57 protein-coding genes and 1 pseudogene (2 of these 58 cut by a window edge) are annotated in these 57,671 nt (G+C 42.4%); 14 read left to right on the top strand and 44 right to left on the bottom strand.

Annotated features, from left to right (window positions below; genetic code table 11):
• A protein-coding gene (gene galT / locus F602_RS0104760) for a UDP-glucose--hexose-1-phosphate uridylyltransferase (protein ID WP_018166821.1) crosses the window boundary here: on the bottom strand, nt 1-644 show its 5' portion. It extends 826 nt beyond the left edge of the window; 644 of the gene's 1,470 nt are visible here — the first part of the coding sequence; the start codon lies at nt 642-644; its stop codon lies off the left edge, out of view.
• 16 nt (nt 645-660) lie between these two features.
• Entirely contained in the window at nt 661-1,833 is a 1,173-nt protein-coding gene (locus F602_RS0104755; RefSeq protein WP_018166820.1) for a galactokinase, read from the bottom strand.
• Nucleotides 1,834-1,969: 136 nt separating this feature from the next.
• Between F602_RS0104755 and F602_RS0104750 the strand changes: the two genes are divergently transcribed.
• On the top strand, nt 1,970-2,971 hold the full coding sequence (locus tag F602_RS0104750) for a LacI family DNA-binding transcriptional regulator (RefSeq protein ID WP_018166819.1): 1,002 nt from the start codon (nt 1,970-1,972) through the stop codon (nt 2,969-2,971).
• A 189-nt stretch (nt 2,972-3,160) separates the two neighbouring features.
• Here the strand turns inward: F602_RS0104750 and F602_RS0104745 are convergent, their stop codons facing one another.
• The 6 genes from F602_RS0104745 to gatC all read right to left on the bottom strand — a co-directional run bounded on the left by F602_RS0104745 (nt 3,161) and on the right by gatC (nt 7,838).
• The gene (locus F602_RS0104745) at nt 3,161-3,838 is read right to left on the bottom strand and encodes a phosphoribosylaminoimidazolesuccinocarboxamide synthase (protein WP_018166818.1); all 678 of its coding nucleotides are present in this window, start codon (nt 3,836-3,838) and stop codon (nt 3,161-3,163) included.
• Nucleotides 3,839-4,189: 351 nt separating this feature from the next.
• Nucleotides 4,190-4,375, bottom strand: coding sequence for a hypothetical protein (locus F602_RS11080; protein ID WP_018166817.1), 186 nt, complete (start codon nt 4,373-4,375; stop codon nt 4,190-4,192).
• The gene (locus F602_RS11075) at nt 4,356-4,517 is read right to left on the bottom strand and encodes an Hsp70 family protein (RefSeq protein WP_245537561.1); all 162 of its coding nucleotides are present in this window, start codon (nt 4,515-4,517) and stop codon (nt 4,356-4,358) included. The genes F602_RS11080 and F602_RS11075 overlap by 20 nt, the downstream gene beginning before the upstream one ends.
• A 113-nt stretch (nt 4,518-4,630) precedes the next feature.
• Nucleotides 4,631-6,070 (bottom strand): Asp-tRNA(Asn)/Glu-tRNA(Gln) amidotransferase subunit GatB, encoded by a 1,440-nt coding sequence (gene gatB / locus F602_RS0104735; protein WP_018166816.1) that lies wholly within the window; start codon nt 6,068-6,070, stop codon nt 4,631-4,633.
• On the bottom strand, nt 6,070-7,536 hold the full coding sequence (gene gatA, locus F602_RS0104730; protein WP_018166815.1) for an Asp-tRNA(Asn)/Glu-tRNA(Gln) amidotransferase subunit GatA: 1,467 nt from the start codon (nt 7,534-7,536) through the stop codon (nt 6,070-6,072). Before gatA ends, gatB begins: the two co-directional genes overlap by 1 nt.
• Complete coding sequence (gatC, locus tag F602_RS0104725) at nt 7,536-7,838, bottom strand: Asp-tRNA(Asn)/Glu-tRNA(Gln) amidotransferase subunit GatC (RefSeq protein WP_018166814.1); 303 nt, start codon at nt 7,836-7,838, stop codon at nt 7,536-7,538. Before gatC ends, gatA begins: the two co-directional genes overlap by 1 nt.
• A 130-nt stretch (nt 7,839-7,968) precedes the next feature.
• Here gatC and F602_RS0104720 point away from each other — a divergent pair, with 130 nt between their 5' ends.
• Nucleotides 7,969-8,745, top strand: a complete 777-nt coding sequence (locus F602_RS0104720) for a TraX family protein (RefSeq protein WP_018166813.1) — start codon at nt 7,969-7,971, stop codon at nt 8,743-8,745.
• Nucleotides 8,746-8,782: 37 nt separating this feature from the next.
• On the opposite strand, the gene F602_RS0104715 is transcribed toward F602_RS0104720, so the two are convergent.
• From F602_RS0104715 to F602_RS0104705, 3 genes are read right to left on the bottom strand one after another with little or no spacing between them, the layout of a single operon-like run.
• Nucleotides 8,783-9,082 carry a rhodanese-like domain-containing protein gene (locus tag F602_RS0104715; protein ID WP_018166812.1) on the bottom strand — a complete coding sequence of 100 codons (300 nt, stop codon included), beginning with the start codon at nt 9,080-9,082 and terminating at the stop codon, nt 8,783-8,785.
• Nucleotides 9,075-10,727: an FAD-dependent oxidoreductase gene (locus F602_RS0104710; RefSeq protein WP_018166811.1), complete on the bottom strand. Its 1,653-nt coding sequence runs from the start codon at nt 10,725-10,727 to the stop codon at nt 9,075-9,077. Before F602_RS0104710 ends, F602_RS0104715 begins: the two co-directional genes overlap by 8 nt.
• A gap of 1 nt (nt 10,728) precedes the next feature.
• The gene (locus F602_RS0104705; protein WP_018166810.1) at nt 10,729-11,061 is read right to left on the bottom strand and encodes a rhodanese-like domain-containing protein; all 333 of its coding nucleotides are present in this window, start codon (nt 11,059-11,061) and stop codon (nt 10,729-10,731) included.
• Nucleotides 11,062-11,219: 158 nt separating this feature from the next.
• On the opposite strand from F602_RS0104705, the gene F602_RS0104700 reads away from it, so the two are divergent.
• On the top strand, nt 11,220-11,480 hold the full coding sequence (locus F602_RS0104700; protein WP_018166809.1) for a metal-sensitive transcriptional regulator: 261 nt from the start codon (nt 11,220-11,222) through the stop codon (nt 11,478-11,480).
• A gap of 28 nt (nt 11,481-11,508) precedes the next feature.
• Here F602_RS0104700 and F602_RS0104695 read toward each other — a convergent pair whose 3' ends face one another.
• The 3 genes from F602_RS0104695 to F602_RS0104685 all read right to left on the bottom strand — a co-directional run bounded on the left by F602_RS0104695 (nt 11,509) and on the right by F602_RS0104685 (nt 14,219).
• Nucleotides 11,509-12,063, bottom strand: coding sequence for a cysteine hydrolase family protein (locus F602_RS0104695; RefSeq protein ID WP_026183306.1), 555 nt, complete (start codon nt 12,061-12,063; stop codon nt 11,509-11,511).
• Between the two features lies 1 nt (nt 12,064).
• Complete coding sequence (codY, locus tag F602_RS0104690) at nt 12,065-12,853, bottom strand: GTP-sensing pleiotropic transcriptional regulator CodY (protein WP_018166807.1); 789 nt, start codon at nt 12,851-12,853, stop codon at nt 12,065-12,067.
• Between the two features lie 151 nt (nt 12,854-13,004).
• The gene (locus tag F602_RS0104685) at nt 13,005-14,219 is read right to left on the bottom strand and encodes a pyridoxal phosphate-dependent aminotransferase (protein ID WP_018166806.1); all 1,215 of its coding nucleotides are present in this window, start codon (nt 14,217-14,219) and stop codon (nt 13,005-13,007) included.
• A gap of 189 nt (nt 14,220-14,408) precedes the next feature.
• Here F602_RS0104685 and F602_RS0104680 point away from each other — a divergent pair, with 189 nt between their 5' ends.
• Complete coding sequence (locus F602_RS0104680) at nt 14,409-14,861, top strand: universal stress protein (RefSeq protein WP_018166805.1); 453 nt, start codon at nt 14,409-14,411, stop codon at nt 14,859-14,861.
• A 31-nt stretch (nt 14,862-14,892) separates the two neighbouring features.
• Here F602_RS0104680 and F602_RS11070 read toward each other — a convergent pair.
• Nucleotides 14,893-16,261: pseudogene (locus F602_RS11070) on the bottom strand (HAD hydrolase family protein).
• A 69-nt stretch (nt 16,262-16,330) separates the two neighbouring features.
• On the opposite strand from F602_RS11070, the gene F602_RS0104665 reads away from it, so the two are divergent.
• Nucleotides 16,331-17,287, top strand: coding sequence for an asparaginase (locus F602_RS0104665; RefSeq protein ID WP_026183304.1), 957 nt, complete (start codon nt 16,331-16,333; stop codon nt 17,285-17,287).
• Between the two features lie 304 nt (nt 17,288-17,591).
• Here the strand turns inward: F602_RS0104665 and F602_RS0104660 are convergent, their stop codons facing one another.
• From F602_RS0104660 to F602_RS0104640, 5 genes are all read right to left on the bottom strand, one after another.
• Nucleotides 17,592-18,689, bottom strand: coding sequence for a nucleotidyltransferase (locus F602_RS0104660; protein WP_018166801.1), 1,098 nt, complete (start codon nt 18,687-18,689; stop codon nt 17,592-17,594).
• A 235-nt stretch (nt 18,690-18,924) separates the two neighbouring features.
• Nucleotides 18,925-20,049: a glycopolymer--peptidoglycan transferase LytR gene (lytR, locus tag F602_RS0104655; protein ID WP_018166800.1), complete on the bottom strand. Its 1,125-nt coding sequence runs from the start codon at nt 20,047-20,049 to the stop codon at nt 18,925-18,927.
• A 2-nt stretch (nt 20,050-20,051) separates the two neighbouring features.
• A complete protein-coding gene (locus tag F602_RS0104650; protein WP_018166799.1) occupies nt 20,052-20,573 on the bottom strand; it encodes a GNAT family N-acetyltransferase in 522 nt (173 codons plus the stop codon).
• A complete protein-coding gene (gene tsaE, locus F602_RS0104645) occupies nt 20,566-21,006 on the bottom strand; it encodes a tRNA (adenosine(37)-N6)-threonylcarbamoyltransferase complex ATPase subunit type 1 TsaE (RefSeq protein WP_018166798.1) in 441 nt (146 codons plus the stop codon). Before tsaE ends, F602_RS0104650 begins: the two co-directional genes overlap by 8 nt.
• Before the next feature lie 86 nt (nt 21,007-21,092).
• A complete protein-coding gene (locus F602_RS0104640; RefSeq protein ID WP_018166797.1) occupies nt 21,093-22,553 on the bottom strand; it encodes an NCS2 family permease in 1,461 nt (486 codons plus the stop codon).
• A 305-nt stretch (nt 22,554-22,858) separates the two neighbouring features.
• Between F602_RS0104640 and F602_RS0104635 the strand changes: the two genes are divergently transcribed.
• Nucleotides 22,859-23,671 carry a Cof-type HAD-IIB family hydrolase gene (locus F602_RS0104635; protein ID WP_018166796.1) on the top strand — a complete coding sequence of 271 codons (813 nt, stop codon included), beginning with the start codon at nt 22,859-22,861 and terminating at the stop codon, nt 23,669-23,671.
• A gap of 39 nt (nt 23,672-23,710) precedes the next feature.
• Here F602_RS0104635 and F602_RS0104630 read toward each other — a convergent pair whose 3' ends face one another.
• Nucleotides 23,711-24,835, bottom strand: coding sequence for a carbohydrate-binding domain-containing protein (locus F602_RS0104630; protein WP_156801863.1), 1,125 nt, complete (start codon nt 24,833-24,835; stop codon nt 23,711-23,713).
• Between the two features lie 387 nt (nt 24,836-25,222).
• On the opposite strand from F602_RS0104630, the gene F602_RS0104625 reads away from it, so the two are divergent.
• The 4 genes from F602_RS0104625 to F602_RS0104610 all read left to right on the top strand — a co-directional run bounded on the left by F602_RS0104625 (nt 25,223) and on the right by F602_RS0104610 (nt 28,425).
• The gene (locus F602_RS0104625; protein ID WP_018166794.1) at nt 25,223-26,215 is read left to right on the top strand and encodes a PTS sugar transporter subunit IIB; all 993 of its coding nucleotides are present in this window, start codon (nt 25,223-25,225) and stop codon (nt 26,213-26,215) included.
• A gap of 31 nt (nt 26,216-26,246) precedes the next feature.
• Nucleotides 26,247-27,059 carry a PTS mannose/fructose/sorbose transporter subunit IIC gene (locus tag F602_RS0104620; RefSeq protein ID WP_018166793.1) on the top strand — a complete coding sequence of 271 codons (813 nt, stop codon included), beginning with the start codon at nt 26,247-26,249 and terminating at the stop codon, nt 27,057-27,059.
• Nucleotides 27,060-27,073: 14 nt separating this feature from the next.
• The gene (locus F602_RS0104615; RefSeq protein ID WP_018166792.1) at nt 27,074-27,985 is read left to right on the top strand and encodes a PTS system mannose/fructose/sorbose family transporter subunit IID; all 912 of its coding nucleotides are present in this window, start codon (nt 27,074-27,076) and stop codon (nt 27,983-27,985) included.
• A 77-nt stretch (nt 27,986-28,062) separates the two neighbouring features.
• A complete protein-coding gene (locus F602_RS0104610; protein WP_018166791.1) occupies nt 28,063-28,425 on the top strand; it encodes a DUF956 family protein in 363 nt (120 codons plus the stop codon).
• 42 nt (nt 28,426-28,467) lie between these two features.
• Here F602_RS0104610 and F602_RS0104605 read toward each other — a convergent pair whose 3' ends face one another.
• Nucleotides 28,468-29,514: an acyltransferase gene (locus F602_RS0104605; RefSeq protein WP_083915241.1), complete on the bottom strand. Its 1,047-nt coding sequence runs from the start codon at nt 29,512-29,514 to the stop codon at nt 28,468-28,470.
• Nucleotides 29,515-29,806: 292 nt separating this feature from the next.
• On the opposite strand from F602_RS0104605, the gene serS reads away from it, so the two are divergent.
• Nucleotides 29,807-31,084: a serine--tRNA ligase gene (gene serS / locus F602_RS0104600; protein WP_018166789.1), complete on the top strand. Its 1,278-nt coding sequence runs from the start codon at nt 29,807-29,809 to the stop codon at nt 31,082-31,084.
• 299 nt (nt 31,085-31,383) lie between these two features.
• Here the strand turns inward: serS and ldcB are convergent, their stop codons facing one another.
• From ldcB to fabM, 14 genes are all read right to left on the bottom strand, one after another.
• On the bottom strand, nt 31,384-32,124 hold the full coding sequence (ldcB, locus tag F602_RS0104595) for an LD-carboxypeptidase LdcB/DacB (RefSeq protein ID WP_018166788.1): 741 nt from the start codon (nt 32,122-32,124) through the stop codon (nt 31,384-31,386).
• A 274-nt stretch (nt 32,125-32,398) separates the two neighbouring features.
• On the bottom strand, nt 32,399-33,169 hold the full coding sequence (locus F602_RS0104590) for an acetyl-CoA carboxylase carboxyl transferase subunit alpha (RefSeq protein ID WP_018166787.1): 771 nt from the start codon (nt 33,167-33,169) through the stop codon (nt 32,399-32,401).
• Nucleotides 33,166-34,032 carry an acetyl-CoA carboxylase, carboxyltransferase subunit beta gene (gene accD / locus F602_RS0104585; protein ID WP_018166786.1) on the bottom strand — a complete coding sequence of 289 codons (867 nt, stop codon included), beginning with the start codon at nt 34,030-34,032 and terminating at the stop codon, nt 33,166-33,168. The genes F602_RS0104590 and accD overlap by 4 nt, the downstream gene beginning before the upstream one ends.
• A gap of 11 nt (nt 34,033-34,043) precedes the next feature.
• Entirely contained in the window at nt 34,044-35,411 is a 1,368-nt protein-coding gene (locus F602_RS0104580) for an acetyl-CoA carboxylase biotin carboxylase subunit (protein WP_018166785.1), read from the bottom strand.
• 127 nt (nt 35,412-35,538) lie between these two features.
• Complete coding sequence (fabZ, locus tag F602_RS0104575) at nt 35,539-35,961, bottom strand: 3-hydroxyacyl-ACP dehydratase FabZ (protein ID WP_018166784.1); 423 nt, start codon at nt 35,959-35,961, stop codon at nt 35,539-35,541.
• Nucleotides 35,958-36,425 (bottom strand): acetyl-CoA carboxylase biotin carboxyl carrier protein, encoded by a 468-nt coding sequence (gene accB / locus F602_RS0104570; RefSeq protein WP_018166783.1) that lies wholly within the window; start codon nt 36,423-36,425, stop codon nt 35,958-35,960. Before accB ends, fabZ begins: the two co-directional genes overlap by 4 nt.
• Nucleotides 36,425-37,657 (bottom strand): beta-ketoacyl-ACP synthase II, encoded by a 1,233-nt coding sequence (fabF, locus tag F602_RS0104565; protein WP_018166782.1) that lies wholly within the window; start codon nt 37,655-37,657, stop codon nt 36,425-36,427. Before fabF ends, accB begins: the two co-directional genes overlap by 1 nt.
• 49 nt (nt 37,658-37,706) lie before the next feature.
• Nucleotides 37,707-38,441, bottom strand: a complete 735-nt coding sequence (gene fabG, locus F602_RS0104560; protein ID WP_018166781.1) for a 3-oxoacyl-[acyl-carrier-protein] reductase — start codon at nt 38,439-38,441, stop codon at nt 37,707-37,709.
• Nucleotides 38,442-38,474: 33 nt separating this feature from the next.
• Entirely contained in the window at nt 38,475-39,395 is a 921-nt protein-coding gene (fabD, locus tag F602_RS0104555; protein WP_018166780.1) for an ACP S-malonyltransferase, read from the bottom strand.
• A 32-nt stretch (nt 39,396-39,427) separates the two neighbouring features.
• Nucleotides 39,428-40,408 (bottom strand): enoyl-[acyl-carrier-protein] reductase FabK, encoded by a 981-nt coding sequence (fabK, locus tag F602_RS0104550; RefSeq protein ID WP_083915240.1) that lies wholly within the window; start codon nt 40,406-40,408, stop codon nt 39,428-39,430.
• A 178-nt stretch (nt 40,409-40,586) separates the two neighbouring features.
• A complete protein-coding gene (locus F602_RS0104545) occupies nt 40,587-40,811 on the bottom strand; it encodes an acyl carrier protein (RefSeq protein ID WP_018166778.1) in 225 nt (74 codons plus the stop codon).
• A gap of 62 nt (nt 40,812-40,873) precedes the next feature.
• The gene (locus F602_RS0104540; RefSeq protein WP_018166777.1) at nt 40,874-41,851 is read right to left on the bottom strand and encodes a beta-ketoacyl-ACP synthase III; all 978 of its coding nucleotides are present in this window, start codon (nt 41,849-41,851) and stop codon (nt 40,874-40,876) included.
• Entirely contained in the window at nt 41,848-42,282 is a 435-nt protein-coding gene (gene fabT / locus F602_RS0104535) for a fatty acid biosynthesis transcriptional regulator FabT (RefSeq protein WP_018166776.1), read from the bottom strand. Before fabT ends, F602_RS0104540 begins: the two co-directional genes overlap by 4 nt.
• An 80-nt stretch (nt 42,283-42,362) precedes the next feature.
• Nucleotides 42,363-43,154 (bottom strand): trans-2-decenoyl-ACP isomerase, encoded by a 792-nt coding sequence (fabM, locus tag F602_RS0104530; RefSeq protein WP_018166775.1) that lies wholly within the window; start codon nt 43,152-43,154, stop codon nt 42,363-42,365.
• A gap of 468 nt (nt 43,155-43,622) precedes the next feature.
• Between fabM and F602_RS0104525 the strand changes: the two genes are divergently transcribed.
• Nucleotides 43,623-44,984 carry an aspartate kinase gene (locus F602_RS0104525; RefSeq protein ID WP_018166774.1) on the top strand — a complete coding sequence of 454 codons (1,362 nt, stop codon included), beginning with the start codon at nt 43,623-43,625 and terminating at the stop codon, nt 44,982-44,984.
• An 87-nt stretch (nt 44,985-45,071) separates the two neighbouring features.
• On the opposite strand, the gene F602_RS0104520 is transcribed toward F602_RS0104525, so the two are convergent.
• From F602_RS0104520 to F602_RS0104485, 8 genes are all read right to left on the bottom strand, one after another.
• The gene (locus F602_RS0104520; protein ID WP_018166773.1) at nt 45,072-46,073 is read right to left on the bottom strand and encodes a tagatose 1,6-diphosphate aldolase; all 1,002 of its coding nucleotides are present in this window, start codon (nt 46,071-46,073) and stop codon (nt 45,072-45,074) included.
• Between the two features lie 21 nt (nt 46,074-46,094).
• A complete protein-coding gene (nagA, locus tag F602_RS0104515) occupies nt 46,095-47,240 on the bottom strand; it encodes an N-acetylglucosamine-6-phosphate deacetylase (protein WP_018166772.1) in 1,146 nt (381 codons plus the stop codon).
• Between the two features lie 145 nt (nt 47,241-47,385).
• On the bottom strand, nt 47,386-48,483 hold the full coding sequence (alr, locus tag F602_RS0104510) for an alanine racemase (RefSeq protein WP_018166771.1): 1,098 nt from the start codon (nt 48,481-48,483) through the stop codon (nt 47,386-47,388).
• Nucleotides 48,473-48,835 carry a holo-ACP synthase gene (gene acpS / locus F602_RS0104505; protein WP_018166770.1) on the bottom strand — a complete coding sequence of 121 codons (363 nt, stop codon included), beginning with the start codon at nt 48,833-48,835 and terminating at the stop codon, nt 48,473-48,475. Before acpS ends, alr begins: the two co-directional genes overlap by 11 nt.
• A 65-nt stretch (nt 48,836-48,900) precedes the next feature.
• The gene (gene secA / locus F602_RS0104500) at nt 48,901-51,414 is read right to left on the bottom strand and encodes a preprotein translocase subunit SecA (protein WP_018166769.1); all 2,514 of its coding nucleotides are present in this window, start codon (nt 51,412-51,414) and stop codon (nt 48,901-48,903) included.
• Nucleotides 51,415-51,584: 170 nt separating this feature from the next.
• Entirely contained in the window at nt 51,585-52,526 is a 942-nt protein-coding gene (gene manA, locus F602_RS0104495; RefSeq protein ID WP_018166768.1) for a mannose-6-phosphate isomerase, class I, read from the bottom strand.
• 101 nt (nt 52,527-52,627) lie between these two features.
• Complete coding sequence (scrK, locus tag F602_RS0104490; RefSeq protein ID WP_018166767.1) at nt 52,628-53,506, bottom strand: fructokinase ScrK; 879 nt, start codon at nt 53,504-53,506, stop codon at nt 52,628-52,630.
• A gap of 81 nt (nt 53,507-53,587) precedes the next feature.
• The gene (locus F602_RS0104485) at nt 53,588-55,483 is read right to left on the bottom strand and encodes a sucrose-specific PTS transporter subunit IIBC (protein WP_018166766.1); all 1,896 of its coding nucleotides are present in this window, start codon (nt 55,481-55,483) and stop codon (nt 53,588-53,590) included.
• 198 nt (nt 55,484-55,681) lie between these two features.
• On the opposite strand from F602_RS0104485, the gene F602_RS0104480 reads away from it, so the two are divergent.
• Together F602_RS0104480 and F602_RS0104475 are read left to right on the top strand one after the other, a co-directional pair.
• Nucleotides 55,682-57,139 carry a sucrose-6-phosphate hydrolase gene (locus F602_RS0104480; RefSeq protein ID WP_018166765.1) on the top strand — a complete coding sequence of 486 codons (1,458 nt, stop codon included), beginning with the start codon at nt 55,682-55,684 and terminating at the stop codon, nt 57,137-57,139.
• Nucleotides 57,120-57,671, top strand: partial view of a LacI family DNA-binding transcriptional regulator gene (locus tag F602_RS0104475; protein ID WP_018166764.1) — the 5' portion only. 414 nt of this gene lie beyond the right edge of the window; only the first 552 of its 966 coding nucleotides appear in the window; its start codon is at nt 57,120-57,122; the stop codon falls past the right edge of the window. Before F602_RS0104480 ends, F602_RS0104475 begins: the two co-directional genes overlap by 20 nt.

The raw sequence follows: 57,671 nt of genomic DNA, 5'->3' as shown, positions 1-57,671 counted from the left end.
TCGTTGAAATAGGCATAGGGCGAATACTGGAAACCCCAAGCTTGGTCCTCCATCTCGTAGCGAATGACGCGATGGTTGGCACGAGCTGGATGGTTAATCCGACCCTGATAGCCTTCATTTTCCATACAGAGTTGACACTTGGGATAACTAGAAGATTTAGCCAACTTAGCGGCAGCAATGGCTTTTGGGTCTTTTTCTGGCTTGGACAAATTGATGGTAATTTCTAAATCACCATATTCTGTAGGAGTTTGGTAATAGATATTCTTCGCGATAGCCTTGTTTTTGATATAGTCGTTTGCCTGGCTAAGATGGTAAAAATCAGCAATGGCCTGTTTGGGATCAACTGTGTAAGTTTTCCAAAAAGCCTTGTTGACCTGACTAGGAGCTGGAGTGATTAAATCCATCAGCTGAGCTCCAATGATGTCCTGTTCCTCCAAAAGCTCACCACAAAAACCATTTTTCACAGCCAAAGCAACCAATTCATCCTTCAAATCAATCAGGTTAGTAGCTGATGTTTCTGCATCCAATCCTTCTTCACCCACGAGAGCCATAACCCGATTGGAGAGATAGGTACGATCCATTTCCTCATACCCAGTATCGGCAATGACCCGACTAACAAAGCTTGTAAGTAACGTTTCTAACATATGATCGTTTCCAATCTTACTTGCGGGAGAGAACGCGACTACCACCAGCAATTTCTGCTATATAAAAGGCTGGTGCATAACCGATTGTCTCTGTATAGAGGCGACCTACATTTTCAGTAAAGTTTTCAACCTTGTCCTTGTTCACGATAGCAATACCACAGCCACCAAATCCTGCTCCTGTCATGCGAGCACCAAGCACTCCCTCTTGTTCCCAAGCTGTATGGGCTAAAGTATCTAGCTCAATTCCGGTCACTTCATAGTCATGCTCTAAAGATACATGAGAGGCATTCACCAAGCGACCAAACTTATCCAAATCTCCAGCCACCAAGGCTTCCTTGGCTCTTAAAGTTCGTTGATTTTCAGATACAGCATGACGTGCCCGTTTGAGGCGATTGGCATCTTTAATCAAATAAGCATATTCATCAAATGTTGCCTCATCAAGTTCTCCTAAAGTTTGGATATCTAGGGCTACCTGTAGTTCTTCAACTGCTTTTTCACACTCTGCCCGGCGCTCATTGTATTTGGAATCTGCAAGCTCTCTGCGTTTGTTGGTGTTCATAATCACCACGACATTATCTCCTAAATCAAGTGGCACTAAGTCATATTCTAAGGTATTTGTATCTAGATAGATGGCCTTTTGATCAGCTCCCATTCCGATGGCAAATTGATCCATGATACCAGAATTGACTCCGATAAATTCATTTTCAGTCAGCTTGCCGATTTTTACCAAGTCCAAACGTTCCAACTTGAGGTCAAACAACTCTTCTGCCATGATACCAATCAAGAGCTCCAAAGAAGCCGACGAAGACAAGCCTGAACCATTTGGAATATTCCCAAAGACATAAACATCCATACCAAAATCAATGGCGTGACCCGCTTCCTGCAAGAATTTGAGAACACCTTTTGGATAGTTGGTCCAGTTGTCTTCTTTTTTGAAAACCAAATCAGATAGTGCTACTTCGATGATTCCCAAGTCCTCAAAGTTTCCAGAATAAAAACGTAATGTTTGGTCATTCCGTTTACGGGCAGCCCCGTATGTTCCTAGGGTAATGGCTGCAGGAAAAACATGTCCGCCATTGTAGTCCGTATGCTCACCAATCAAGTTGATACGACCTGGTGAAAAGAAAGTAGCATCTGGTTCCTGACCAAAAATGCTTGCGAAAGCTTGAATCAATTCTGTTGTGTTCATCTCAAAAACTCCTTTGTAAGCGTTTTTTCTTTTATTTTAATCATTTTTTTATTTTTTGTCAATGTTTTTACTAAAAATTTACTAAATTTATGGTATGATATAATTAAGATAGTTAGATTGAACAAGGAGAACCCAAATGGCCACCATAAAAGATATTGCTCAGATTGTGTCCGTATCGCAAGCAACGGTTTCGCGTGTTCTCAAGGGAGACAAGAGCTTAGCCGTTAGTGAGGAGACTAGGCAAGCTATTTTTGAGACTGCTCAAAAACTAGATTATACTAAGCACTTGAAAAAAGTCCAGATACCTGAAGCTCAGGCGACGCTTGCCATCGTCCAATGGTACAGTGAAAGTGAGGAAATGGATGATCTTTACTACTATTCTATCCGTATCAGCATTGAGCAGCGGGCTATGGAATTGGGCTATAACTTGGTCCGTTCTTTCAATGATTTGGATCATCCTATGTTGGATGAGACAGATGGTATCATCGCTATTGGGAAGTTTAGCCCTGCACAGATAAAAAAATTAGCTAGCATTCAGCCAAGATTAATTTTTGTGGATAGCGACACCCTCAACGATGGCTTTTCCTGCATCACAACCGATTTTAGTCGTTCCGTCATTCGGGTCATCGATCATTTTCTTGAAAAAGGGATTTCAGATATTGGTCTGATTGTTGGCGAGGAAGAAACTGCCGACCATCAAACACCCCTCATTGACCCTCGCTTTCGGACCTTTAAGCAATACATGACCGACCTCAATATCTATCAGGCTAACAATGTCTACATCGGAGCTTTTACCAGTCAGTCAGGTTATCAATTGATGAAATCTGCAATTGCCGATCTTGGCCATCAACTGCCCCATGCTTTCTTTGTAGCTAGCGATGCCTTAGCAGTTGGGGCTTTACGCGCTCTGCAAGAAGCTCAGATTGCAGTCCCTGAACGTGTTCAACTGATTACCTTTAATGACACTTCTATCACCAAGCAAGTCTATCCAAGCCTCTCTAGTATCACTGTCTTTACAGAAGAAATGGGTATTCAGGCTGTTGATTTGATGGACCAGATGCTCAAAAAACCAACACGCCTGCATCCGCGAATGATAAAATTAGGAACCGAGTTGACTCTCAGAGAGTCTAGCTTATAAATTCCACAAAAATCAGGATTGCAGTCAACAGCACCAACTGCTAGCGATCTATCTTTAGCCAAACCATCATATAGCTAATTAGGCCTAGAAAAATGAGGAATCTTGCAAATCAAAGACCACTTAACTTCCATCGTTAGAAAAAATCGAGGCAGGATACTATTGTCCCAGCCTCAATTTTTTCTATTCTTATCATCCTAATAAAATCTTTTCAAGTTCAAGCGGCAAAATATACTCATCCCCCTTGTAAGCTCGCATATTTCCACCTGAAATCTCATCAATCAGGGCAACCTTTCCATCAATCAAGCCAAATTCAAACTTAATATCATAAAGTTCTAAACCTTTTTCAGCCAGTTCTGCTTTTACCACATCGCCGATCCTCTTAGCCAAATCTGCTAATTCTTCATAACTTTCAGCCGACATGATGCCTAACAAGTCTAAGGCATCCTTAGTGATGAGCGGATCTCCCTTGACATCATCCTTGAGAGTCACTTCTATATAAGTGGGAATTTCTGTGCCAGTAGCGATATAATCCCCATAACGGCGGATAAAGGAGCCAACTGCCCGATAGCGCACAATCACCTCAACTCCCTTTCCAAAAACAGTCGCTTTTTTGACAATAGCTTCATTCTTATCCAAGTCTGCCGATACAAAATGGGTATTGAGTCCCAAAGCATTCAACTTGTCATAGAAAAATTTAGTCATAGCTAATGCTGCTCGACCTGCTCCCTCAATCTTAAGACCAACTTGATTTTCACCCGGATCAAAGACACCATCCTTACCTGTCACATCGTCCTTAAACTTAAGAAGGACCGTCTTCTCATCTACTTCATAAACATCCTTGGTTTTTCCAGTATAAATCTTCTGCATCTTAAACTCCTTTATGAAATCCAGGAACTTTTCCTTTTTGTACAGGACTATTATACACTTTTTTTGTTTTTAATTAATATTTTTTATAAAAAAATACTATTTAAAAAGAGAAATTACGAACATTTACAAGATACATTTCAAAGAAAATCTCTTTTCTTCTTTAAAATGTCGAATGTCCAATCAAATTTCTTAGTAGGTTTCCTGCGAAAAGAAGTCTATATTCAAAGTTTATAAATCCTACAATTAAATTCATTGTTGAATCAAATCGTTTCCTTCTATTCCGATAAGTTGTTGAAAAGATGTTAAAAGCTTTTAACTTGGCAAAAGCAGTGTCTAAAAGACAGCTCACTATTACCAACCTTGTGCCTTACAGTTAAGGGCCGATAGTTGCTTGACTACCATAGCTGAGGGCTCCATGGCAGTATATGATTTATTTCCCAATTTAAAGATCTCCGATGTTCCCATTGAACGCTTGAAAAGTTGAGCCGTATGTTGACTATCCGTTACTAAGCGTTCCTTACTTAGCCAATTTCCCAACCGTTAAGCCATCTCCTGAGAGATGTACTACACTTGGTGTTAAAAATTCTCCAAAGCAATTGGGAATCATTGTTACTTCTCCGTTCAAATAGGTAACAGCTAAACTGTTTGTAGTCCCTAAATCAATTCCTATAATCGCCATATGATGTCTACTTTCTTCATTTTTTCTTTATTATAGCAAAAACATCTTTTAAAAAATCACTTATACCATAATGTATAAGTGATTTTCTCCATATCTCTTTCTACTTTCGCTGGCTAATCCAACAATTTTTGTAATTCTTGGGCCAGTAGCTGTTGAGCTATCTGTGGGTTAGCTTGTCCCTTGGTCGCCTTCATCAAGAAGCCTGTAAAGGCCTTATCAGCATTGCGTTTGCCAGACTTGAAGTCTGCCACTGCTGCTTCATTGTCCTGAAAGACTTGATGGATAATGGGAATAAGCACAGCTGGATCAGAAATCTGCACTAAACCAGCTTTTTCAACGTATGCACGAGCAGAACCACCCTCTTTAGCGAGATGGACAAAGACTTTCTTAGCAATCTTAGATGAAATGGTGCCATCTTCAATAATAGCAATCATTTCCACCAGATTTTCTGGTGTCAAGCTGATGTCTTCAATGGTTTTACCTTCCGCATTAAGGAATTGAGCCACCTCACCCTGCAGCCAGTTCGAAACCTGCTTAGCATCGCCTCCTTGAGCTACTGCGGCCTCAAAGAAATCAGACAAGGCCTTAGTGCCCGTCAACTGGTTAGCATCATAGGCTGACAAGCCAAGTTCGCTTATATAGCGGGCTCGACGCTGAGCTGGGAAGGCTGGCAGTTGTGCACGCACTTCCTCAATCCAGGCATCATCAATTTCAAAGAGGGGGAGATCTGGTTCAGGGAAGTAACGGTAATCGGCAGATCCTTCCTTGACCCGCATCAAAATAGTAGACTTGCTGGCTTCATCATAACGGCGGGTTTCCTGACGGATTTGACCACCACTACGCAAAATCTTGGCTTGACGTTCTACCTCATATTCCAAGCCCTTGCGGACATTGGAGAAGGAGTTGAGATTTTTCAATTCGGTCTTCGTACCAAACTCTTTCTGTCCGTAAGGTCTGAGGGAGATATTCGCATCAACCCGCATGGAGCCTTCCTCCATCTTGACATCTGAAATACCAGTATATTGGATGATTTCCTTGAGAGCGGTCAAATAGGCATAAGCCTCCTCAGGTGAGCGCATGTCTGCTTCAGATACAATCTCAATCAAGGGCACGCCCTGACGATTCAGGTCAACATAGGAATAGCCATCTGTACCATGGGTATTTTTCCCCGCATCCTCTTCCAAATGCGCCCGCTCAATGCGAATTCTTTTAATCGTCCCATCTTCCAAGCTCACATCAATCCAACCGTCATGGCCAATTGGCTCATCAAACTGGGAAATCTGATAGGCCTTTGGATTATCAGGATAGAAATAATTCTTGCGGTCAAAATGCATGTTTTGGTGAATACTCATATTCAAAGCCAATGCCGCCTTGATTCCCGCATCAATAACTCCCTTATTGATAACTGGAAGGACACCAGGGAAAGACCAGTCGATAATATTGGTACTAGCATTCTGGTCTTGGCCAAAATGAGCAGCTGATGGTGAGAAAATTTTGGAGTTGGTATTGAGCTCAACGTGGACTTCAATCCCGATAATTGTTTCAAAGTTCATTAGCCTTTACCTCCAAAAATAAGTGGTTGTTGTTTGTGGTATTCAGTCGTTGCCTCAAATGCAGCTGCTGCCTGATAGATGGTTTCCTCAGAATATTTTGGACCAATCAACTGCAAACCAACTGGCAAACCTTGAACAAAGCCAGCAGGGATAGAAATCCCCGGCAATCCTGCCAAATTAACTGGAATCGTTAAGAGGTCAGCCAAATACATGGCAACAGGGTCATGACTAAGAGAGTCCAAATCGAAAGCCACACTTGGAGCTGTCGGACCTAAAATCAAGTCATATTTTGCAAAGACTTTTTCAAAATCTTGGATAATCAAGGTACGAACCTGGCCAGCTTTCTTGAAATATGCATCATAGTAACCAGATGACAAACTGAATGTCCCTAACATAATCCGACGCTTCACTTCTTCACCAAAGCCTTCGCTCCGTGTATTCACATAGATATCGTCAAGATTGTTGAAGTTCTCCGTGCGATAGCCATAACGGATACCATCAAAACGTTGCAAATTGGAAGAAGCTTCAGACGATGCAATGATATAGTATACTGCCACTCCATACTTGCTATGAGGTAGGCTCACTTCCTCAACTGTCGCTCCCAATGTTTCAAAGTGCTTGGCTGCATTGACAATGGTTTCCTTGACTTCTGGGTCAATCCCTTCACCCAAGTATTCTTTAGGCAAGGCAATCTTCATTCCCTTGATATCTCGACCAATCTTACTGGTAAAATCAGCTATCTGTACCGAAGCAGAGGTCGAATCCTTGCTATCAGGACCAGCAATCACATTAAGAAGCTGGGCATTTTCCTTGACTGTTGGAGAGAAAGGACCAATTTGGTCCATTGAGCTACCAAACGCAATCAGCCCAAAACGTGATACCGTTCCATAAGTCGGCTTGAGACCAACAATACCATTAAAAGCAGCCGGTTGACGGATAGAGCCCCCCGTATCCGAACCAAGCGATAGACGAACTTGACCAGAAGCAACAGCCGCTGCTGAACCACTAGATGAACCTCCAGGAACCTTGGTCTGATCCCAAGCATTTTTTGTCGTTCCAAAGTAGGAGGTTTCACCTGAACCACCCATGGCAAATTCATCCATATTCGTCTTACCGACGACAATCATCCCTTTGCTATACAGGTTTTCCACCGCTGTTGCATCAAAAATAGGTTCATAATTGTAAAGCATTTTGGATGCTGCTGTAGTCAGAATCCCTTTGGTTGAAATATTGTCCTTAACCGCTACAGGAATCCCTGACAACGCATTGTCCGGATCCACTCCCTGCTCATCAAGAGCACGCGCCTGATCTAGCGCAGCTTTTTCAGAGATGGTGATAAAAGACCCAATCTCATCCTCACGCTCCTTGATATCCTCTAGGGTTGCTCGGGTTAATTCTGTCACCGAAATTTCTTTCTGGACTAGGAGGTCGTGTAACTCATCAACAGTCTTATTTTTAAATGACATTAGGCATCTCCTCCATCTTCCAAAATAGCTGGGACTTTGATGTAGTAGTTCTCAGACTGGGGTACATTTTTAAACAATTCATCACGGTCTACTCCTTTTTCCGCTACATCTGGCCGCATCACCGTCTTACGGTCTGCCATGGTCGTTGTAATGGGCACACCTGTGGTATCCACCTCATTTAAGAGTTCCACCATGTCCACAATTTTTGATAAAGTCGTCGCAAACTCTGATGTCTGCTTATCAGAAAACGACAACTTTGACAAATTGGCTACATGACGAACTTCTTCTTCAGAAATCTTCATTGTATTTCTCCTCTAAGATTTTACATAGTCTTAGAAATTATACCACAAAATCGCTTATAAAAACATTCTTACAAAACTGTAAGCACAGGCTTATTCAGTTTTGATAAAATAAATCTGGGAGGACTTAAAAATGAAAGATTTAAAACTACTTAACACCAATCAACTCAAATATATAGCACTTGTCTTCATGGCTATGGATTCAGCCTTCTTTTCCTTTCCTGGTCTACCAAGTTGGATTCATCTCATCACACGCTTTGTGGCACCACTTTTTGCCTACTTAACAGTTGAAGGTTTTTTCCACACTAGAAATCGTCAAAAACACCTGCTTCGCCTATGGAGTGCAGCTATTCTGATGCAACTGGGCGATTGCCTTTCTCTTTTTTTACTGGGAGAAACCTATCAAATTAGAGATAATATTTTCCTGACATTGGCCGTCGGATATAGCGCTATCTATTTCTGGCAAAAGGCCAAAGACAAAGAAAACCAGCGAACAGTCAATGCAATTATCGGCACGATTATTTTCCTTGTTGGTCTTATTGGTATCCCGCTAGGACCTCTTCCTATCATCTTAGAAGGTGGCATTCCTATTCTCTTTTTGATGCTGATTTTCTGGGCCTTCTATAGCAATCCCAAGAAACAGCTACTAGTCTTTGGAGTATGGAGTTTGATTTCCTTCTTCCTCTTTGGTCCAGATTTGAATATCAGTCATTATCCAAGTCTAAGCATCTGGTTTGATATGTTCTGCTACAATAGCGATGCTTTGAGTTTCCTATTTTTACCTTTTCTTCTTTTCTACAATGGCAAAAAAGGTAGCAGTAAACCTATCCACAAATGGTTCTTCTATATCTTCTATCCAGCCCACCTTTGGATACTGCACCTACTAGCCTTCTGGTTTCAAGTAAAATAAACAAAAAGTTCTGCCACTAGACAGAACTTTTTTATCATTATCTTTCCAACTCTCCCGTCCAAGCACCGGTTCCTCCAGCTAGGTTGGTCACGTCATAACCCTCCTTATCTAAGAAAGCGCAGGCTTGGGCTGAGCGCCCCCCTGATTGACAGATGATGTGGTAGGCTGTGTCTTTATCCAACTCGCCATAGCGTTCTAGAAGCTCACTGAGTGGCAGATTGATTGCGCCTGGCACATGTCCTGCCTCGTACTCATCTACCTCACGGACATCAACTAGATGGAGGGTTTTAGCTTTCACTTCTGCTACTAAATCATTTACAGGTATACTTTTAATCATGAAGAATCTCCTTTGGTCTAACAGTATTGTATAGGGAATAGGCTCCATCCAAATTGGCAACCTTGAAACCTTTTTGCTTCAGAATTCGCTCCGCAATGTAAGAACGCAATCCACTGTGACAGCTAACAATGTATTCCTTAGCCGGATCCAATTCATCCAAGCGTTCTCGTAAGCTATCCAATGGTATAGAAATAGCATCTGGGAAGCGACCTGCCAACAGCTCAGCAGGAGTCCGAACATCCAGTAAAATTTTCCCTTTTTCCAGCTGTTCTTGCAACTCATACCACTGCACACTGTCACTAAGCCCCTGAGCTAGATTGCTCGCTGCATAACCAATCATATTGACAGGATCCTTGGCCGAGCCAAATGGCGGTGCATAGGTAAACTCCAGCTCTGGCAAATCAAAAACGGTTAAACCTGCCTTGATAGCCGTAGCTAAGATATCAATCCGTTTGTCGACACCTTTTTGACCAACAGCCTGAGCTCCGTAAATAGCTCCTGTTTTTGAATTGAAGACCAGCTTCAAGGTGATGGAGGTCGCACCAGGATAATACCCCGCATGGTCGTTTCCTGTCGTATGCACCACCGCTACATCTGCAAAGTATTGACGCGCCATCCGCTCACTCAGGCCAGTCGAAGCTGCTGCCAAATCAAAGGCACGGACAATGGCTGTTCCAATACTACCCTTGTTGGATGAGCCGTGACCTGCAATGATATCAGCCAGTTGTCTGCCTTGACGATTAGCTGGACTTGCTAGAGAAATCAGAGCATCCTGATTGGTAATCTGATTCTTCACTACAATAGCGTCACCCACAGCATAGATATCTTCAATATTGGTTTGGTACTGTTCATCTACTAAGATACCCCCACGCAGTCCCAATTCTACACCAGCAGACTTCGCCAGATCATTCTCAGGTTGCACACCAACAGATAAGATTGTCAAATCCGACTGCAAGCTTGTCCCATCTTCCAAAATGATGGTTTCGCCATTTTTTTCAAAGGACTGAGCTGATTGTCCAGTGATGACAGTTATGCCATTTTTGACCAACTCAGACTCAACAAAAGCGGCCATTTCCTCATCTAAAGGTGGCAAAACATGGGGAGCCTTCTCAATCAAGGTTACTTTCAGACCCTTTTTCGCCAAACTTTCTGCCATTTCAAGGCCAATAAAGCCTGCCCCAATCACTGTTGCCTGACCAGTAGAAACACCTTCCAATTTGTCCATAATCTTATCCAGGTCAGGAATGTTACGCAGAGTATAGACGTTGTCAGCATTATCTAATCCTTCCATTGGTGGTACAAAAGGCTTGGCACCTGGTGATAAGATTAACTTATCATAGCTTTCTGTGTACTGCTTTCCTTGAGAAATGGCTGTTACTTCCTTCTTCTCTACATCAATTGACAATACTTCTGTTTCCGGACGGACATCTAACTCAAAACGCCCTTTAAGACGCTCCGGTGTCTGCACCAGAAGACTTGAACGCTCAGCAATCTCTCCTGATACATGGAAAGGCAAGCCACAGTTAGCAAAGGATACATATGGCCCTTTATCAAAAACAATTATTTCCGCATCTTCCATCAGACGACGCAAGCGAGTCGCAGCTGACATCCCACCAGCAACGCCTCCAACAATGACAATTTTCATTCTATTTACCTCCAATTATTTTTCCTTGATAAGCTGACATGCCACCTCTGACATTGATAGCTTGATAACCATTTCTAGCCAATATACTTGCAGCTCGCTTGCTCCGCATGCCGGATTGGCAGATAACATATAGTTTTTCGCTCTTTGGCCCTTGATATGTCTCCACTTGATTCAAGGGTATATTTCGTGCATGTCTAATATGCCCTCCACGGTATTCTTGTGGACTACGGACATCTAGCAGTGTGACTCTTTCACTCTTTAAAACATCTTCTAATTCACTAGTAGAGATAGATTCAAACGACGGCATCAGTAGTTTTTTCAAAAAATCAAGCATGGTTTCTCCTTTTTATAGTACCCCTAGGGGTATATATCAATTGTAGCATACATATTGAAAATCTGTCAAATAGAAGGTTCAAGATAGTTCCAATTGACAATTATACCCCTCATCGGTATAATGAGGTTATCAAAATTAGGGAGAGACGATAAACACATATGAACATCGAAAAAAAAGATATCCTCAATCGCCTCAAACGTGCCGAAGGCCAGCTTAGAGGCATTCAAAAGATGATTGATGATGAGCAAGAGTGTATCGACATCGTAACACAACTGACCGCTGTTCGATCCAGTATCAACCGTACCATGGGACTAGTCATCAGCCAACAAATCACTAAGGCCCTCCAAGATCCAAACTTAGATCTGATCCAGCAAGAAGAAAAACTCCAACAAGCTTTGGATTTAATTGTAAAAAAATAGAACTTCCAAGAGGAAGGTCTATTTTTATTTAGTCTTCAATAACTGTCGCACCCAAAACATGCTTGAAATGCGCTAGGGCAAAGTCGTGATTTTCTGGTGTCAAACTAGCAACAGCTGGTGCCACCACTTCTATCTGGTAACCTAAATTATAGGCATCAATAGCAGTATGGAGAACACAGATATCCGTTAAGACACCTGTCAAAACAACGGTATCAACTCGACGCTCTCTGAGACGGATATCCAAGTCTGTCCCTGAAAATGCTGAGTAATGACGCTTGTCCATCCAGAAAACACGGGCATCGTCTTTGATGTTCTCATAGACTTGAGCGAGCTTACCGTAGAGATGGCGACCATTTGTCCCTTTGATATTGTGAGGTGGAAAGAGCTTGGTCTCAGGATGAAAATCATCCCCTTCATCGTGTCCGTCAATGGCAAAAAAGATATAATCTCCCCTGTCATAAGCTTCTTGAGTCACTGCTGCAATCTTATCAGCGATTGCCTGGGCTGGCTGACCAGCTGTCAGTTTTCCATCATCCGCTACAAAATCAATCGTATAATCAATTGAAATCAGTGCTTTTTTCATATTAATAATCACGTTTCTTAATTTCATCAAAAATAGCAGGGATTAAGACTTTCAGATAGGTTCCTTTCATCCCGAGCGAACGGCTTTCGATAATTCCCGCACTTTCCAATTTACGCAAGGCATTGACAATAACCGATCTGGTAATGCCGATACGATCGGCAATCACAGAAGCTGTCAATTGACCTTCCATGCCATTCAGTTCACCCAAAATAGCAGATACAGCCTTCATCTCTGAATAAGAGAGTGTGTTGACCGCCATATTGACCGCTGCTCTGCGACGAATATTTTTCTCATCCTCTTCCCGCTGGAAGTTGAGGAGTTGAATACCAACCACAGTAGACGCAATCTCAACCAAAATCAAGTCTTCATCATTAAACTGGCCATCATTGCGCCAAATAATCAGAGAACCAAAACGAATCCCTGTCACATGGATAGGAGCCAGAGTGGTTACACTATTGGGATACTCCGCTCGAGACTCAACCGGAATTGCTGTCAAATCACTGTCTGCTGAAATATTGGTCTGCGTGTCATAGACCTGAGCTGCTGCCTTGATATATTCAGCTGGGAACTGTTTGGAAATAAAAAACTCTTCAACACGGTCGTTGTGCAGTTTGTAGCGAAGATGATAGCCAAGCACTTCCCCTTCACTATTGATGATACAGGCATTACAGTGGATAATTTCTGCCAAATGCTCTGCAATCGCATTATATGGCAATTCTTCTGCCAATGTTTCCTCAGAACGCTTCAAAATGGAAGTAATGTCCCGTGTTTTATCTAATAAACTTGTCATATGACCCTCTTTTTGTTGTAATTGCTTTCATTATAACAAATTATGGATATTATTTCAATAATTATCAGAAAATTTTCTATTGTTTCACATATAAAATCATTTTAAAAGAGACCAAGTGGTCTGCTGGGTCTCTTCTGATTAGTAAAAGTGGTTAACGCTTGTACTGGTGCAATACACGAGTAATTTTCTCTTGAACATTACCCAACTCTTCCACCGTTGGTAGGTAGACGATACGGAAATGATCTGGTTTATTCCAGTTAAAACCTTTACCCGGAACGAGCATGACTTTCTCTTGTTTCAACAAACGCAGACAGAATTCCTCATCATCCTCAATGTTGTACATTTCTTGGTCAATTTTCGGAAAAATATAGAGGCCAGCTTGTGGTTTTACAGCTGATAGTCCTGGAATATCATTGATTGCTTTATAGATAAAATTGCGCTGTTCATAGATACGCCCACCTGGCAAGAGAAGTTTATCTACAGACTGGATTCCACCAAGAGAGGTTTGGACGACTTGTTGAGCCAAAACATTGGAGCATAGGCGCATGTTGGATAGCATATTGATGCCCTCAATGTAACCTTTAACATGGGATTTTGGACCGGATAAAACCATCCAACCAACCCGGAAACCGGCAATCCGATGAGATTTGGACAGACCATTCATGGAGACACAGAAAACATCGGGTGCCAAGCTAGCAATGGCAACATGTTCCCCGCCGTCCATCACCAAGCGATCATAGATTTCATCCGCCATGATAATCAGGTTATTTTGACGAGCAATCTCCACCAACTCCTCCAAAACTTCCTGCGGGTAGAGGGCCCCTGTGGGATTGTTAGGGTTAATAACGACGAGAGCCTTGGTACGCGGGCTAATTTTTGACTTGATATCCTCTATATCTGGGTACCAGTTAGCCGACTCATCACAGATATAATGAACAGCCTTTCCACCTGACAAGCTTACACAAGCTGTCCATAGCGGATAATCTGGCATAGGCACTAAAACCTCATCGTCATTTTCCAACAAAGCTTGCAGGGCCATTGGAATCAATTCTGATACCCCATTGCCAATATAAATATCATTCACATCAACATCTGGAAATCCTTTTAGTTGGCAATATTGCATAACCGCCTTACGAGCTGAAAAGAGACCTTTACTGTCTACATAGCCTTCTGAATTACGAGCGTTCATTATCAAGTCACGGATGACCTCATCTGGTGCTTCAAAGCCAAAGGCTGCTGGATTTCCAGTATTCAAACGAAGGATTCTTTCTCCATTTGCAATCATACGGTCCGCTTCATCCAGTACAGGACCACGTATATCATAAGCCACATGTTCTAATTTTGAAGATTTATCAAATTGTCTCATGGCATTACCTCGTCTTTCTACTGAACCTATTTTAGCCTAATTTAGCAAAAATCACAAGAAAGAGTTTACTTTTTTCATGAAAAGGCTTACAATAGTAATAGAAGAGATTGACTCAGGCTAGTAAGTTTCATCAAGAAGCAATCTTATTGCTACTTGCGAAGCCTCTGTATCAAGAAAGGAGTGACTGATATGACTCAATCCTACAAAACTATTCTCGTAGCTGTCGATGGCTCTGCTGGTGCAGAACTAGCCCTACATAAAGCTATTCATGTCGCCAAACGTAATCAGGCCCGCCTGATTATCGCCCATGTCATTGATACACGTGCTCTCCACAATGTTGCAGCTTTTGATGCTTCCGTTTACGAATCTTTGGAAAGAGAAGCGACTGAATTGTTAAAGGATTACCAAGAAAAAGCTAAAAGAGAAGGATTGCTGGATGTTCAAGTGATGATTGAATTTGGCAATCCCAAAACCCTCCTGGCTCACGATATTCCAAAACAAACCGGTGCAGATCTGATGTTGCTCGGAGCAACTGGACTCAATGCCTTCGAACGTCTCCTGATTGGTTCCTCTTCTGAATACATTCTTCGTCATGCGACTATTGACCTCCTCATTGTCCGTGAAGCGCAAAAGACAATCTAGCATGCAATAAGGACCTGATAATATCAGGTCCTTATTCCTTTCTATCTGCCAGCTGGTTTTCCAATTCTTTCAGAATAGCTGGCTCTGGGGCATATTTTTCCTCCCAATCATCTGGTTTCAAAATCTTATGGGTTACTGGATCGAAATGGGCTTTGCCGTCTGGAAAGATTTTTCCCATATTGGCTTCATGTACAATACGAAAAATTGGCTCCGGATCCACACCCATGAGAGCAAAAGAGCCATAGGTAAAATAGAGTAAATCAACTAGGGCATCTACCTGACCCACCAGTTGGTTTCTTGGATAACCTTTTTTTCTTATCTTTTTAGCTGCCTTTTCTAAATCCTCATGGAGCTTGTCAATGATACATTCAAAATCCGCATCATTATCTACTGTAGCCTGCAAAAACTCAACGATTTCTTCCAACTTGAAGTCTGCCCGATGTACCGCTTCTTCTACTCGATAAGCCTTGGGAAACTCTTGAGTTTTGCCATCCATTTTAGCATGAAATTCCTTGACTTGATTAAAGTAAGGATTTTTACTCTGAAACATCTTTCACTTCCTCCATTAAACCAAAATGCAGAGCAGCTTGGTAGATACCGTCTTCATTATTGGAGGCGGTAATATATTTAGCAACCTCTTTGACCTTCTTGGATGCATTGCCCATAGCCACAGCATACTCGACACCTGCCAGCATTTCAACATCATTGGTTGAATCACCAAAAGCCATGACCTGACTCAGATTGAACCCATACAGCTCCCCAATCTTCTCAATCCCCCTCAATTTAGACATATCCTTCGTGATAATGTCAACTGAATATGGACTCGAGCGAGTGACACTGATCTGCGGAAACTCTTTAACCAACTTCTTGGTTTCCAATTCACTGACTATCATCATCATTTGATAGACCGATTGTTGAAATAAATCAGGAAATTCAATCTTCTTCTGGGGACGAACCCATCTAATCAGGCGATTGAAAATGAAAATAATGACATCCACCCAAGCATCTGGGACCATCCGAGAAATCCGATACCCCAGACGCCCAGAGCCAGCATTCATAATCCCGCTACCCGTAACTCCGTTTGCTGTTCCAAACGATACATCCAACTTATTTTTCTGAGCATATGCGACCAAACCTTGTACATCTTCTTGTCGAAGAGGTGATTCAAAAAGAACCTTTTCGCGAGAAAGGATATATTGACCATTGTAAGCAATCGCCAAATCCAAGCCCAATGAAGCCATATATTGTAAAACAAAACGAGGACTTCGACCTGTCGCCAAGCCAATCAGGATGCCCTTTCGCTTGAGGGTATTGATGGCCTGAATCGTCGAGTGGCTAATGGTTCGCTTATCCGTTAATAAAGTCCCATCTATATCCAAAAAAACAGCTTTTATCGTCAGAATCGCCACCCTCTTTCTTCATTTTATGATAGAATGATTATAGCATAATTTGAAAGATTCTGAAACTTTATGAAAAAAATATTGGTACTTCACACAGGTGGGACAATTTCCATGGAGGCTGATGGACAAGGGCATGTCTCTTCAAGGCAGGTAAACCCCATGACTCAGGTATCTAGCCCACTCGAAGACATTCAAGTGACAAGCCTTGATATGTTCAATATCCCAAGTCCTCACATCACTTTTCAACACATGATAAAACTCTATCAAACCATCCGAGCTAATAAGGATCAGTATGATGGTTTTGTTATCACGCATGGGACAGACACTTTGGAGGAGACCGCCTACTTCTTGGATACTATGGATATCCCTGAAAAGCCGATTGTGGTAACTGGTGCCATGCGCTCATCCAATGAGTTGGGAAGTGATGGAGTTTATAACTACCTTTCTGCGCTTCGTGTAGCAGTAGATGCTAAGGCTGCCGACAAGGGTGTTTTGCTGGTAATGAATGATGAAATTCATGCCGCAAAATTTGTTACTAAGACTCATACCACCAATCTTTCCACCTTCCAAACCCCAACTCACGGCCCATTAGGTCTCATTACCAAAAGAAACGTCCTCTTCTTCAACAACACTGAACAGCGGATTCGCTTCCATTTAGATACTATTGAGGGGTTAGTGCCCATTATCAAAGCATATGCAGATATGGACACTCTTTTACTAGATGCCCTCAGCGAAAAAAACATTTCTGGCCTCGTCATTGAAGCCTTGGGAGCAGGCAATCTGCCTCCATCCATCCTTCCAAGCCTAAAACGGTTATGCACAACAGTTCCAGTCGTTCTCGTTTCTCGTTGTTTCAATGGTATCGCTGAGCCTGTTTATGCTTACCATGGCGGTGGTGTTCAACTGGAAAAAGAGGGCATTCTCTTTGTCAAAGAGCTCAACGCCCAAAAAGCTCGTATCAAACTCCTTATTGCCCTCAACGCTGGTCTAACTGGGCAAGCCTTAGTTGATTATGTTCAGGGATAATTCCAAAAGCCACTAGTCACCAGCTAACACCATTAGATACAAGAAAGCACTCCAAATGAAATCTAGAGAACTAGAACCAGGAGTGTTTTTATCTGGGCATCGTAAAGAAATAGAGAAAAGAGTCTCCCATCAACTCTCCTAATTTACTTTGAGCGAAAGGAATAATCTATTATAACTGTGAAAAATTCTGTTTGAGCAATTTTTTATGGACAACAACCATACTACCTACCATCCACTCAAAAAGGAGTAGAATTTACAATCTACTCCTTTTTTATATATTTGTAACAAATGAAAAGTCCAAAAATCAAGAATGATCTACCCTTATTGGTACTTTTCCCCAGGTTTGCTCTGCAATGTTCGAATGCCCCAACTGGTAGACAGCGTCTGCCTGCTGGCTCATTTCATCCCAAGCATGAGCTCCGATACGACTAATGAGGGCTACTGATTTTTTGATAGTCTTTAGGTATTGCTGCCCTCTTTGGCTAAAACCAAGAACATGGATACTCTCAGGTAATGGCTTCTCCACAGCCTGCACTAAAATATAAGTTAATACGCGCCTCACTCGCGCCTTAGTGTAACGTTTAGTAGCTACACTCTCCACCAAATCTTCTACTGACTGAGAGGTCTTGATAGCCTCTCTCAGGCGTATAGCCAGTTCATGATTAACCTGAAAGATACTTGTCAAGTCTGGATGTATCGTGATTTGATATTTGAGCAATGCAAAATAATGATTCCAGGAAACTAGTGGAGAAGACAAAAGCAAATCAGCCTGAGGCACCGCCCGCTCGATAAATCCCCAATCCTTGATATGAGACCGAATCGCTGTCGCTGAGGCGATAGTCTCCGACTTACTTTCTGAGTGATACCCCGCTCCCTGACGTTGGATAGGAAGCAAGCGGATAGTTTTTCCTGCGCAAGCTTTAGCGTACGCTAACCCCAAAATATGATTAGGTGTATTACCTGAAAAGTCAATGCCCGCAAATTTCTCCCACATTTTTTGAGTTTTTTGAGGATAGGTCAAGTCATCTGGCAAATTTTCCAAATAGGCCGCCATCTGATGAGATTGTCCATCATAAATAGCAGCCAAACGCTGGTAATCTAATAGTTCTTCTGTACCAAAGGCTAATTGTTGGATTCCAAGTTTGTCCAAGATAGCTACTGCCCCCTTCGCAAAGTAATCTGCCGATTGGACCGCTACCAAAAAAGGAAGTTCCACTACCAAGTCAGCACCGCACTCCAGCGCCATTTGTGCTCGTACCCACTTATCAATGATAGCAGGCTCCCCCCGTTGAACAAAGTTCCCCGACATAGCCACAATTTTTAACCCATCCACCTGTTCCAGTAGGTACCTATGCCCATTGTGAAAGGGATTAAACTCTGCAATGATGCCCGTGATTGTCATATGATTCCCCTGTACTAATCATCTATTTTCTACATATTCAATATACAGATAGGTGATACCAATACCCTATCACCAAGTAACTATACTGAAAAATATCTTCTAGTTAAACTAATTCTTTCACATCGTGTTGAAAGATAAGCTGTAGTTATTATACCACAATCCATTTCGTTCTTCTCTCAACAAAAAGGAGCATACCCTCACTAGGCATGCTCGCTTTTTTATTCGGTAGAAGTAGCTACTGTGTATAGATTGCCTCAGAAACTTCTGTTGTTACCTCCACTGTCTCATCAAAAATTCCTGTTCCAGGTGTTGATAGCCCCGTGTAGGCATCTATGACTGTATATGGATTAGACAAACCAAACAATTTTTCATACACACGAACATTGGTTTTTAACTCCGTTGCTTCTGGTAGGCCTAATGAACGCTTGAGAACATTTTGCATCTCCAGCAAGTGTTTGCTCGTTGGAATTTGGTAAGACAAGCCTTCAACCATCTCTCCCTCTCCATCCAACTGGTAAGATTCTATCGTATTCAACGAATCCTTGTATCCCAGGAGACTCGGTATGGTGCCAGCATTGATTTCAATATCTGTTTGCAAATTCGTTGATACAGCATCCAGAATATTTTTGTACTGGGTAAAGCCATCTAATTGCAGAAGTTTCGTAACAATCGCTCCAATGACTTCCCTTTGTCTTCTTTGACGTCCCACATCTCCTTCAGGATCATCATATCGCATCCGAGCATAAACCAAGGCTTGATTTCCATTCACCAATTGTTGACCAGGGTCCACAGTAGACGTATAGTTGGGTTCTTGGGACGAAATGGATATAGGGAAGCCCAGTGTATTGTTGACCGTAATCCCGCCAAGAGCATCGACCAGACTGACAAGACCATCCATATTGATTTGTACATAGCGATCAATATCAATATCCATCATTTTTTCAACAGTCGCAATGGTCATAGGAGCTTGACCATAACTATAGGTATGGTTGAGCTTCTCAGCCGTTCCTGTACTTGTTCCGTCTGGATTGGCTATTTCTACCATAATATCTCTGGTCAAACTCATCAAGGTCGTCTTTTTGGTCTGAGGATTCACCGTGACAAGAATCAAGGAGTCACTCCGACCTTCCCATCCACCACCACGAGCGGTATCTACATCAACCCCCATCAAAAGGATGGTAAAAGGTTTGGTAGCTTGAATGATATTGTCTTTAGTAGAATCTTCACCAATTTTTTTATAGGTTTTAGAGATAGCCTTACTTGAATAAGCCCAAAAAGTTGTGCCATAAGCAGCAACGGCTCCCACCGTTAGTAAGAGGATAGCCATTACCATCAATACTATTTTTTTTCCAATTTTCATATCTAATCTATTAGCCTTCCCATATAATAAAGGTCAAGCCATTCTCCCTCATCGGTCCTAGCTCCCCTTTTTTGAATGCCTTCTATGTCAAATCCACAACGTTGATACAGCCGTACTGCTCGTTTGTTTCGAACTTGGACTGTCAATTCTAAGCGCTTCAAGAGTCCCATTTCACAAGCCCAGGTGATTGATTCTTCCAGTAAAATCCGGCCGATACCGTATCCCCAGTAGTCCTTACGGACTACCATGAAGATATCTCCAATATGGGAAATGCGATAGGGTACCTGAGCCTTGACATTGATTAGGCCGATAATCTCCCCACCCAACTTAGCTAGGAGACATAATTGATCTGGCTCTTGCTGACTTTTAGCTAAAAAAACCTCAGTTTCCGCCACAGTAAGCTGAAAGCTCTGTTCAGGAGAAACCAAATAGTCTGTTTCCATTAGCACCTGATTCATAAAAGCGACCAAAGCTGTTGCATCAGAAACACTAGCTTCCTCAAAAATGATTTCTTGCTCAGTCATGAAAAATCTCCTCAAAAAGGGCTTGGCTACGTACCCCATGAGCTTGACCAGAAATCCTACGACCATCTCCTGATTTCTCTAATAAAATAGTTAGATAATCGTCTAGAATATAAGTACCCAGTAGCTCCCCCCACTCAATGACCGTCACGCCGTCACCATAGAGAAAATCATCCAAATCAATCGAATCAGGATCATCTCCAATCCGATAAACATCTAGGTGATAGAGCGGCAAACGCCCCTCATATTCTCGCACAATCGTATAAGTAGGACTTTTTATCATCTGCTGAATACCCAATCCCTGAGCAATCCCTTTTGTCAAGGTGGTCTTCCCAGCTCCGAGGTCTCCAGTCAGAACTAAGACATCTCCAGCCTCTAATTTCTTACCGATGGAGCAACCAAAAGCTATTAACTCCGTTTCATTTTGACTATACATAGTTTTGATTATACCACAAGAAGGAGGAATTTTCATTTTTTAAAAAGAAAAACGGCCCAAAGACCGTTCTAATCGTTTACTCAGACTTACAAGAAGGCTAAGATAACAAAGTTGACGATAAAGAGAATAGTTGCTCCCCAAAGCAGTGGATGGACCTCTTTTGTCTTACCAGTCGCCACTTTCACCAAACAATAGAAGATGAAAGCTGCTGCAATACCATAAGAAATAGAGAAACATAAGGCCATAAAGAAAGCTGCAAAGAAGGCTGGAAGGGCATCGTTGAAGTCGCTCCAATCAACATCTAAGAAAGAAGATACCATCATTACACCTACGATGATAAGAGCCGGCGCAGTCGCTGCTGCTGGAACGATACCCACAATTGGTAGTAAAAAGGCTGATAAGAGAAAGGCTACTGCTGTAGATACTGCAGTCAAACCAGTGCGACCACCTTCTGCGATACCTGCTGCTGATTCCACATATGTTGTAGTATTAGAAGTTCCAAAAAGAGAACCGATAAAGGTACCGATGGCATCCGCAAAGAGAGCCTTATCCATTTTAGATGAGAAACCGGAAGAATTTTCAAGAGCTGCCTCATCCTCCGCTGAGAAAATACCAGTTTTCCGACCTGTCCCAATAAAAGTACCAATCGTATCGAAGGTATCTGACAAACTAAAGGCAAAAATGGTCATCAACACTAGTGGCAAACGACTCACATCCGAGAAAAGTGAGGCCAAGCCACCAAAAGCCGCCAAGAAAGTTACACCTAATTCACCAAAGGCTGAACCAATATGATTGGTTGATAAATTTACTGCTGATAGATCAACTACACCCATCGGAATACCGATAAGAGTTGTCGCTACAATACCGATTAGGATAGCACCACGAACTTTTTTGATGACCAAAATAGCAGTGATAAAAAGACCAATAACAGCCAATAGAACTGCAGGATCTGTAAAAGTCGAAATAGCAGGAACTACACCACCATTGGCCCCAATGGAGAAGACACCATTCTCAAAAGTCTTTGCAGTTGCTTCAGCTGGAGCCACACCATTGACTGAGACAATATTCTCTGCAGAAGCTGAGAAGTTAATAATATTAGCATTTTTAAAACCAAGATAGGCTACAAAGATACCGATACCACCACCAATGGCATGCTGTAGGCTGATTGGAATGGACTTGATGATACTCTTACGCACCTTAGTTACTGTAATCAAAATATTGAAAATACCACACAAAAGAACCATAGCCAAGGCTTCTTGCCAACTAAAACCAAGACCAAAGACGACTGTATAAGTAAAGAAGGCATTAAGCCCCATTCCTGGAGCCAAAGCATAAGGAACATTAGCAAAGAGCCCCATAATTAAGGTCGAAATAGCTGTAGCAATAATTGTTGCCAAAAAGACCGCCTGTGTAGGCATACCAGCTGCACCTAATATAGCTGGGTTTACAAAGAGGATATAAGACATTGCAAAGAAAGTCGTAATACCAGCTGTCATTTCAGTCGACATGGTTGTACCATGTTCTTTTAGACCAAAATACTTATCCATTTTTCAACATCTCCTTAGAGTAAAATTTATTGGATCTCTTAGACCATAGCCCAGAACAATCCGCATTCGTTTAATACACGAACAATAAAAGAATTATAAAACAAAAACATTCATATTTCAAGAAAAATATTTTTGAAAACGTTTTATTTTTATAGCGTTTTTGAGAAAAAAGCAATCTTTTGCTTTTGGGCTATGGAAATTCTCATAAAAAAGATACTATCATAAGTTACCATAGCTCGCTTTCTCTTTGCCTCTAGACCTGTATTTTGCTATACTAGAAAAATAGATGACAAGGAGAAGATTTTGTGAAGAAAAAAATTATCGCCCTTGACTTAGATGGGACCTTACTCAATTCGAATAGCCAATTGAGTGATTACACCATCCATGTCATTCAAGAGGTCAAAAAAGCTGGACACACCGTCCTCATTGCGACAGGTCGCCCCTACCGCATGGCAAAAACTTTTTATCACCAGCTAAAACTAGATACTCCTATGATTAACTTCAATGGCTCCCTAACTCACATCCCTAATAAAAAATGGGGGTTTGAGCAAGAAATTTTAATTGATAAACAATACTTGATTGACTTTTTAGATCATAAAAAAAGTTTTGAAGCGATTTTTATCGCTGGCGAATACAAAAATAAGTTTTTCATTACCCAAGACAATATTGATGAAATTTATCCAAGTTTAATGGGGGTAGACAAGATTACTCCTGACACTCTTATCAGACGCGAACGCATCACTAGCGACCCTCACTCAATTCTCATGCATACTAGAGCAGAAGACCGCTATGCTCTAGCAGATGAAATGAACAAACATTTTAAGTATGAGTTGGAAATCAACACCTGGGGCGGTCCTCTCCATATCTTGGAAACCTGTGCCAAAGGAGTGTCTAAAGCGACCGCTCTCAGCTACCTTCTGGATCACTACAAGGCCAGTCCAGAAGACCTCATCGCCTTTGGTGACGAACACAACGATGTGGAAATGTTAGAATTTGCTGGAGTCGGCTATGCCATGAAAAATGCTAGTGACAGATTGATTCCCTATGCAGATCGTATGACTCAATTTAACAATGATGAAGATGGAGTCGCCCGTGAGTTAGAAGCTCTCTTCCTATAAAATAAACAAAAAAGCAGGCTTGCCTGCTTTTTTTGAATACTACTGACCCAGTCGACCACCGTTACCCATCATCATGCTATTAGTGATGTCTGTAACAGCTTTACCATTTACCACTATACTACCTCCTGAATACTCTGCTACCCCATCAAAGTCGAATGCAAATTGGGCGGTGATGTCTAAACTACCCCCAGACACAATCAAGTCCCCATTGGAATCCAGTGCATCCGTATCCCCCTGACCTACTTCTAATTTGATGTCTCCACCTGTGATTTTGATGAAGATAGTTGCTCCAGTCACATCGCTAGAAGCATTGATACCATCATCTATCGCGTAGAGATTCAGACTACCACCATTGATGGTCACACTGGTTCCTTCTATCGCTTCCGTGCTACTAGTCACCTGGATGTTACCACTATCAATAACGGTAGCATTGGAAGCATGAATGCCATCATCTCCAGCTGAGATACTCAGATGAGCATCTGAGATATAGAGATTCCCTAGGGTACTGTCCTCATCATTGTCTGCTTGAACTGCATCTTCTCCTGCAGTGATAGTAAGACTAGCTCCTGTGATATTGAGAGCATCCGTAGACTTTAGTCCATCTCCAACAGATTCGATATGATAATCCCCTCCAGTAATCCGCAAAGCAGCTTTGGATTCAATAGCATGATGATATTGACCTTGTACGCTCAAACTACCTGTACCATTAAAGACCAGATTACTCTTTGAGAAAATAGCTGCATCTTCCTCATCATTACTATTTAAAGACGAATCTGAAATGCTATTCTGTGAACCCTCTGCTAAAGTAATGGTCACTGTGTCTGCTTCTTGAACAGTGATTGCTGCATTATCACCTGTCATGTGCGCACCATCTAGAACCAACCGAACCTTATCAGAAGCCGCTGCCTTGACCACAATCTGGACCTTCTCAGAAGTACCAGAAATGATATAAGTCCCACTTGCTGAAATTGTTACGACTGAGCCAGATAGGCTGACACCTTCACCTGAAACAGTAGCTGTCGAACCAGATAAATTGATGACAGAAGCCGTATCTACATCATAACTGGCGTCGTAGTCGCTAGCAGAAAAATAGTCAGTCGCTAAACCCTGTGTAACATTATCTCCTGTAGCAAATAGATTATTAACTGAGGAGCTTGGATTCATCGAAGACTGGCTGACTTGCCCGCAGGCAGCCAAGGCCAAGCTGGTCAAAAGAAGGAGACTGACTCCTGTTTTTTTGAAACCTTTGAAATATTTCTTTCTTGGATATGCCATATCACTTCACCGAGGCAAAATCAAGTTGCTTTTGCCTTCATCCTTTCATATTTAAAGATAGCCCTAGTCTACCCACCTATCCTTAAACGAACCCTACAAAAAACTTAAACAAACCTGAAACTTTACTTGAAATTTACAAAAAATAAGGGCTTTTAGTATCAGTTGTCACAGGAAGGACTTGACAAAGAACTGAAAGCGGTTTATAATTGGAGAGTAATCAACGGGCTCAAATATATATGCCTGGAGATGACTAGATAAATTTTAGGAGGTACAATAATGAGTATTGGAATCATTATTGCAAGTCATGGTGAATTTGCAGCTGGCATTCATCAGTCTGGACAAATGATTTTTGGCGAACAAGAAAAAGTACAAGTTGTTACTTTTATGCCAAGCGAAGGTCCAGATGATTTATATGCTAAAATCAATGCAGCCGTTGACACATTCGATGCCAATGATGAAGTTTTGGTCTTGGCAGACCTTTGGAGTGGGTCTCCCTTTAACCAAGCAAGCCGCGTAGCTGGTGAAAACCCAGACCGCAAATTTGCTATCATCACTGGCCTCAACCTGCCCATGCTAATCCAAGCCTACACAGAGCGCATGATCAATGCTACTGCTGGCGTGGAAGAAGTAGCGGCAAATATCATCAAGGAAGCCAAGGACGGTGTAAAAGTTCTCCCTGAAGAACTTCAACCAGCAGAAGCAACTCCTGCTACCGCTGCTACACCTGCTGCACCAACAGGTGCTATCCCTCCAGGGACTGTCATCGGTGATGGCAAGTTGAAAATTAACTTGGCTCGTATCGATACCCGCCTCTTGCATGGTCAAGTTGCCACAGGTTGGACTCCTGCTTCTAAAGCAGACCGTATCATCGTTGCTTCAGATACAGTAGCTCAAGACGATTTGCGTAAGCAACTTATTAAACAAGCTGCGCCTGGTAATGTAAAAGCGAACGTGGTCCCAATTAAGAAATTGATTGAGGTTTCAAAAGACCCTCGCTTTGGCAATACCCATGCCTTGATTCTCTTTGAAACACCTCAAGAAGCTCTTGAAGCGATTGAAGGTGGAGTTGAGATTAAGGAACTAAACGTTGGTTCAATGGCTCACTCAACTGGTAAAACCATGGTCAACAACGTATTGTCAATGGACAAAGATGACGTTGCAACCTTTGAAAAATTACGTGATCTTGGCGTACAATTCGATGTTCGCAAAGTTCCAAACGATTCAAAGAAAGACTTGTTTGAACTAATTAAAAAAGCCAACGTTCAATAGAATCGTCTTTATAAATAGAAAGGATTTCAACATGTCAGATATTTCAATTATTTCTGCGGTCTTGGTTGTTATCGTTGCCTTCTTAGCTGGTATGGAAGGTATCCTCGACCAATTCCAATTTCATCAACCAATCGTTGCTTGTACCTTAATCGGTCTCGTAACTGGTAACTTAACTGCCGGCGTTATGCTTGGTGGTGCACTTCAAATGCTTGCTCTTGGTTGGGCAAACATCGGTGCAGCCGTTGCTCCTGATGCAGCCCTTGCTTCTGTAGCTGCTGCTATCATCTTTATCAAAGGTGGCGACTTTACCAATGTTGGTATCAACGTAGCAACTGCTGCTGCTATCCCTCTTGCTGTTGCAGGTCTCTTCCTTACTATGATTGTTCGTACAATCTCAGTTGGTTTGGTCCACACTGCTGATAAAGCTGCAAAAGATGGTAACTTCACTGCTGTTGAACGCGCTCACTTGTTTGCCCTTGTTCTTCAAGGTCTTCGTATCGCAGTTCCTGCTGCTCTTCTTCTTGCAATCCCTGCTGAAGCTGTACAAAATGTACTTGAATCTATGCCAGATTGGTTATCAGGTGGTATGGCTGTCGGTGGTGGTATGGTCGTTGCGGTTGGTTACGCAATGGTTATCAACATGATGGCAACTCGTGAAGTTTGGCCATTCTTCGCACTTGGTTTCACATTTGCAGCTCTTAGCGACCTTACCCTAATCGCCCTTGGTACAATTGGTGTAGCAATTGCCTTCATCTACCTCAACCTTTCAAAACAAGGTGGAAACGGTGGTGGAGCTGCTGCAGGTTCTAATGACCCAATCGGCGACATTCTTGAAGACTACTAGGAAGGAGCCCACTCATGACTGAAAAATTAACACTTTCAAAAGCAGATCGCCAAAAAGTTTGGTGGCGTTCACAATTCTTGCAAGGTTCATGGAACTATGAGCGGATGCAAAACTTAGGTTGGGCATATGCTCTTATCCCTGCAATCAAAAAACTTTACACCAAGAAAGAAGACCAAGCTGCTGCCCTTGAGCGTCACTTGGAGTTCTTCAACACTCACCCATACGTGGCTGCTCCAATCATCGGGGTAACCCTTGCCCTTGAAGAAGAAAAAGCCAACGGTACAGAAATCGATGATGCCGCTATCCAAGGTGTAAAAATCGGTATGATGGGACCTTTGGCTGGTATCGGTGACCCAGTCTTCTGGTTTACAGTACGTCCTATCCTTGGTGCCCTAGGTACTTCTCTTGCAACATCTGGAAACCTTGTCGGACCACTCCTCTTCTTCTTTGGTTGGAACATTATCCGCATGGCCTTCTTGTGGTACACACAAGAGTTTGGTTATAAGGCAGGTTCTGAAATCACCAAAGACATGTCAGGCGGTATCTTAAAAGACATCACAAAAGGTGCTTCTATCCTCGGTATGTTCATCCTGGCTGTCCTAGTTCAGCGTTGGGTATCAATCAACTTTACAATTGATCTTCCTGCTAAACAATTATCAGAAGGGGCCTTCGTAACTTTCCCAGAGGGTGCTGTAACAGGACCTGAATTAAAGGGTATCCTTGGCCAAGCACTCAGCGGGATGAGTTTGGATCAAGTACAAGGTCAAACTCTCCAAGGTCAGTTAAACTCACTAATCCCAGGCTTGATGGGACTTGCGCTTACTTTCCTTTGCATGTGGTTGCTTAAGAAAAAAGTTTCTCCAATCACTATTATCATCGGATTGTTTGCTGTAGGTATCATCGCTCGCTTGTTTGGTATTATGTAATAATAAAGAGTTTCCTTCGGGAAACTCTTTTGAATATGATATAATACAAGTAATACAAAAAAGAAAAGCGAGTTCATATGGCACAATCATTAAACAAGTCAATTGACTTCCAAACAACCGGTGTTTCCTATATGGGAATTGGTGGTAAGGTGGGGAAATTTTTAGTCGGAGATAGGGCAATTGAGTTTTATCCTGATGTCAATGTAGAGCTCTTTATTCAAATCCCTTGGACTTCTATCCAATCTATTGGAGCAAATGTTAGCCGAAACAGGGTTAGCCGTCATTTTGAAATCTTCACAGACCAAGGAAAATTCCTCTTTGCCTCCAAAGACACAGGTAAAATTTTAAAAATCGCACGAACCTACCTAGGCAATGAAAAAATCGTCCGCCTCCCTACCTTGATCCAAACCATCTTAGGAAAACTGAAACGAACAAAATAAAAAATACAGGCACATGCAACTATTGTGTCTGTATTTTTTATATCACAGATAATTGTCCAGAAAGGATAGTTTGTCTCGCAATTTGAGTTTTCGAAAGAGAGATAAGCGCATCTTCTCTAACATACTCGATACCAAATAGATGATAAACGACAAGAAGAAAAGAGCGAGAGGAAGGAGCCATTCTTCGAGATGTAGCAAGGTAATGAACCGATCAACCAGCAAATACTTTTCAATCAGGGGATGCAAGTGAATCAGGTAAACCCCAAAGCTGGCAGGTGCTAGATAGATGACCAAGGGAATCAACTTGCCTTGGGATGATAATTTCCATTTAGCAAAGAGAATAAAAATAGCTAAGGAAGAAAGGACCAAGCTAGGAGATGGGTACCAAAACCAAATTTTCCCAATCTCATTCATCCCCAGAAAAGTAATGAGAGAAGACACGAAATAGATGAGCAAAAGGAATCCCGTTTTTATTTTTTCCAATTTCAGGCGTCTTAGATAACCTCCCCAAATATAGAGAATAATAAGCCAAGTCATCCCAAATCCTTTAGACAAAGAGTACTCCAAAACCTTATTATTGAAAAGGGCAGGCACTAGAGAGAAAATCAAAAAGATGGCTACAGCAAGCTGACCTAACTGTTTATCCGATAGGGAGTAAAGCCCCTTATCCAGCAAGGGTTTGAAGACCAAAAGTCCAAAATAAGCTGTCACATACCAATATTGACTCGTTACAACTGGAAAAAAAGCTCCCAACCAATCTTGTGCATCCAGCTGATAACCAAAAAGAGCAAAGCAACCCGTGATGACAAGTGTATAAAAGAACACCTGTAACCAGAGAGAGGCAATTTTTGATAGTTTGTAATCCGAATCAACTCCAATATAACCACTGATGAGACCGTAGCAATTCACCGCTACATAGGCCAATATCTGCATGAACCAAACAATGAAAAAATAGGTATCTTCTCTGCCTTCCACTGCATCACGCAAGCCACCCTTTCCCAAGATATGGGTCAAGACAATCATGAACATGGACACTATTCTCAATAAGTCCAAATTATAGAAGTAAGTCTTTTTCTCATTTTTTAACATGAAACTATTGTACCATAGGTAGAAGTATAACAAAGCCTAGTAAAAAACTCTTAACATTCATTTTACATTCTTGTCATTTTTATGTATAATAAGTGTAACGGATAAGTAGAAAATTCACTTCTTCCAGAAAGTCTGCGGTTGCTGTGAGCAGATAGGAGTCATTTTTGAAATTCTACCGTGAATACAATTAAATACAGATGAAGTGCACACATGTGAAGCTGGATGGAACCGCGGTACCCATCGCTCCAGCAGTTTCCATGTGTGTGTTTTTTTATAAAGAAAGGATCTCTATATGCTTGATTTAAAACGCATTCGTACAGATTTTGATACCGTTGCTGAAAAATTGGCTAACCGTGGTGTTGATGCCGCTATCCTTACTGAACTGAAAGAGTTAGACGCAAAGCGGCGCGAACTTCTCGTTCAGGCTGAAGAACTCAAGGCGAAACGCAACACCGTATCTGCTGAAATCGCCCAAGCTAAACGTAACAAGGAAAATGTCGAAGATAAGATTGCAGATATGCAAGCTCTGTCTGCTGACATCAAAGAGCTAGATGCAAAATTGTCAGCCATCGATGAGCAAGTTTCTACCATCATCACAGTCCTTCCAAATACTCCGCACGACTCCGTTCCCATTGGAGCAGATGAAGAGGACAATGTGGAAATCCGTCGCTGGGGCACACCTCGTGATTTCAGTTTTGAACCAAAGGCTCACTGGGACTTAGGCGAAGATTTGGATATTCTGGATTGGGAGCGAGGAGCAAAAGTCACAGGTGCACGTTTCCTCTTCTACAAAAACTTAGGTGCTAGACTGGAACGCGCTCTTTACAACTTTATGCTAGACGAACACATAGCAGAAGGCTACCAAGAGATGATCACACCTTACATGGTCAACCATGATTCCATGTTTGGTACAGGCCAGTATCCAAAATTCAAGGAAGATACTTTCGAGTTAGCCGATACTAACTTTGTTCTCATCCCAACAGCCGAAGTACCACTAACCAACTACTACCGTGATGAAATCTTGGATGGTAAAGATTTGCCAATCAACTTTACAGCTATGAGCCCATCTTTCCGCTCAGAAGCTGGCTCAGCTGGTCGCGATACCCGTGGTCTTATCCGTCTCCACCAGTTCCACAAGGTAGAGATGGTCAAGTTTGCTAAGCCAGAGCAATCTTACGAAGAACTAGAGAAAATGACCGCTAATGCAGAAAACATCCTGCAAAAACTTGGACTACCGTACCGCGTTTTAACCCTCTGCACAGGCGACATGGGCTTCTCAGCTGCGAAGACCTATGACTTAGAAGTCTGGATTCCAGCACAGAATGCCTACCGTGAAATCTCCAGCTGTTCTAATACAGAAGATTTCCAAGCCAGACGCGCCCAAATCCGTTACCGTGATGAAGCAGATGGCAAGGTCAAACTCCTTCATACCCTCAACGGTTCTGGCCTAGCCGTTGGTCGCACCGTTGCAGCTATCCTTGAAAACTATCAAAATGAGGATGGTTCCGTCACCATCCCTGAAGTCCTTCGTCCATATATGGGCGGGGTAACAGTCATCTCTGCACAATAAAAGAAGAAACAGAAAATTGCTTTAGAAATTCTAAATCACAAAAAAAGCGAACAAATTAGAAGTCCGATACGCCGACAACTAATGACTGTTCGCTTTTTTATTTTCAGATAAAGTTTTCGTTAACCACTACATGTGAGACGTAGTGAGAGTTTAAAGTAGGAAATGAAAGAATCTAGAGCTTACAATGTCACTTGACACTGCCACTTTTTTGATGAAAGAGTATGTATATATCCATTTTGGGGCCATACTTCACCCATACTCCTATAGAGAACAATTCAAGCTAGTTAACCCTTTATGCTCTACTCGTAACCTCCACCATCGATACCAAAATACTCTTCCAATGTCAAACCTGATTTGTAAATATCTGTTGCTTCCGGTCCAATATAGCGGATATGCCAGGTTTCTGGCATGTAGCCTGTTACAGCCTCTTTTCCTTCAATATAGCGCACGATAAAACCATACTCATGAGCATGTTGAGCCAGCCAATTGACTGCATTAGGCTCCTGTAAAAGATTTCCTGATGCATCCATCAAATCAAAAGCTAGTCCCGTCTGGTGCTCGCTATAGCCTGGCCTAGCTGAATAGCGATCCGCATTGCCCTGACCATCTCTTGCAACATAGCTATCATAAAGACTAGCCTGTGTTTCATAACTTCTAAATCCACTGTAGTGATTGCTAAGAGCAAAACCATTTGCCTGCATATCTGCATGTAGACGCCAAAAAGCTGCCTGGGCTTCTGGATTTTCTCCTGGAGCATAAGATGCTGAGAGAGGATGTTTTTTATTCACAATCACAACCTCACCATACTTCCCCTGAACACTATAGTAGTTACCATTGAAATGAGCTACGGTTTCTTCAATACTGCTAGCAACTTCAGTTGTTCTAGCTTTCTTGTTTTCAGTGGTGGAGTCAGTGGTTATATTGGTAGTCGTTACCCTCTCTTTCTTCTCAGAAGAGGCTGTCGTTTGCTTTTTTGAACCACATGCGTTCAAGGAAACCATAGCAAGACACAACAACAAAACTGTAGATGTTTTTTTCATTTTTCTTACCTACTATTTATTTTCAATTATTTATATTATAACACTCACTATTGCCTCCAGTATATAATGATAATCTCCCCTCGTCAAGCAATAGAATAATGAACGATTGTCACAATTCCACTTTATAGTAAGTGACTGACAATAAGGATAGTTGGCAAAGAAAATAGAAATAGTAAATCAACCACCGACCACACAATCTTCAACTTCTTTCATACCATCGTCTATTTTCTTACTATCTTTTTTCTACTCTCATACAAAAAATACTAGGTTCTCCCTAGTATTTCCTAAAGCGCTGATAGCGCTGTTCTAACAAGTCTTCTAAAGGCTTCTGCTGAAGCTCTCCAAGTTCGCGAATGAGCTCAATCTTTATCTGGTTCATGAGTTCAGCTGCAAAATAGCCACGCTCAGGAATCACATTGTCTACCACACCCATTTTCAAGAGCTCAAAAGATGTGATTTTCATGAGTTCAGCCGCCTCCATGGCCCGGCTTCCATCTTTCCAGAGAATAGAGGCAAAGCCTTCTGGACTTAAAACAGCGTACATAGAATTTTCCAGCATCCAAACCTTATCCGCCACAGCTAGAGCCAAGGCTCCACCAGAACCACCCTCACCAATGATGATGGCTATAATTGGCACCTTGAGGTCACTCATTTCCAACAGGTTGCGGGCGATGGCTTCTCCTTGGCCTCTTTCCTCAGCTCCTAAACCTGGATAGGCTCCAGCTGTATTGATAAAGGTAACGACTGGGCGACCAAATTTTTCAGCCTGTTTCATAAGGCGAAGCGCCTTACGATAACCCTCTGGATGTGGCTGACCAAAGTTACGATTGAGATTATCTTGAAGATTTTTACCTTTTTGAATACCGATGACAGTAACCGCTTGATGACCCAGGCGACCAATGCCTCCAATCACAGCGCCATCATCACGAAAATTTCGATCACCATGCAACTCGATAAAATCCTCAAAGATACCTTTGGCAAAGTCCAGAGCTGTCAAGCGAGCTTGGTCACGCGCCTGCTTGATAATCCTTCCAATTTCGCTCATAGGCTACCTCCATGTAAACTGACCAATGTCCCAATGGTCTCACGCAAGTCTTGACGCTTGACAATTTTATCGACAAAGCCATGTTCTAACAAAAATTCTGCCTTCTGGAAATCAGCTGGTAGCGTCTCACGTACTGTACTCTCTATGACACGACGACCAGCAAACCCAACTAAAGTCTGAGGCTCTGCTAGGATAATATCTCCCTCCATAGCAAAAGAAGCAGTTACACCACCTGTTGTCGGATCAGTTAAAACCGTCAGATAAAACAGTCCTGCCTTCGAATGACGCTGAACAGCCGCAGAAATCTTAGCCATCTGCATGAGGCTCATAATACCTTCCTGCATGCGTGCACCACCAGAGGCCGTAAAAAGGACAACAGGTAACGAGCGTTCAATAGCCAACTCAAAGAGGCGGGTTATTTTTTCACCCACCACAGTTCCCATGGAAGCCATGATAAAGTTAGAGTCCATGATACCAAGAGCAATTTTCTGTCCACCAATCTCAGCCAAACCTGTCATCACCGCCTCGTCTAGACCAGTTTTTTCTCTGGTTTCAGCTAATTTCTCCATATATCCTGGAAAATGCAATGGGTTGGCCGTCTCAATACCTATAAAACATTCCTCAAAGGACCCTTCATCTACTAAGAGAGCCAAGCGATCCTTGGCAGAAATTCGAAAATTATAAGAACAATTGGGACAGGTTTTTTCCAACCCTAAATCCTTTTGGTAAATGGTTTTCTTACACCCAGGACACTTATCAAACAGCTCATCTGGCACCTCAGGCTTTGTTTGAGGTGTCGCTTGAACCGTTGATCGATTAGGATTGATACGGATATATTTATCCTTTCTCGAAAACAAAGCCATACTATTTTCTCCTAGTTATTCTTTTGAAATTTTGGTAAAAATTCTTCCATCAAGTAAGCAGTATCATAATCACCAGCCACCACCCTAGGGTCTGAAATTAACTCCCACTGGAAATCTACATTGGTGCTAACCCCTTCAATTTCCAATTCATAAAGGGCTCGTTGCATCTTCATGAGCGCTTCAAAACGATTCTCTCCATGAACAATGACCTTAGCAATCATCGAATCATAATAAGGTGGGATGGTGTAACCAGAGTACATGGCTGAATCTACCCGTACACCCACACCACCACTTGGTAAATAGAGGTTTTCTATTTTACCTGGGCTAGGTGCAAAGTTGAAGGCCGGATTTTCTGCATTGATACGACATTCAATCGCATGCCCCTTGATTTGAATCTCTTCTTGGGTCTTCTCTAGCACTTGGCCTGCTGCAATTCGAATTTGCTCCTTAACGATATCCACTCCAGTAACAAATTCAGTGACAGGATGTTCCACCTGAACACGGGTATTCATCTCCATGAAGTAAAACTCACCCTTAGCTTCATCCAAAAGAAACTCGATGGTCCCAGCATTCTCATAACCCACTGAGGAAGCCGCTCGAACCGCAGCCTGACCAATTTCACTGCGTAATGTGTGTCCGATAGCAATAGATGGTGCCTCTTCCAAAACCTTTTGATTATTTCTCTGAAGAGAGCAATCCCGCTCGCCCAAATGGATGACATGCCCATGCTGGTCTGCCAAAATTTGGACTTCAATATGACGAGCTGGATAAACGACCCGCTCCATATACATGGCACCATTACCAAAAGCTGCCTGAGCCTCGGAGGAGGCGTTCTCAAAAGCAGTGACCAAGTCTTCTGGTCTCTCTACTTTCCGAATTCCTTTCCCGCCACCACCAGCTGAGGCCTTGAGCATGACAGGATAACCAATCTGTTCAGCAATCGCCAGAGCTTCTTCTGAGGTGTAAACCTCCCCATCCGAACCCGGAATCACAGGCACCTGAGCCCGAATCATCTCCGCGCGAGCATTGATTTTATCCCCCATAGTATCCATCACCTTAGCAGAAGGTCCAATGAACTTGATTCCTACTTCTTCACAAAGAGTGGCAAACTTCGAGTTTTCACTCAAGAAACCAAAACCTGGATGGATGGCTTGGGCACCTGTCACGATAGCAGCTGAAATAATGTTATTCATGTTGAGATAAGATTCAGTCGAACGCGCAGGTCCGATACAAACTGCCTCATCCGCCAACATGGTATGAAGGGCATCTTGGTCAGCTTCTGAATAGATAGCTACCGTTGCAATTCCCAATTCACGAGCCGCTCGGATAATCCGCACTGCAATCTCACCACGATTGGCAATCAATATTTTTTCAAACACGAAACCAAACTCCTCATCTTCTAATATGATTTTTACCTGATTTTCCGATGGTCATAATAGGCAGAGGAGCGTAGTCATACCGGTAGAGTACCACAAACGGCTCTAATGCCTTAAAAAACTTGATGGGCTAGCTGCCGATAGCAAAGGTCAACACCCCACTGGCTGCCAACTTCCCATCTACTTCTGCCTTGGCTTCTACCACTGCGATGGTACCACGGCGCTTGACAAACTTAGCTGTCATCACCAACTGATCTCCAGGAACGACCTGTTTCTTAAACTTAACCTTATCCATTCCTGCATAAAAAACCAGCTTCCCCTTATTCTCAGGTTTAGACAATTCCAAGACTCCTGCCGTTTGAGCCAATGCCTCCATAATAAGCACACCAGGCATAACAGGGTAGTCAGGAAAATGACCATTGAAAAACGGTTCATTAATCGTCACATTTTTAATAGCTGTAATCTCATCTTCTGACACTTCCAATACACGATCCACCAACAGTAGTGGGTAGCGATGAGGAAGTGCTTCACGAATCGCTTTAATATCCATCATTTCAAACGCACCAATCCTTGTCCAAATTCAACCACATCTTCATTGGCAACTAAAACTTCTGTTACGATACCATCACGAGGAGCAGGAATCTCATTCATAACCTTCATCGCCTCAATAATCATCAAGGTTTGCCCCTTTTTCACGCTGTCTCCTACAGAAATAAAGGTAGGCTTGTCTGGACTTGGCGATAGATAAGCTACACCTACCAGTGGGCTAGCTACTTCATCACCCTCAGAAAGTGCGACTGGAGCTGCCGGAGCTTCTACAGATACTGGTGCTTCCACCACAGGGGCAGATGGAACGTTGGCCAGTGGAGTAGCGATAGGTGCTACCTCAACTGGAGAAGAAGCTACTGCGTCGTTTTTACTGAAAAGTATTTCATCTACACCGTTTTTATAAGAAAATTCACGGAGGCTTGAGGCATCAAATTGTGCCATCAAATCCTTAATTGCTGTTAGTTCCATTAGTCCTCCCAACGTTTAAATGCTACTACGGAGTTGTGTCCGCCAAAGCCAAATGTATTAGAAATCGCATAGTTAATCTCCATATCACGACCTTGACCGTAGATGACATCTGCTTCAATATAATCAGATAATTCCTTGGTTCCAGCTGTCATCGGTGCATGCGAATGCTTCATTGCTTCAATAACAGCAATGGCTTCAACAGCACCAGCCGCACCCAAAAGGTGACCTGTAAAGGACTTAGTAGAAGATACCGGCGTATCTTTACCAAAAACAGAGACAATGGCCTGACTTTCCCCTTTTTCATTGGCTGGAGTAGATGTCCCATGGGCATTGATATAGTCAATATCATCTGGCTCCAAACCTGCTTCAGAGATAGCTAGTTTCATAGCCTTGATCGCACCCAAACCTTCTGGATGTGGCGATGTCATATGGTGGGCATCACAGGTATTCCCATAGCCTACGATTTCAGCTAATATGGTTGCACCGCGCTTTTGAGCATGCTCTAAACTTTCCAATACCAGTATCCCTGCTCCTTCTCCCATAACAAAGCCATTGCGATCTTTATCGAAAGGAATGGAGGCACGTGCTGGGTCTTCCGTTGTAGAAAGAGCTGTCAGGGCTTGGAAACCACCAATTGCAAATGGCGTAATAGCTGCTTCTGCACCACCTACCAACATGACATCTTGGTAACCAAACTTGATTTCGCGGTAAGCATCACCGATAGCATCATTTGATGAAGCACAGGCAGTAATGACACATTTACAAACCCCATTTGCCCCTACTGCCATAGCAATATTACCCGCAGCCATATTCGGAAGGGCTTTTGGTAAAGCCATCGGACGGATGCGTTTTGGTCCCTTGTCATTCATCCGTTCAACCTGCTCCTCAATTTCCTTGATGCCACCAATACCAGTGGACAAGATAACGCCGAAGCGATCACTATCTAGACTCTCAGTGTCTAAACTAGCATTGGCTACTGCTTCACGAGCTGCGTAAAGGGCATAGAGGGAGTAGGGGTCATAGCGATTGTTATCCTTTTTGACAAAGTATTTATCAAAAGGAAAATCTTTAATTTCGGCAGCAATGTGAACATTGTATTCACTGGTATCAAACTTGGTCAGGGGACCGATACCAATTCTGCCAGACTGGAGACTATCCCAAAATTCTTCAGGAGTATTGCCGATAGGTGAGGTTACACCGTAACCAGTAATAACAACGCGATTAAGAGTCATAACATTTATCCTTTACTTTAAATGAGCGATATGGTCGTATGTCAACCAACTACTGCATAGTCAAGCCACCATCAATAGCCAAAACTTGACCTGTCAGGTATTCTTGCTTGGCTAGAAAGACTGCAACTTCTGCAACTTCTTCTGTCTGGCCAAAACGCTTCATGGGGATTTGGGCCATCATTGCATCTTTGATTTTATCCGATAAGACAGCGGTCATATCCGATTCGATAAAACCTGGTGCAATGACATTAATACGAACATTACGAGCCGCCACTTCACGGGCAATGGATTTGCTAAAACCAATCACTCCAGCCTTAGAAGCGGCATAGTTAGCCTGACCAGCATTGCCTGTCAGCCCAACCACACTAGAGAGATTGATAATGGCACCCGCACGAGCTTTCGTCATGGGTTTGAGAACGGCTTGAGTCATATTGAAGGTGCCAGTCAGATTGATTTTCAAGACACTTTCAAAATCTTCTTCAGACATCCGCAGGGCCATTCCATCCTTAGTGATTCCTGCATTATTAATCAGGATATCCACTGAACCAAGGGTTTCAACAGCTTCTTCAACCATACGCTTGGCATCGGCATTATCTGAGACATCCCCTGAAATACCAATCACTTTTACTTCATAATCGGAAAATTGTGCCAAGAGTTCATCCGAAATAGCCGAGCGACCATTGAGGACTACATTGGCTCCAAGACTGGCAAATTTATGGGCAATGGCTAGACCGATACCACGAGTCGAACCAGTAACGAAGACATTTTTATTTGAGAGTTCCATGTTACCTCCTAGTTGTGAAACTAAATTCTTTGCTTATGAGTTAAATAGGGCTTGAAGACTAGTTTCATCTTCTACCGCATGACTTTCGATTTCCTTATCGATTTTTTTCAAAAAGCCGGTCAAAACTTTACCTGGACCAATTTCGACAACCTTCGTCAAGCCAAGTTTTTTCATAGTGGCAATCGATTCATAAAAACGTACAGGCTCCATGACTTGGCGGGCCAACAGTGACCTAATTTGCTCTTTCTCCATGACTTTAGCTTCTGTATTGCCAACCAGGGGTATCTGGAAATCATGAAAATCAACAGTAGCCAATTCCAAAGCAAGTTGTTCACTGGCTGGTTTTAAAAGAGCGGTATGGAAAGGTCCAGAGACATTTAGAGGAATGAGACGTTTTGCTCCTGCAGCTTTGAGATAATCCACTGCCGCATCTACAGCTGCTACTTCTCCACCAATGACAATCTGAGCTGGAGTATTATAATTGGCTGGTCGAACATATCCCTTATCAAAAGCTTTCTCACAGGCCTCTTCGATAAGAGCAACATCTGTGTTCATGACTGCCACCATCTTACCAGTACCAGCAGGTGCAGCTGTTTCCATAAATTGACCACGTTTGGCAATCAATGCTACAGCATCTTCAAAGGATAAGCTTCCCGCAGCAACGAGAGCTGAGTATTCCCCTAGAGAAAGACCAGCCACCATATCAGCTGTCAATCCTTTTTCCAATAAAAGTCGGTAAATAGCAATCGATGTTGTCAAGATGGCAGGCTGAGTATAACGGGTTTGATTGAGCTTTTCCTCATCCTGATCAATCAGTTCACGCAAATCATAACCAAGAACGCTACTCGCTGTATCAAAAGTTTTTCTGACAATGGGATAGGTATCGTACAAATCACGCGCCATTCCCAGTTTTTGAGCTCCTTGACCAGCAAACAAAAAAGCTGTTTTTGTCATTCTTTACTTTCCTCCGATTCAATCTAGGATACCTATTGGCTAACGTCTGCCCATCGATCCGCTTCTTGACGAATCACCTGGGCAGCACCATAGTAAATATCTTTTAGGATCTCTTCACAAGTTTCTTCCTTGTTTACAAGACCAGCAATTTGTCCAGCCATCACAGAACCATTGACAACATCTCCGTCTACGACTGCATTTCTCAGAGCACCTGCTCCCAATTCTTCGATTTCTTCTACTGTTTTCTTACCAGCCAAGAAATCTTTTTCTGCCTGACTATAGGCTGTTGATAATTTATTCTTAATAGCCCGAACAGGGTGACCTACCACTGAGGCCGAAACGACTGTATCAATATCCTTAGCCTTGAGCACTTTTTCCTTGAAAGCCGGATGGGCATTTGATTCTTTAGCAACTACGAAGCGAGTTCCAACTTGAACAGCTTCTGCTCCCAGCATGAAGACTGCTGCCGCTCCATGTCCATCTGCAATCCCACCAGCTCCGATAACAGGGATATTGACAGCGTCCACTACCTGTCGTACTAAAGTCATAGTCGTTAATTTTCCGATGTGACCACCAGCTTCCATACCTTCTGCAATTATCGCATCTACACCTAATTTTTCCATGCGCTTCGCAAGGGCTACAGATGGAACTACTGGGATGACAATAATACCAGCAGCATGGAGACGGTCCATATATTTACCGGGATTCCCAGCTCCTGTCGTCACAACCTTGACGCCTTCTTCAATGACCAAATCAACAATATCGTCTGCAAAAGGGGAGAGCAACATAATGTTAACACCAAAAGGCTTATCCGTAATAGACTTGACCTTATCAATATTGGCCTTAACCACTTCTTTGGGTGCATTTCCCCCACCAATGATACCAAGACCGCCAGCATTGGAGACAGCACCAGCTAAATCTCCATCAGCAACCCAGGCCATACCGCCTTGAAAAATGGGATATTTAATATTCAAGAGTTCTGTAATCGATGTTTTCATAATAACCTTCTTCATTTTTTTGCTTAAGTAATTACTCGAATTTCAAATAATTACCTAAACAAGAAGGAACGCAAGAATGAGTTGTGACTCACTGTTCTGCACGTTCCTTTGCATCCAAAGTACTTTGATGTATCAATGTTTAGAATATCAAAGTATCTGAGCTAAAAAATGCTAGATAACTAGCATCTTTCCATTAGTTGATTTCTTTTTCAACGTATGCAACCAAGTCAGCAACTGTTGTCATACCTTCTTCTGAATCAATTTGGATGTCGAACTCATCTTCGATTTCTGAGATAACTTGGAAAAGATCCAATGAATCTGCATCCAAATCTTCGAAAGTGGTTGTCAATTGTACTTCTTCAGCATCCTTACCAAGTTCTTCAACGATAATTGCTTGTACTTTTTCAAATACTGCCATGTGTATTCTCCTTTTTATATAAAAATATATTTTTTAATCACTGTGTTTCCACAGCTAATTAACTAAATTTTAAGAATGAGGGAGCCCCAGGTCAGACCTCCTCCAAAGCCAGTCATCAAAATGGTCTGACTACCATCCAATTGGATTTTTCCATCCTCTACACATTCTGAGAGGAGGATGGGAATGGAGGCAGCACTAGTGTTGCCATACTCCATCATATTGGCTGGAAACTTCTCCAGTGGCACTCCAAGCTTTTGAGCCATTTTATCAAGGATGCGATAGTTAGCCTGATGCATCAAGAAAAGATCAATGTCATCAGTAGTCAACTGGCTATCCCTAATGAACTGTCCAATACTCTTTGTCACATCCCTAATCGCAAACTCAAATATAGCACGGCCATCCATTTTCAGATAAAGATCATTCTCTTCTTTGGCCGAGAACGGAGAATGCAAACCTTGACCACCCGAAGTCAAACTGCGTCCACGAGATCCATCTGTATGCAAGCTCTCAGCAAGAAAATGAGGTTGCATGCTAGCTTCCAACAAAACACCGCCAGCTCCATCTCCAAAGAGGACAGCTGTTGTCCGATCCGCCCAGTCTACTGTTTTAGATAGCACTTCTGCTCCAATAACCATCCCTTTTTGATAGTGCCCTGAGGCCAGTAGTTTCTCTGCTGTTGCTAGAGCAAAAACAAATCCCGAACAAGCAGCCGATAAATCATAAGCAAAGGCCTTGTGAGCACCAATAGCCGCTTGTACCTTGGCTGCTGTTGAGGGCATACTCGAATCTGGTGTAATAGTAGCTACAATGATAAAATCAATGGCCTCCGCAGGAAGCTGACTTTTTTCAAGTAAACGTGCAGCCACCTTGGTGGCCAAGTCACTAGTCTGCTGATCTTGCACAATATGGCGCTGACGAATACCCGTTCTCGAAGCAATCCATTCATCACTTGTATCCATCATTGCCGCCAAATCGTCATTATGAACAATCTGTTTAGGAGCGTAATGAGCAACCTGGCTAATTTTAGCATAGGACGTCATTTCAAGTCCTCCAAGAAATTATAGAGATTCAAGAGCCCCTTTTTCATTACCTTATACTCCTCTTCATCCATACCTTCGGTAATCTGACGCACCATCGCATGGTGAAAACGTTGATGAAGGCGATAGACAAGACGCCCCTTTTTCGTCAAATAAAGATGAACCACACGACGGTCTTTCGTTGAACGGATACGCTCAATATAACCTTTTCTCTCAAGATTATTTAAGCTTGTCGTAACCGTTCCTAGAGTAACCATTAGAGTCCGAGCAACATCTGACGGAGTAGCATCCTTGTTTTCTCCGATAACATCAATTGTATGCATCTCCTTGATGGTAACATCGCTGAAACGGCTACTACGGAGGCTAGCTTCTTCAATAATTAAGACATTGTTAAAAATCGCTGTAAGATACTCATTTATTTTTGCGTCGTCCACTATTATCACCTCTATCTTATTTGACTATCAAAGTATAACGTATATTAGTTTGCATGTCAAATATTTTCCGTGAAGAACCATCACCGGCCTTTAAAAGCTGGACGGCGTCTCTCAGAGTGAGCAATCACACCTTCTTTAAAATCTTCTTTGAAAGCTAACTCTCTTTGTAATTTCAATTCTAAGTCGGCATAAGCTTGCCAGTTCTCAAATTGACTTTTCCAAACCATCTCCTTGATTGCTCGATAAGAATTGATCGAACCTCGCAAGAGACGTTTGCAGACTTGGGCCACTGTCTTTTCAAGTTTTTCGGATACAACCATCTTATAGACAATACCGTATTCAAGAGCTTTTTCTGCAGAAAGAGCCTCACCTGTCATAGCCAATTGGGTTGCCCGATTGACGCCTATAGAACGGGAAAGTAGGAAAATACCGCCTGCATCTGGTGCCAAACCTACTCCTACAAAAGCCTGAATAAACTTGGTCTTGTCAGATGCAATCACAAAGTCAGCCGCCACTGCCATATTGGCTGCTGCTCCAGCCACCGCCCCATCTGTCACCATGAGCACAATTTTGGGCAATTGTTTGAGGGCAAATGAGATGGTGTTCACCAATTCTGCTATACGTACCAGAGATGGAATGTCATCCTCATCCACAGCTCGCTTCATTTCAACCAAGTCCCCACCAACTGAGAAAACTGATCCTGCTGCTTGAATCTGAAGAATGACAACTTCATCATTTTGCTTAGTTGCTTCAATGGCTGCTAAAATCTCCTCACACATGGGAATATTAAAGCCATTGGATACTTCTGGCCTTTGCAGGGTTAAGCGAGCAATCTGACCATCTACTTCATAACTAATTGTAGAAAATTGCATAGGCTATCCTCTCTTTTTTTATTTTAATTATCAAATTAAATAAAGATTATGGTTCTATTTTATCATAAGTCATTGTAAATTCCTGTTTAAAACAATAAGTGTCTGTGACAGCCGACAACTAATATAGACAAAAAATACCAAACCTTGTCCTTTAAAGCCTTCCACTGTCCCTTTGTTCCCACTTTCCATCACATCCTCTAATCGGTGAATTCTCTTCTTGCTCTGACTAGGACTCGTTCCCTTTCTCCTTCTTCATTAAACTAGATGTTACTTCTACTGATTATCCTCAATCAGCAAAGTCTAAAAATGATTACTGGCCAAATTGCCTAAACTTTGTTTGCCTTTGACTGAATGAGACAGATAAGTACACAGTCAGTATCTGAACACGAATCATTGACAGAATGTTCTAAATCTTACTGACATACTGGTTGCAATATGCTATAATAATGAAAAATCCAAGGAGTTTTTATGAAAGTTACAAAATTTGGTGGTAGTTCACTGGCTTCTGCTACCCAGCTTGAAAAAGTATTGAATATTGTCCAATCTGACCCTGAACGTCGCTTTGTTGTCGTCTCAGCACCAGGTAAACGGAATAATGAGGATACCAAGGTAACAGATGCCTTGATTAAGTATTATAAAGAATATATAAATGGGAAAGATGTTTCTGCCAGCCAAGAATGGATTATCAATCGCTATCAGGATATGGCAGACGAATTGGGCTTTGAAGCAAAAAGCCTGGTAAAAATTGCTAAAAGCATTCGAGAATTAGCCAGCCTACCTATTGAAGACAACGACTTTCTTTACGATGCCTTTTTGGCAGCTGGTGAAGATAATAACGCCAAACTCATCGCAGAATATTTTAGCCACAAAGGCCTACCTGCTCGCTATATCCATCCCAAAAAAGCAGGTCTTAGAGTCTCTGCTGAACCTGGAAATGCCCGTATTCTCCCTTCTAGTTACGACCGTATTGAGGAGTTGCGCAACTTTGATGAAGTTCTCGTTATCCCTGGTTTCTTTGGTGTCACCGAAGATAATCAGATCTGTACCTTCTCGCGTGGTGGCTCAGATATTACCGGTTCCATTATTGCAGCCGGCGTCAAAGCTGACTTATACGAAAACTTTACCGATGTAGATGGTATTTTTGCTGCTCACCCTGGTATTATCCATAAGCCTCATTCTATTAGGGAGTTAACCTATCGAGAGATGCGGGAATTGGCCTATGCTGGTTTTTCCGTCCTACATGACGAGGCACTCCTACCTGCTTACCGTGGTCGCATTCCTTTGGTGATAAAAAATACTAATAATCCTAGTCATCCCGGCACACGAATTGTCCATAAACATTCCGGAAAAACCCTGCCAGTCGTGGGTATTGCTGCAGATGATGATTTTGTCAGCATCAATATTTCTAAGTACCTCATGAACCGTGAGGTTGGATTTGGTCGAAAAATACTGCAGATCCTAGAGGATTTGAATATCCGTTGGGAGCATATGCCAACTGGTATTGATGATGTGTCTGTCGTGCTTCGTGGTAGCGAGTTGACACCAATCAAAGAAGAAGAAATTCTCCGCCAGCTCAATCACAACTTGGAAGTAGATAAGGCAGAAATTGAGCATGATCTCTCTATCATCATGATTGTTGGTGAAAATATGAAAAGCCATGTCGGTGTAGCAGCCACAGCTACAAGAGCATTATCCCAACGCAATATTAACTTGGCCATGATTTCCCAAGGAGCATCCGAAGTATCGGTTATGTTTGTTGTTAAGACAGAACAAAGAAACAAGGCTTTACAAGCCCTCTATGACGCTTTCTTTCATAGTGAAGAAAAATAAATCAAAAACAAATAAAACGGCATCATAAAACCCGGTTATCTAAAGATAACCGGGTTTTACTTATTCAAATAAGAAAAGTGTTGTTAATTACTGAACTTGGACTTTTTCTGTCCATGGACTGGCGGTTGAAGCTAGAACAGCATTCAAATCTTCCATATTTTTTCGGCCTTGGTCTGCTAGCCAGTCTTTTGCTGCTGCCTCACCCTGAGAGGCAAAGATGGCAACTGCATCCTTCCAAGTTGCACGACCGCAGAGGACTCCATTAAAGGTAGAACCCGCTTCTTTGGCTACTACTAGTGTTTCTTGGAAAAGACTGGCTGATACACCTGCACTTAGGAAAATAAAAGGCAGATGAGTCGCTTCCGCTTGTTCTTTGAAATAGGCTTTTGCCTCATCCAGTGTATAAACTGGTTCTTCATCTGTGTATCCAGCTACAAAGTTCATATTGACAGGTACTTCTACTTTCAAAACATCGGCCTTGTAGCGTGCCTTGCTAAACTCTCGCATGGCACCATTGACCTTATGAGGCTTAAGGGCTGCATATTCACGTGAGGTCACCTCTATTTCACTAGCATCATAAGTCAAGATTTCAACAAAATAAGGAATATTTTCTGCGTGACATTCACTACCGATGCGTTCTATCCAAGCATGCTTGATGTCATTGATTTCAGGCTTATCATCTACATCGTAGTAGAGCAAAATTTTCACCGCATCTGCACCCAGTTCCTTGAGACGTTTAACAGACCAATTGTCCAAAAGATCTGGTAGGCGGCCTGGAGTGGAGGCATCGTATCCAGTCTTTTCATACCCTGCAATAAAACCACAAGATGAGGCACGTAACTCAGATGCTGGTACCCCGTACTCCGCATCTAACAAAATAGAACTCGCATAAGGAGTTAAATCACTGGAAATAACTTTCTTAAAATCAATAAGAATATCATCTCCAAATTCACCGCCACCAGCTGCAGCTGCCAAAAGCCGCTTAAGGGCTCCTCGCTGATCAATAGCCAAGGCTGCAATCACCTGCTGATTATCTGACAGGCGGAGCATATGATCAAACTTTTCCTGCGACATCAAACATTTTTCCATTTTTTCCTCCTAGGAAATCTTTTATCCAAATCGTTTTTGACCATCTAAGTAGGTAGCTTTTAAGTTACCTGCATCATCTACAACAATCAAATCTGCTGCTCTACCCTCAGCAATCCGACCACAGATATGGTCGATCTGAACAGACTTAGCAGGTGATAAAGAGGCCATCCGTAAAGCATCCGGTAAACTAACTAGCCCCCAGGCTACCACATGTTGTACTGCTTGGATCAACTCCAGAATGGAACCTGCAAGACTACCTGAATCTTTCAGGCGTGCGGTACCATCTTTTACAATTACTTCAAACTCCCCTAAGCGAGAGAGCCCCTCTCCCATTCCTCCAGCTCGCATACAATCTGTAATAAGAACCGTCTCCTGGGGTCCTCTAGCCTTGATAACAATGTCTGCGGCTGCTGGATGTACATGATGACCATCACAAATCAATTCCGCATAAACACCTTTTAAGTCAATAGCTGCACCCACCATACCTGGCTCTCTATGATGCAAGCCACTCATACCATTGTAAACATGAACAAAGATATTGGCTCCCGCATCAACTGCTTCTTTAGCCTGCTGGAACGTAGCGTCACTATGCGCCAAAGCTGTATGAATCTGCTTGCTATTAGCAAATTCAATAAATTCTTTAACACCTTTTCTTTCTGGTGCAATAGCAATTTTATTCACCAAGCCCGCTGAAAGTCGGTGCCACTTGTCCAACTTTTCAATGGAAGGATCACTCATATATTTAGGATTTTGTGCTCCCTTATACTTCTCTGTGAAAAAAGGACCCTCTAAGAAAATTCCTTGAATCTTTGCCCCTGTTTCTTGGCCAACATGCTGTCCAAGGGTTTCACAGACTGCATCTAGATTTTCAGTAGAATCTGTTAAAGTTGTTGGCAACCAAGAAGTCACACCACAAGATAAGAGACCTTCAGAAATGGCCTTGATACCCTCAAAATCATTGTCCATGACATCATGGGAGGCATAACCATGAATGTGGGTATCCACCAGGCCAGGTGCCAAATGGTAAGCTGAATAATCAATGATTTCTCCTGCTGGTGCTTCTTGAAGAATAGCTCCAAAGGTCCCATCATCTTTGATTTCTAGATAAGCCTGAGGAACTTCTCTATCCTCTAAGATAATTGATTTTGCATATAGATAGACTGGCATAATTTTCCTCCCTCATGTCAATATATTATTTATATTAACTGGTTATAACCATTTGTATTCTTATTGTAATCCCCTTTAGTCCACTTGTCAAGTGATTTTGCAGACTTTCGATAAAATCAAAAACTGACAGTTGCCAGTTTTGATCTTATCTATAAAAACGGGGAATGCGATCTGATAGCAGGCAGGCCACCTCGTAATTGATGGTTCCTAGGTAATCTGCCCAGTCCTGAGCTGAGATAGTAGCAGATCCTTCCTGACCAATCAAGGTCACCCTAGTTCCCAATGGATAAGGTTTAGGCATACGAATAGTGATTTGGTCCATCGAAACTCGGCCTACAATAGGACAAATGTGACCATCAACTAAAACATGAAAATCCTGCATGCGACGAATCAAGCCATCCGCATAGCCAATTGGTACTGTACCGATATATTCTTCTCCAGAGCTGGTATAAGTTGCTCCATAACCAATAGTAGCCCCTGTCTCCAGTTGTTTTGTTTGGACCAACTCCGATACCAGACTCAAGGCTGGACGGATCGTATAGGGCAAGGATAGAGCCCTCCCACTAGGATTGAGTCCATAAAGAACATTGCCCAATCGTACCATATTAAAGACCGTATCTGCATGCCAGATACTAGTGGCAGAATTGCTAGCATGAACCAAGCGAGGAATGTCATCTAACTCAGTCAGAATCTGTTTGAAAGCCGCTAGCTGTGTCTGAAATTGGGTCTCATCTACCTGGTCTGCTGTTGCAAAGTGGGTAAAAATCCCTTCAACCTGAGCTTTGTGCAATCTTAAATCAGCTAGCACTTCATTGATAAGACGACTGTCACGAAAACCAATCCGCCCCATGCCAGTATCCACCTTGATATGGAGGCGTAGACCTTTTAGCAAATCCTTATCCACTATCTCCAACCACTCTCGACTGGCAACGGTCACTATAATGTTTTCAGCCAAAGCCAAGTCTAGAGCCCCAACTGGAACAACTCCCAAGACCAAAATATCTTTTTCAATGCCTGCTTGGCGTAATTCTAATGCTTCATCCACATTAGAAACGCAAAAACCATCTACCTCTTCTAGTAGACTTTGCGCAACTACCGACGAACCATGTCCATAAGCATTTGCCTTCACCACTGCAAAGACTTGCGTCTTGCTCGGGAGGTGAGATTTAACTTGCTGTAAATTATGAGAAATAGCCGACAAATCTACTTCAATCCGGGTCGGTCTATGAATACTAGCTTTCATCCATTTCCTCCAAAATGACACTGGCCTGGACAAAATGTCCAGAATGACTGATGCTGACCCAAGCTTTAACTGAAAGAGGAGACTTACTGACATAGGGAGCTCCTTTGTCATCGGTCAATATTTCAATATCTTGAAAACCAACCTTACCAATCCCCGTCCCCATTGCTTTAGTAAAAGCTTCCTTGGCTGCCCAACGACCAGCTAAGTATCGAACCTGCCGATTCCCTTTAAAACTTGAAAAGACTTCGTATTCCTTCTCTGTCAAAACTTTTTTGGCAAAAGCCGTTCGCCTGAGCATAGCTTGCTCAATAGCCAGCATGTCCTGCAAATCAATTCCGTGTCCTATTATCATATCTATCTTCCAAAAAAGGTCAGGAAACACTCCTAGACCTTATTCCTTATAATGTTGCTGCCGACTTAGTGGCGACCATGACAATTTTTAAACTTTTTGCCAGAACCACATGGACATGGGTCATTGCGGTCTACACCGTCAAAAGTCCGAACTTTTTTCTGATTAGGGACAATGTTCTTCGCAGCTGTTGTATGAGCTTCACGAACTGCACGTTCACGCTCAATATTGTCATGAATCTGTGCCTTCATCATGAGGCGGGTCACATCAAACTCGATGGCTCCAATCATATCGTTGAACATGCTAAAAGCTTCTGATTGGTACTCTACAACTGGGTTATTCTGTGCATAACCACGTAGACTAACTGCATTACGCAACTGATCTAAAGCATCAATATGGTCTGTCCACTTGTTGTCCACCACACGAAGAATCAAGACTTTTTGGAACTCACGCACTCGCTCTTCGTCACGTAGTTTTTCAACCTGTTTATCATAGACAGCGAGAGCTCGTTGGAAGAGTTCATCCTTAATCTGCTCATCATTTTTCCCTTCAAAATCCGCTAGAGAAATTGAGTCCTCAGCGACTAGAGAGGTTTGGGCAAAGCGCAAGATAGCTTCGAGAGCATCCTCACGTTTGATTCCTTTATGGTTAGCAATTTGACGCTCGATAGTGCGCTTGATCATGCTCTTGATTTCAGGTGCCAAATCACGGTCTGCAGTGATAACATCTTGACGTTGACGGTAAATAATTTCACGTTGCTCACGCATGACATCATCATACTGAAGAATTTGTTTCCGTGAATCGTAGTTATTTCCTTCAACCCGCTTTTGAGCGCCTTCAACTTGGCGTGTGAGCATACCAGATTTGATAACTGACTCTTCTTCTGTCAAGTTCATCCGATCCATGAAGGCCTTGATGCGTTCAGAACCAAAACGCTTCATCAAATCATCTTCTAAAGAAAGATAGAATTGAGACTCACCTGGATCTCCTTGACGACCTGAACGTCCACGGAGCTGGTTATCAATACGACGGCTCTCGTGGCGCTCAGTACCAATCACACAGAGTCCACCCAGTTCTCGTACACCAGGACCCAACTTAATGTCAGTACCACGACCAGCCATATTGGTTGCGATGGTGACTGCTCCACGTTGTCCAGCATTCATGATGATCTGAGCTTCACGATAATGGTTTTTGGCATTGAGAACCTCGTGAGGAACTCCTGCTGCAACCAGGCGTTGTGATAGGTAGTCAGAGGTCTCGACCGCAACTGTACCAACCAAGACAGGTTGGCCTTTTTCATAGCGATTTTTAACATCAGCTACGACAGCATTGAACTTGAACTCTAGATTTGGATAGAGGAGATCTTCATGATCTTCACGGATAACAGGTCTGTTCGTTGGAATAGGAATAACGCGCATGTTATAGACTTCACGGAATTCCTCCTCCTCAGTTTTGGCCGTACCAGTCATACCAGCCAACTTCTTATACATGCGGAACATGTTTTGGTAGGTAATAGAAGCACTCGTTTTGGACTCACTTTGGATTGGCACAGCTTCCTTGGCTTCAATAGCCTGGTGCAAACCATCAGAATAGCGTCGACCTTCCATCGTACGACCCGTAAATGGATCAATAATCATGACTTCCTGCTCTTCATTGACGAGGTAATCAATCTCATTGATCATGATATAGTTCGCACGCAGAGCATTATCAATAAAGTGAGTCAAAGCGACATTTTCAATATCGTAGAGGTTTTCTAAGCGGAAAAAAGATTCAGCCTTGTCAATACCAGAGTCGGACAAACCGATGGTTTTGGAAGAAACATCAATGATATAATCATCTTTTTCCAGGGATTTGACAAAATTATCCGCCATGAAATAAAGCTGGTTTGTATCCGAACTAGTCGCACCCGATACAATCAATGGTGTACGTGCTTCGTCAATCAGGACAGAATCCACCTCATCAACTAGGGCAAAATTGAGTGGACGTTGTACCATATCTTCTGCACGGACCACCATGTTATCACGAAGGTAGTCGAAGCCAATCTCAGCATTTGTTGAGTAAGTAATATCACACTGATAGGCTTCACGTTTTTCAAAAGAAGATTTGGCTGCGAGGTTAATCCCTACAGAGAGACCCAGCCATGAGTAGAGCTGTCCCATTTCCTCACCGTCACGGGTTGCCAAGTACTCATTGACCGTAACGACATGTACCCCTTGACCTGCTAGTGCATTGAGATAGACGGGCATTGTTGCGGTTAAGGTTTTCCCTTCCCCGGTACGCATCTCTGGGATATCACCATTGTGCAGTACAATACCACCCATGATCTGTACAGGATAAGGGTAGAGACCTAACACACGTCTGGATGCTTCACGCACCACGGCAAAAGCTTCATACAGAAGACTATCCAAGGTTTCCCCTTTTTGGTACCGTTCTTTGAACTCTTCTGTTTTAGCCTGCAAGTCTTCATCAGACAAGGCCGCCATTTGATCAGCATAGGCGATGACCTTATCAGCCATTTTTTCTAGTTTTTTCAGCTCTCCTTTATCATTTTCAATGAGCGAGCGAAGAATATTTGTTGCCATTTTATACTTCCTATTTTTATTTCAGTTCAATAATACATTGTACCACACTGGCATTGTTTTATCAAGGTTCACCCCTCTCTTACATAAAAGTATTTTCTTTGTACAAACCAAAAAGAGAAAATTATTATTTTCACAATAAAAACAAGCCAAGTAGCTTGTTTTGTGTTTTTTTATGGGTGGCTGACAATCATCTCTAAATGACCACGGAAAATCCAGTCTTGACAGTCGCTGGTCAGAATAAAATGAGCCCCTTTTTTCAGATGATAGATTTGTCCATCTATCTCCAATTCTCCCTGTCCATCCAGAACAGAAAGTAAATAATAGTCTGCCTGTTTGTTCATGGCCAATTCTCCATGAATTACCCACTTATAGACGGTGAAAAACTCATTGCTAACATAGGTCGTCAGGTGAGCATCCGCCAATTCAATTGTATCCGGATGACTATTAGCAACTTCCCCAATTGTCATAACATCAACAGACTGCTGGATATGAAGTTCGCGGAGATTCCCCTTATCATCCTTGCGTTCAAAATCATAGACACGATAGGTGGTATCACTGGACTGCTGAGTTTCCAAAATCATAATTCCCTTACCTATGGCATGCATGGTTCCACTGGGTACAAAAAAGAAATCTCCAGCCTTGACTGGCACACGAGTCAGCAATCTATCCCACTCTTTATCCTCAATCATCTGAGCTAATTCTGTTCGACTTTGAGCCTCGTGCCCATAAATGATTTCTGCCCCTTCATCTGCTGCAATAATGTACCAACATTCCGTTTTGCCTAATTCACCCTCATGCTCCAAACCATAAGCATCGTCGGGATGAACTTGAACGGAGAGCCAGTCGTTAGCATCCAGGATCTTGGTTAAGAGAGGAAAGACTGGACTCTCACTATTGCCAAATAATTCCCTGTGCTCTGCATAGAGAGTATCTAGAGGTGTTCCCTCATAACGACCATTTGCAACAAAGGAAACCCCATTGGGATGGGCAGATATTGCCCAATATTCTCCCGTTGTCTGGCTGGGGATGTCATAGCCAAACTCCGTTTCCAGACGATTGCCACCCCAGATCTTTTCCTGCATCACAGATTTTAAAAACAATGGTTCTGCCATAGCTCATCTCCAATTTCTTTTGTTAAGGCTATCATACCAAATTTTTGAATTGTTTTCTAGAATAAAAAGAACCAGCCACACTATTTGACTGGTTCCAAAACTTATTTTGAAATCTGTTTGGCTAAAGCAAAGTTCCCCAATGTGGCAGAGCCATTTTCTGATACAGCTGGAGTTACGATATACTCTTTAACATCTGGAACAGGCAGATAACTATTCATCAGGCCAGTAAATTTTTCACGGACGCGGTTGAGCATATGCTCTTGTCCCATCACACCACCACCAAAGACGATGACTTGTGGACGGTAGAGAAGCGTTGCTTGAACAGCTGCTTGAGCGATGTAGTAGGCCTGAACATCCCAGACTTCCGAATTGAGCTCAATCATTTCACCACGAATCCCAGTGCGACCTTCTAAAGATGGACCCGCTGCCAAACCTTCCAAGCATCCATTATGAAACGGACACATACCATTGAACTCATGTTTGATATCATAAGGATGAAGAGCCACATAGGTATGACCTGCTTCGGTATGACCTAATCCACCGATAAACTCACCATTTTGAATGGCTCCAGCACCGATTCCTGTACCGATAGTATAGTATACTAAACTCTTAACCCCTTTACGAACCAAAGTTTCACCAAAGGCTGATGAATTAACATCGGTCGTAAAATAGAAAGGAATGGTAAACTTCTTGGCTATCAAACCTAGTAAGTCAACATTTGACCAATGTGGTTTTGGGGTAGAAGTAATATATCCGTATGTTTGTGAATTAGGGTCAATATCTATCGGTCCAAAGGAGCCAATGGCGATGCCAGCTAAGCGGTCTTCATAACGCTTGAAAAATTCCACAGTCCGTTCAATGGTTTCATAAGGTGTTGTTGTTGGGAACTGTGTTTTTTCAACAATTTGGAAACTCTCATCTCCAACAGCACAGACAAACTTGGTGCCACCAGCTTCTACACTGCCATACAACTTTGTCATCTTGATCCTCCTTTTATCTCTTTAGATTGATTATAGCAAAAATCTGGATAGAAGAAAAAGGCACCCGCCTTTTTCCATGATTTATTTTACAACTTTAAGGAAGTTTGCTCCGTGAGCAATTGTCCCTTGAGCCAAGCTGTCAACAATTGTGAAATCTGCTGTATTGGTGACGATGACCATCGTAGTGTCTTCCAAACCAGCTGCAGCAATTTTATTTGAATCAAATCGAGCGATTGGGGTACCAGCTTTGACCTTATCACCAGCTGCTACCAATTTTTCAAAACCATTGCCATCCATTGAGACCGTGTCAATACCGATATGAATCAAGAGCTCTGCACCACTCGCTGTTTTCAAGCCGTAAGCATGACCAGTTTCAAAAGCGATCGTTACTTCTGCATCCGCTGGAGCATATACAACACCTTCAGTTGGCTTGATAGCCAGACCTTTACCCATTGCACCAGATGAGAAGACTGGATCATTGACATTTTCAAGTGCAACTACTTCACCCGAAAGTGGAGATACGAGCGTTTCTTCAGCAACTTCAATAAGTGGAGTTGAAACGACTGAAGCCTCAGGCTTTTTTGCTGGAGCTACTCCTTCAGTTACTTCATCTTCATAACCAAACATGTAAGTCAAAGCAAAGCCAAGAGCAAAGGATACTGCTACCATGAGGAGATATTGTGGCAATTGATTCACATAAAGAAGGGTTCCTGGGATAATGGTGATACCAGAACCAGTTCCTGCCAAACCAAGGATAGAAGCAAAAGCTCCGCCGATAGCACCCGCAATCAATGATAGGAAGAATGGTTTGCGGTAACGCAAGTTAACACCGAAGATTGCTGGCTCAGTAATACCGAGAAAGGCAGAGAGGGCAGCTGGGAAAGCCAGAGCTTTCAATTTAGGATTCTTTGTCTTAAATCCAACTGCTACCGTTGCAGCACCTTGGGCAGTCATCGCTGCCGTGATGATAGCGTTAAACGGGTTCATTCCTTCATTAGCAAGTAGTTGAATTTCCAGAAGGTTGAAGACGTGGTGAACACCTGATACGACAATGATTTGGTGAACTCCACCAATAATCAAACCAGCCAAACCAAATGGTAATCCTAAGATGATATTGGTTCCTGCTAAGATATAGTTTTCAACCACGTGGAAGACAGGCCCAATCACAAAAAGTCCAAGAATCGACATCACAAGAAGAGTGATAAACGGTGTCACCAAAAGATCCAAAACTTCTGGAACTACTTTACGAACTGCTTTTTCAAATTTCGCACCAACCAAACCGATAACAAAGGCTGGAAGAACTGAACCTTGAAGACCTACAACAGGGATAAATCCAAAGAAGATTTGCGGTGAAACATCTCCACCTGAAGCAACCGCCCAAGCATTAGGTAATGAGCCAGAAATCAGCATCATACCAAGAACGATACCGATTGTTTGGTTCCCACCGAATACACGGAAGGTTGACCATACTACCAAGGCTGGTAGGATGATAAAGGCTGTATCTGTTAAAATTTGAGTATAGGTAATAAAGTCTGCATTCCACTCGTTAATGCCCATGGCTTGCATAATAGCTTCTTGTGTCAAAAGACCACGCAGTCCCATAAAGAGACCAGTTGCTACTATAGCTGGAAGGAGCGGTACAAACACATCACCAAAGGTACGGATGGAGCGTTGGAAGAAATTTCCTTGTTTGCCAGCTTCGGCCTTCATTTCAGCTTTTGTTGCCGTTGGTAAACCAAGCGCTACAACTTCGTCATAAATTTTGTTGACAGTACCTGTTCCAAAGATGATTTGGTATTGTCCTGAATTAAAGAAAGCACCCTGTACTTTTTCAATGTTCTCGACTGTATCCTTGTCGATAATGGACTCATCTTTAACCATGACACGGAGGCGAGTCGCACAGTGAGCAACACTGTTAACGTTCTCAACACCACCGAGGGCTTCAATGACTTTTTTTGCAATTTCAGTATTAGTCATTTGCAAAAATCTCCTTAAATATTTTTTCTTTGAAAGTGTTTTCAAAACTTTCTATGTTTCAATTATATCATTTTTCTTTTTTATGTCAAACGTTTTGCAGGTTTTTTTATCATTTTTTTATTTTTATTGATATTATTTGATTTTTAAGATGAAAACGTTTAATATATAATAAAGATATTTCTTATTTTGGAGGAAAATATGCCCCTTACGACTGAACAACGCTACAAACCTTATGAGGACTGGACCGAAGAAGAAATCAAAAAAATTAAAGAAAATGCTGCTAAGTCACCTTGGCATACCCATTTTCACATTGAGCCACCTTATGGCCTCTTAAATGACCCTAATGGGTTCTCGTTTTTCAAAGGCAAGTGGCAACTCTTTTATCAGTATTTCCCGTTTGGCGCTGCCCATGGTCTCAAATCTTGGGTCCAGACAGAATCAACTGATCTAGTACATTTTGAAGAAACTGGCACTGTCTTAACGCCCAACACTCCACTAGATAGCCACGGAATGTACTCTGGTTCTGCCATGCAATTTGGAGATAAACTCTTCATTTTTTACACAGGAAATGTCCGCGATGAAAACTGGATGCGACAAACCTACCAAAATGGTGTTCTACTTGATAGTGACGGAAATTGGGAAAAAGTACCACAAACCCTTATTGCTCAACCAGAAGATGTGACCGACCATTTCCGCGATCCACAGATTTTTTTTCATGAAGGTGAATACTACACCATCATCGGTGCCCAAGATATTCAGAAAAAAGGGATTGTCAAACTATATAAAGCCCAAAACAGCGACTATTGCAATTGGACATTCGTTGGAGATTTGGACTTCCAGAACGATCTGACTTCTTATATGATTGAATGTCCAAATTTGGTCTTTGTAGACAAACAACCCGTCCTTCTCTACTGTCCTCAGGGCATGGATAAAACTATCTATCCTTACGACAACATTTATCCAAATATGTACAAAATCGCAGATAGCTTTGATACAGAAAATGCTGCCCTCATCAATCCTTCTGAGATTCACAATTTAGATTATGGTTTTGAGGCCTATGCAACCCAAGGTTTTAACGCTCCTGACGGACGGGCCTTGACAGTGAGCTGGTTAGGTCTACCAGACATTTCCTATCCCACTGATCGATTTGATTATCAGGGAGTTCTTTCTCTGGTAAAAGAACTCACCATTAAAGATGGTAAACTCTATCAATATCCTGTCGAAGCCATTACTAGCTTGAGAAAGGACCAAGGCTCACCATTTACGGATAAATCTAAAACCAATAATATCTACGAATTGGAGCTAGATATTGCTGCCGATACACAGGCTGAATTTCTGCTCTTCTCTGATGAAGATGGGCATGGTTTAAAAATTCTAGCAGATACGCAAAACGGTCTGATTACGGTTGACCGGAGCCAAGCTGGAGAGCAATACGCCATCGAATTTGGTCAAACACGTTCGTGTACAATTGAACCTGGAGCCTTAAAGTTTAACATCTTTATTGACCGCTCTGTTTTTGAAATCTTTATCAATAAAGGAGAAAAAGTATTTTCGGGTCGTGTCTTCCCACATGAAACTCAATCTGGCATTACAATTAAAAGTGGAAGCATTTCTGGAACTTACTACGAATTAGACTATGGTCGCAAAACTAACTGATGTCGCTGCCTTGGCTGGAGTCAGTCCAACAACTGTTTCTAGGGTAATTAACAAAAAAGGATACCTCTCTCAGAAAACAATAGATAAGGTTAATCAAGCCATGAGAGAACTGGGCTATCGTCCCAACAATTTAGCACGTAGCCTACAAGGCAAGTCCGCCAAATTAGTCGGTCTGATTTTCCCCAACATTAGCAATGTTTTCTATGCAGAATTGATTGAATCCCTTGAAAAAGAATTTTTCCGCTATGGATATAAGACAATCCTCTGCAATAGTGAGCACAACTCAACCAAGGAAAAAGAATATTTAGAAATGCTAGAGGCAAATCAAGTTGATGGCATCATTTCAAGTAGCCACAATTTGGGTATTTCAGACTATAATCGTGTGACGGCCCCAATTATTTCTTTTGACCGAAACCTATCACCAAATATCCCTGTAGTCTCTTCTGATAACTTTTCAGGTGGAGTACTAGCTGCTGAAACCTTGGTAAAAAACGGTTGTCAAAATATCCTTATGATTACTGGTAACGATGAC

This window comes from Streptococcus minor DSM 17118 (assembly GCF_000377005.1).
Taxonomy (GTDB): domain Bacteria; phylum Bacillota; class Bacilli; order Lactobacillales; family Streptococcaceae; genus Streptococcus; species Streptococcus minor.
Note: the sequence above shows the minus strand (reverse complement) of the source record. Positions and strands in the feature narration are given on the sequence as shown.

Bases quoted from the DNA above. Each gene is read 5' to 3' on its own strand.
- F602_RS0104755 (WP_018166820.1), bottom strand. From the start codon at position 1,833: ATGAACACAACAGAATTGATTCAAGCTTTCGCAAGCATTTTTGGTCAG.
- F602_RS0104750 (WP_018166819.1), top strand. From the start codon at position 1,970: ATGGCCACCATAAAAGATATTGCTCAGATTGTGTCCGTATCGCAAGCA.
- F602_RS0104745 (WP_018166818.1), bottom strand. From the start codon at position 3,838: ATGCAGAAGATTTATACTGGAAAAACCAAGGATGTTTATGAAGTAGAT.
- F602_RS11075 (WP_245537561.1), bottom strand. From the start codon at position 4,517: ATGGCGATTATAGGAATTGATTTAGGGACTACAAACAGTTTAGCTGTT.
- gatB (WP_018166816.1), bottom strand. From the start codon at position 6,070: ATGAACTTTGAAACAATTATCGGGATTGAAGTCCACGTTGAGCTCAAT.
- gatA (WP_018166815.1), bottom strand. From the start codon at position 7,536: ATGTCATTTAAAAATAAGACTGTTGATGAGTTACACGACCTCCTAGTC.
- gatC (WP_018166814.1), bottom strand. From the start codon at position 7,838: ATGAAGATTTCTGAAGAAGAAGTTCGTCATGTAGCCAATTTGTCAAAG.
- F602_RS0104720 (WP_018166813.1), top strand. From the start codon at position 7,969: ATGAAAGATTTAAAACTACTTAACACCAATCAACTCAAATATATAGCA.
- F602_RS0104715 (WP_018166812.1), bottom strand. From the start codon at position 9,082: ATGATTAAAAGTATACCTGTAAATGATTTAGTAGCAGAAGTGAAAGCT.
- F602_RS0104710 (WP_018166811.1), bottom strand. From the start codon at position 10,727: ATGAAAATTGTCATTGTTGGAGGCGTTGCTGGTGGGATGTCAGCTGCG.
- F602_RS0104705 (WP_018166810.1), bottom strand. From the start codon at position 11,061: ATGCTTGATTTTTTGAAAAAACTACTGATGCCGTCGTTTGAATCTATC.
- F602_RS0104700 (WP_018166809.1), top strand. From the start codon at position 11,220: ATGAACATCGAAAAAAAAGATATCCTCAATCGCCTCAAACGTGCCGAA.
- F602_RS0104695 (WP_026183306.1), bottom strand. From the start codon at position 12,063: ATGAAAAAAGCACTGATTTCAATTGATTATACGATTGATTTTGTAGCG.
- codY (WP_018166807.1), bottom strand. From the start codon at position 12,853: ATGACAAGTTTATTAGATAAAACACGGGACATTACTTCCATTTTGAAG.
- F602_RS0104685 (WP_018166806.1), bottom strand. From the start codon at position 14,219: ATGAGACAATTTGATAAATCTTCAAAATTAGAACATGTGGCTTATGAT.
- F602_RS0104680 (WP_018166805.1), top strand. From the start codon at position 14,409: ATGACTCAATCCTACAAAACTATTCTCGTAGCTGTCGATGGCTCTGCT.
- F602_RS0104665 (WP_026183304.1), top strand. From the start codon at position 16,331: ATGAAAAAAATATTGGTACTTCACACAGGTGGGACAATTTCCATGGAG.
- F602_RS0104660 (WP_018166801.1), bottom strand. From the start codon at position 18,689: ATGACAATCACGGGCATCATTGCAGAGTTTAATCCCTTTCACAATGGG.
- lytR (WP_018166800.1), bottom strand. From the start codon at position 20,049: ATGAAAATTGGAAAAAAAATAGTATTGATGGTAATGGCTATCCTCTTA.
- F602_RS0104650 (WP_018166799.1), bottom strand. From the start codon at position 20,573: ATGACTGAGCAAGAAATCATTTTTGAGGAAGCTAGTGTTTCTGATGCA.
- tsaE (WP_018166798.1), bottom strand. From the start codon at position 21,006: ATGTATAGTCAAAATGAAACGGAGTTAATAGCTTTTGGTTGCTCCATC.
- F602_RS0104640 (WP_018166797.1), bottom strand. From the start codon at position 22,553: ATGGATAAGTATTTTGGTCTAAAAGAACATGGTACAACCATGTCGACT.
- F602_RS0104630 (WP_156801863.1), bottom strand. From the start codon at position 24,835: ATGAATCCAAGCTCCTCAGTTAATAATCTATTTGCTACAGGAGATAAT.
- F602_RS0104625 (WP_018166794.1), top strand. From the start codon at position 25,223: ATGAGTATTGGAATCATTATTGCAAGTCATGGTGAATTTGCAGCTGGC.
- F602_RS0104620 (WP_018166793.1), top strand. From the start codon at position 26,247: ATGTCAGATATTTCAATTATTTCTGCGGTCTTGGTTGTTATCGTTGCC.
- F602_RS0104615 (WP_018166792.1), top strand. From the start codon at position 27,074: ATGACTGAAAAATTAACACTTTCAAAAGCAGATCGCCAAAAAGTTTGG.
- F602_RS0104610 (WP_018166791.1), top strand. From the start codon at position 28,063: ATGGCACAATCATTAAACAAGTCAATTGACTTCCAAACAACCGGTGTT.
- F602_RS0104605 (WP_083915241.1), bottom strand. From the start codon at position 29,514: ATGTTAAAAAATGAGAAAAAGACTTACTTCTATAATTTGGACTTATTG.
- serS (WP_018166789.1), top strand. From the start codon at position 29,807: ATGCTTGATTTAAAACGCATTCGTACAGATTTTGATACCGTTGCTGAA.
- ldcB (WP_018166788.1), bottom strand. From the start codon at position 32,124: ATGAAAAAAACATCTACAGTTTTGTTGTTGTGTCTTGCTATGGTTTCC.
- F602_RS0104590 (WP_018166787.1), bottom strand. From the start codon at position 33,169: ATGAGCGAAATTGGAAGGATTATCAAGCAGGCGCGTGACCAAGCTCGC.
- accD (WP_018166786.1), bottom strand. From the start codon at position 34,032: ATGGCTTTGTTTTCGAGAAAGGATAAATATATCCGTATCAATCCTAAT.
- fabZ (WP_018166784.1), bottom strand. From the start codon at position 35,961: ATGATGGATATTAAAGCGATTCGTGAAGCACTTCCTCATCGCTACCCA.
- accB (WP_018166783.1), bottom strand. From the start codon at position 36,425: ATGGAACTAACAGCAATTAAGGATTTGATGGCACAATTTGATGCCTCA.
- fabF (WP_018166782.1), bottom strand. From the start codon at position 37,657: ATGACTCTTAATCGCGTTGTTATTACTGGTTACGGTGTAACCTCACCT.
- fabG (WP_018166781.1), bottom strand. From the start codon at position 38,441: ATGGAACTCTCAAATAAAAATGTCTTCGTTACTGGTTCGACTCGTGGT.
- fabD (WP_018166780.1), bottom strand. From the start codon at position 39,395: ATGACAAAAACAGCTTTTTTGTTTGCTGGTCAAGGAGCTCAAAAACTG.
- fabK (WP_083915240.1), bottom strand. From the start codon at position 40,408: ATGAAGAAGGTTATTATGAAAACATCGATTACAGAACTCTTGAATATT.
- F602_RS0104545 (WP_018166778.1), bottom strand. From the start codon at position 40,811: ATGGCAGTATTTGAAAAAGTACAAGCAATTATCGTTGAAGAACTTGGT.
- F602_RS0104540 (WP_018166777.1), bottom strand. From the start codon at position 41,851: ATGACGTCCTATGCTAAAATTAGCCAGGTTGCTCATTACGCTCCTAAA.
- fabM (WP_018166775.1), bottom strand. From the start codon at position 43,154: ATGCAATTTTCTACAATTAGTTATGAAGTAGATGGTCAGATTGCTCGC.
- F602_RS0104525 (WP_018166774.1), top strand. From the start codon at position 43,623: ATGAAAGTTACAAAATTTGGTGGTAGTTCACTGGCTTCTGCTACCCAG.
- F602_RS0104520 (WP_018166773.1), bottom strand. From the start codon at position 46,073: ATGGAAAAATGTTTGATGTCGCAGGAAAAGTTTGATCATATGCTCCGC.
- nagA (WP_018166772.1), bottom strand. From the start codon at position 47,240: ATGCCAGTCTATCTATATGCAAAATCAATTATCTTAGAGGATAGAGAA.
- alr (WP_018166771.1), bottom strand. From the start codon at position 48,483: ATGAAAGCTAGTATTCATAGACCGACCCGGATTGAAGTAGATTTGTCG.
- acpS (WP_018166770.1), bottom strand. From the start codon at position 48,835: ATGATAATAGGACACGGAATTGATTTGCAGGACATGCTGGCTATTGAG.
- secA (WP_018166769.1), bottom strand. From the start codon at position 51,414: ATGGCAACAAATATTCTTCGCTCGCTCATTGAAAATGATAAAGGAGAG.
- manA (WP_018166768.1), bottom strand. From the start codon at position 52,526: ATGGCAGAACCATTGTTTTTAAAATCTGTGATGCAGGAAAAGATCTGG.
- scrK (WP_018166767.1), bottom strand. From the start codon at position 53,506: ATGACAAAGTTGTATGGCAGTGTAGAAGCTGGTGGCACCAAGTTTGTC.
- F602_RS0104485 (WP_018166766.1), bottom strand. From the start codon at position 55,483: ATGACTAATACTGAAATTGCAAAAAAAGTCATTGAAGCCCTCGGTGGT.
- F602_RS0104480 (WP_018166765.1), top strand. From the start codon at position 55,682: ATGCCCCTTACGACTGAACAACGCTACAAACCTTATGAGGACTGGACC.